Genomic DNA, 57671 nt, shown 5'->3' on the forward strand with positions numbered 1-57671 from the left:
ACCTAAAAAGTCCAGTTTGGTGTCTGTATAAGTGTATCCGCCTAAATGGTTTAAAGTGTAAGTTCTTATCGGTCTTGCCTTATCGTCATAAAAAGTGGCTATGGTTTCACCCAAAGTTTCATTGCCAGCGGTTAGAATTCTTGTCCATGATCCAGATATCAAACCTTTGACTTGAGAAGAAACATAGTCTCCTTCTACCGCAGATGGAACAGTTATAGTAGAAATTCCAGGGAAAGCATAATCGTCATAATAGTTTACAGCAAGCAGTTTAAAAGATGTAGGCGATACACTGTTGCTGTAATTGGCCGGAATTCCATCAAGGCTTCCGCCAGCTATCTTATTTTCGTTAATGGTTGCCGCACTGTTCTGAGCAGACTGTAGTGAAGCTCTTCCTTCAGAAGTGGCCGAAGCATGCTGTGCCCAGCCTGTATAGGCAGTACGTCCGAAGGCATCATATTTGGTTATAACCCATCCGATTGAACTTGAGTCCGAGAAAGGCGAATTGGCTGGTCCTGTGGCAACAGGCCTGTCAAGTTTATCATAGACAATAAACTCCCATTGCTTTCCAGGCAGTTTTTTCTCAACAAGCCTGTTTCTATTGTCATATTTATACTGATAGCACAAATCGTTTAAAATGGTCTGAGTGCCGTTATCTATTGATGCTGTAAAAGCGCTTCCTGTCTGCGCATGAAATCCTGGCAAGAGTCTGATCGAATTTGAAGCGGTCAGGGTCAGGTTCTGTCCAGAAGCTACGACTGCTGTCGAGGTGATGTCAGCCTGCAGGGCAGATGATCCGTCTATAATATCAGCTGCTTTTGGAGGAATCACATATGTTAGGTTTCCGTAAATGTCATAAACATAATAGGTGTCATGTTTCGCCTGAGCGTCGTAGGTTCTTTTTAAGACAATCTGCCCTTCCTTGTTTTTAAACTCAACGGTTGATCCATTTACTTCAAACGGAGCAGCAGCAGTGTTTTCATCATAGGTAATGGTTTTGTAAAGCTCATTGGCATTGTAGTAGCCACTGTTTATGAAAGTGATCTCATATAATCCAGATGCAGAATTCCAAATGGTGTTCGCGGAAAATAATTTTACTTCACCAGCGACATTGGCCTGATAGCCTGATTTTATCTCATGTCCAGATCCTGAATACCAGGCATTTCCAGGCGCTGCCTGTTTCAATACCCTGTTAAATGGAGAAGCCTCCATTTCTTTTCTGCTGAAAGGATATGAAGTGGCCTCGAGAGCCGGATTTCCGTTAAGTGTTGGATTAGGATTTGCATAATACGAAGACTGTTTTGTCTTTGCCGCGGGATCAAAAGCCATATCTGCGGTCTCGGTTTTGAAAGGTAGATATTCTTCAGCCTGCCTTCCAAAACCATCGTACTCAATATGGGTTATAATGTCTTTTCCTGAAGCAGACTGCTGTGAGGCATTCTGCTGCACTGGCCTTCCCAGACCGTCAAAATAGGTAACGTTCTGGGATGCCTGCAGGGCAGAAGGCGATAGTATGGCTTGTGTGCTCGGCACTTTGTATTTTACCGTTTTAACGTAGTTTTCGCTTTGCGTCTGGCCAATTGCCAATAAAGGAAATAAAACCAAAAGGAATTTTATTAGATTTTTCATGCTTCTTCTGGTTTAGTGTTTGTAATTGTACTGGTTTTCAGAAAGGATGAATCCTTTATTGTCTTTTACAGATTCAAGCCTTCCGAAACTGTCATAGGTGTAGGTCGTCGTGTATCCCTTTGGATCTGTAATGGTGCTCACGCCCACAAGCGGAATATAGGTATAAGTGGTAACCATTGCATTTGGCAGGTTTGTCCTAATTTTATTTAAAATCGTGACCATGGATGCCTGATCGTAAGTTCCATTTTTAATGTTACTTAGCTCTAATGGAGTAAATACTGCTTCAACAGCAGATAATGAGCTGTTTTTTACTTCTGCTACAGGATATTGTTCTTTATATCCCCAAAGATATACTGTTGTAATGCCATCGGCTTGTTTATATTCGGTAAGATTTCCGTATTTTCCATAACTGACAAAATCTATCTTTTTATCATAAATACCTGCAGATCCTCCTTTAATAGTTTTAAGATTTTTAGGAAGGTGCATATTTTTTGAAATATTATTTTCGTCTAAATAAGATTTAACATCAATATTGTTTATAGTTCCCTGTGTTAAACTTCCAGCGACAGTAGTTTCTGATTGTATTACAGTATTAAGTACATTTGCTGCTACCATGCTTGAAATGTTAGAGGCTGAAGTTTCATCAATACCATTTGGTAGATCTTGCGGGTATTTATTTTGAGAGATTACTGCCTGCCCCTTACTGTTTGTGGTAGTTGTTTTGGTTAAATTTTTGTGTAAATAATTCTCATAATCATAATTGATTATAGAAGTAACTGGATTTGCTCCATTTAAATCATATATCGTTTCAATACTATTTTTTTGATGTGACCATTCAGAATAAATTCTATAAAATCCAGTGTAAAATATACCTGGGTCGGGATCGTTATTGTAACTTTTTGGAATATTTCCTGTGAAGATACCTTTAGTCAAAATAGTGGATGGGTCTTCTTTTTTATACTCAATTTCCTTTCTTCTAATAAGAACCCCATTTTTATTGTAATCCTCTTCTGTTATTAAGTCACCATTACTATTGTTAGGCATTAAGGGAACCCCCTGAAACTTGATAATTCCTTTTTCATCTGGTCGATTAGTGTAATAGTAAACAGATCTTCCTAAAGAATTCCCTAATTTATCTACATCACTTACAGATACACTAGAATAGCCTACAAAGTTTCCTTGGGCTGAAGAGCTTAAAGGCACGCTTGTCCCTGATGAGCCTATAATAACCCGAGACATAGCTTCTTCGGTAAAAGGCCTAGCATAATTACCTATAACAGAGTAAATTGCCGTAGGGAAACTTCCAACATTGTATCGGTAGAAATGTTGCACTTCTCCCATAGCCATCCCCGAAGTCCAATCGTCTGTTCCTTGATGGTTATATTTATAGATTCTTTTTTTCAAAATCTCGCCAGAGGATTCAAACATTTCTTGTGACTTTACTCTTAATCCATCTCCTATTTTATTAAAAACAGGATATTGTTGTATAAATTCTACGCTCATATTTACCTCAACCATACTTGTAGATGCATTTGTTTTTGCATAAGCACGATAATTGCCCGGCGGCAGAACCAACTGAACATTTGCTCTAAAACCATTTCCTGGTACAGAAGTAGGACTAAACCTAATTACATCTGTACCAGAAGAGGTTTCTATCAAAAGGTCTATTTTTCTTACTTCGTTAGATGTCGAGTTATCACTAATATTACAAGCTATTTTTACAATTGAATGATAATTTAATGTAAAATCCTTAATATCCGCATCTCCAAATCCTTCATGATAGAGGTATAGTTTTTTAGCTTCACTTCTACGGAAATCCACATCAGTTGGGGGCTCATAACTATTTGGTTCATAATCAAATCGGACACCTCCACCAGTAGGATATTTCATTTCTGTTAACATTGAAGCTTTCATAAAATTAGCATCGGGCTCTCTGTAGGCACCATTTAGAAATGGAAACCAAGTATTTCTAGTCGATTTAGCGCATTCTATCTGTAATGGCCTAAAAAATTTAGATGTTGATATAGTTGTAGGAGTTTGAACAATGACAGGATTACTTGCAAAACTATATTCTCCATAATAATCAAACAACTGAGAACTTAAGTCTTTATAAATTAAAACATTATCATTATCAATACCATTGTAATATCCCCAATGATCTATTGATGGAGAAGTTTTGGCTGGTAATTTTGTACTATTGTAAGTAAAAGTATACGGAGGAAGTTTTGAATAGCTGTTTGATGCTGTATCATAAAAAAGTTCTTGAACATTGTCTAATTTTAAACGCCAATAATTTTCTTTGTTCGTTCCTGTTCTCTCTGCATTAAAATAAGAGTAATTAAATTCAACTTTCTTTATTGATTTGGAATTTAAATTAAATACTTCAAAAGATTGGATTTTTTGTGCTTTAGGATAATAAACAGTCTGATAATGCTGTCTTAAATCTTCACGATCACTTGTACTAAAGTTAATATAACCGCCATTAAAAAAGATTTTCTTAATATTAACATTTTCGGAAAACTGCATACTAGCACTTATATTACGTTTATTCTCAGTTAAATATCCGTGCCATAGATTACTATACATAGTTTCAGTAAAACCTAGTTCAGCGTAATTACTCTCTCTTTCGTAATAATTCATCTGGGTTATTGATCTATATCCAGACTCCTTATCATATTGAAAAATTATAGAATCTCCTTTTGGAGTTATAATCTTATTAATGTACCATGCAGACGTAAAACGATTAAAATTGGATAATCTATTTTGCGCTATATCCAGCCTATTCAGATTATACAAATAAACTCCATCCTGAGTATAACCAACTGATGCATAATCGCTAGAATCAAAATCACCTGAACTATAGTTTCGAGATATTTCTTCTACATTAAAAAAGTATTTCCATCCATTGCCATCAGTGACCTCCCATTCTTTTTTAACTATATCATAAACAAATTTCGAATTCGTCTGTTTAATTGGTATACATTCTATTCTATTGGATCCTGCTTGTTTTTTACCAAAAATCATCTTCCCTGATTCTCCTAAAAAATTGTAATACAATAAATCAGGCTGCCCATCTCTGACACCTCTAAAAGTATCTGCATAATTATGATGATCTCCAATTATATCGACAGGTAAATCTGCAGCTGTAGAAGACAAATCATTAATAAAAACATATCCATTAACAGGGGCTAGATCATCAACACCATTTACAGATCTAGTAATAACACCTCCTGTACTTAGTGACCAGCCGAGTCCAACAGAACTTGCTTCTTGGGAAACCTTTATTCCTGAGGAATGATAGCTTAATGTAATCGGCAATTCAATTTCACCTGATTTTATATTATACAAAGGAACAGATATGTTTGGAACACCAGTATAATGACTTACCGGAACATTACTATATTGCGCTAAAGCAGAAGCTGTTGGGGATGGAGGAACTACTTTTTGAAGATCTTGGGGGAAAACCATGCTAAAAAAAAGTAATGCCAGGATATTATATATTACCCGTATTTTCATAATTGTTATCTGTTTTTTTAATTTGTAATTAAATATTTTAAGTCAATATTAATAGATTATTTCTTATTTAATGTTGTGATTGTATTAAGTAATCGATATTTATAAAGTCATTAATACTTCATTATTACGTAAATGCCTTTCACAAATAATTGACTGGGTTAATCAAGAAATATCAGCTATGAACTCATAGAAGAACCAGTGTTTAATCAAGTAGTTATGATGCTGAAAAAGGAAATTTTAGAAAATATTCCAAGTGAAGAAGATGTTTTAAAGAATGGAATTAATTTAGGAGAAATGAATTCCAAGCTGCTTCAGAAAATCGAAGAATTGACTTTGTATGTTATTGATTTAAATAAAAAAGTAAATGATCTACAAATCAAAAACGATAAGCTTGAAAAACAGAATGGTGTTTTGTCTAAAGAGGTTTTGGATTTGAAGGGAAGATAAAATTATTATTACCTTCTGATATTATTTTAAAAGCTGGTTAAATTTATGTTTAACCAGCTTTTAAATTTATGAGCTCTCTTCGTTACTGATTACAGAACCGTTGTTTTCTTTATTTTGAAAGTTTAAACGAATATTGCCTAAATGATCTTATACTGGTAAATATAATTATAAATTGATGAACTGTTTGCGACATAGCCTTCAGTCTGAGCAAAGACTTTTTATTTTTAATTCAACTTTAAGACGGGTATTTATTTTCAAAAAAAAGCAAATCTATTAAATGCACAAAACCCCAACATTAGCGGGGGTTTTGACCAGTATTAATGTAATTTCTTTGCGTTCACGAGCAAGATGCTCGCGCCAGCTGGGGGGGGTGATTTGAAGGGAAGATAAAATAATTGTTTACACATAAAAAGCTGGTTAAATTTATGTTTAACCAGCTTCTTAAATTTATGAGCTCTTGATTTCAGATTTTGTTTTATTTTATGACTTAAATAAAAAAAAATCGAAAAACTTTTAGATATGACCTATTTTTTGAACGTAGTTTGGTGGCATTTGCAAAACTTTTAAAGTCCGAAACTCATTGTGGAACAATAAGAATTAGATATCCTATCAGGATTTTTCCAATTTTAGATATAATTCACATGTTGGCATTGTCCATAATTCGTGATTATCATTACAGATTTTTTCTTTCCACATATCAACGTCCTGCATTTTAAATATTCGTACCCATTTATTGGGCCTTTTTCTTTTTTCATCAAAATAGGGTAATACTGATTTTCCGCTCAAATAGTATAAAATTACATTTGCACCCCAGTCTGTTTTTTCATCCGTAAGTAAGGTCATCCATTGTTCACAAGTTAATCTATTCAATATATCAAGCTGTTTTTCAGATAAATCAATAATTATTTTTTTTCCAATAATGGTATGAGGCAGGCCATCATCTCCTTTACAACTAACGCGCTTAACAGAATAATCAATTTTATTGTTAATAAAATTTATATCATTTCTTGATGTTATGGATTTCTGAGAATACATAACATTTAAAGATAGAAAAATGTAACATATAAAAATTATATTATTGGACTTTTCCATATTTTTTCTCATAAGCTTTAAGATCTTCTCCATACTTTTTAAGTTTTTCTCCTTCTGATTTATACAATTTTAAATATTCTTTACTCGGTTTAACCTCCTTGTCTAAATTGGTATTCTTAGGATCAGCTTGGTACTTGTCAACTAAATTATCTATATTTTCTTCTCCATATTTATATCCTATATCTGAAGCTACTTTTATTTGATTTATTTGTCCTTCTTTTTCTATTTGTGCTTGACTTTCGGCATATGCTGTAGGTGTTATTTTTCCATCTTGAACTAAATTATCATTTTTTGATAATTTCTCATTATTTACTCTGTTTGATAATTCATGTGTCAAAAATATTAATCTCTCTTTAATATCAGAACTTTTTTCAAGGCTAATCTTTCTAGATTTTGTATCAGTACCAGAAATTCCATTAGTAGACTGTATTTCTCTGGCGTAATTATTAAGGTTTATACCACTTGCCTTTAGTAATTTAGAAAAATTAGGGCTATTTTTTAAGCCAAAACTTATTGTAGCTTTTATACTCACCGGAGGATCTGGCCACATTCCGTCAGGGTCAATAAAGGATATCGGATTATCCATTGCATAATTATAAGGCGACCATCTGCGACCTTTCTCTGCTAAAGGATCAATACTCATCCATCGGCCAATTGTCGGATCATAATTTCTTGCTCCATAGTCGTAAAAGTTAAGCCCTATCTCATCCTGCAGTTCCTTTCCGTTGTATTTATACTTTAAAGCATCATTTGTTGAAGCAATTCCTCCATTGTATCCCATATGCTTCATTCCGAAAGCATAATAATTATTTTCCTCTTGGATTACAAGGTTTTTGTCGTAGCTTATACGAATATTGCCCAAGTGGTCTTTATACTGGTAAATGTATTTAAATGAGCTTCCTTCAGGCTGCACATAACCTTCCGCTGTCGGGAAAAACTTTAATGAAGTTAAGCCGTTTTGGGTTGCATACTGATAGCCTTCTATGTAATCAGTACTCACAGCAGGTTTTCCTGTTTCGTTTACTATTTTTTGAACCTTTTGTCCCGCAGCATTGTAAATGTAAGCAATATTTCCTGCTGAAGCAAAGCTAGTCTTTACTGGCAGATTCAGATGGTTATAAATAATCGATGTAATATTTTTGTTGGCATCAGAGATCATGTTCCCGTTCAGATCATAGGTATAATCATCTCCTGCATTGGTTCCGTCAATAAAGCCCAAATCTTTGCGGCTGCTGTCGGAAACTTTAGCCAGACGATTGCTGTTAGTTGCATAGGTATAAACTAGGTTGTCAATAAGCTGGGCAGCTTCGCTGTTTCCATTACGCGTAAGGACCGTGATGTTTCCATTTTTGTCATACGATAAGGCTTCATTGTAAGCGTTGGTTACCGCATTTGTTTTTGTAGATATGCTTTCTTTAAGTCGGTTTAGGTTATCGTATTTATATCCGTATCCCCTCAAAATGCCATTGTCTGAATTGGTAGCCCACTGCGTTTCAGAGATGTTTCCATTATATACTGCTGCAGCGCCGCTTGCCGCTGTCGGACTATTATAATTAATCTTAAAAGCAAACAGATCTTTCGGGTCGTTTGGTTTTGCAAGTGAATTTACATCATTTATTCCAGTCAGCCATCCGCGGATGTTATAGGAATAGTTAACGTTCTGGACATTATTTCCAACCTGTTTAGAAATAAGCTGTCCGAGCTCATCATAGGTATTGCTGGCAATAACTTCAGGCGTTGCGCCATTTATCTGATGGGTCTGCACCAGCAGACGGTCTTGCGCTGAATAGGTGAAAGTGTCTCTGGTCATAAGTTCAGCATCAGATGCTGTTCTTTTATGTCTGGTAATGCTGTAAAGAGTTTTACCTAAAAAGTCCAGTTTGGTGTCTGTATAATTATATCCGCCTAAATGGTTTAAAGTGTAAGTTCTTATCGGTCTTGCCTTATCGTCATAGAAAGTGGCGATGGTCTCACCTAAAGTTTCATTGCTAGCGGTTAGAACTCTTGTCCATGATCCCGATGCCAACCCTTTGACTTGAGAAGAAACATGGTCTCCTTCTATGGTAGATGGAACAGTTATAGTAGAAATTCCAGGGAAAGCATAATCGTCATAATAGTTTACAGTAAGCAGTTTAAAAGATGTAGGCGATACACTGTTGCTGTAATTGGCCGGAATTCCGTCAAGGCTTCCGCTAGCTAACTTACTTTCGTTAATGGCTGTCGAATTGTTTTGCGCAGACTGTAATGAAGCTCTTCCTTCATAAGTGGCAGGAGCGTGCTGAGCCCAAGCCGTATAGACAACCCGTCCGAAGGCATCATATTTTGTTATAACCCATCCTATTGCGCTTGAGTCAGAGAAAGGAGAATTGGCTGGTCCTGTGGCAACTGGCCTGTCAAGTTTATCATAGACAATAAACTCCCATTGTTTTCCAGGTAGTTTTTTTTCTGCAAGCCTGTTTCGATGGTCATATTTATACTGATAGCACAAATCGTTTAAGATAGTTTGCGTTCCATTATCTATTGATGCTGTAAAAGCGCTTCCTGTCTGCGCATGAAATCCTGGCAAGAGTCTGATCGAATTTGAAGCGGTCAGGGTCAAGTTCTGTCCAGAAGCTACGACTGCTGTCGAGGTGATGTCAGCCTGCAAGGCAGATGATCCATCAATTAAATCAACCGCTTTTGGAGGGAGCACATAGGTGAGATTGCCATAAATGTCATAAACATAATAGGTGTCATGTTTCGCCTGAGCGTCGTAGGTTCTTTTTAAGACAATCTGCCCTTCCTTGTTTTTAAACTCAACGGTTGATCCATTTACTTCAAGCGGAGCAGCAGCGGTGTTTTCATCATAGGTAATGGTTTTGTAAAGCTCATTGGCATTGTAGTAGCCGCTGTTTCTAAAAGAGATCTCATATAGTCCAGATGCAGAATTCCATACAGTAACCACAGAAAATAATTTTACTTCACCAGCGACATTGGCTTGATAGCCTGTTTTAATTTCATGCCCAGATCCTGAATACCAGGCATTCCCAGGCGCTGCCTGTTTTAATACCCTGTTAAGAGGAGAAGCCTCCATTTCTTTTCTGCTGAAAGGATACGAGGTTGCCTCAAGAGAGGGATTTCCATTAATGGCTGGATTGGGATTTGCATAATAAGAGGACTGTTTGGCCTTTGCCGTAGGATCAAAAGCCATGTCTGCGGTCTCGGTTTTGAAAGGTAGATATTCTTCAGCCTGCCTTCCGAAGCCGTCATACTCAATATGGGTTATAATATCTTTTCCTGAAGCTGACTGCTGTGAAGCATTCTGCTGCACAGGCCTTCCCAGACCGTCAAAATAGGTAACGTTCTGTGATGCCTGCAGGGTAGAAGGTGATAGTATGGCTTGTGTGCTCGGCACCTTATATTTTACCGTTTTAACATAGTTTTCGCTCTGCGTCTGGCCAATTGCCAATAAAGGAAATAAAACCAAAAAGAATTTTATTAGATTTTTCATGATGCTTTTGGTTTAGTGTTTGTAATTGTACTGGTTTTCAGAAAGTATGAATCCTTTATTGTCCCTTACAGATTCAAGCCTTCCGAAACTGTCATAGGTATAGGTACTAGTGTATCCCTTTGGATCTGTAATGGTATTTATGCCAACTAAAGGGATATGCGTATAAGTTGAAATCATACAATTAACAAAAGCACTATTGTTTCGTAAAGCATTTATTGCTGGCAAGTTAGTTTCGTTCAAAGTATTTATATTTGAAACACCAAGAGCAGCAGCTATTTGAGCATTTGTTGCGTTTTCTACTTTGGCAATTGGGAGAGTTTGATTGTACCCCCAAATTATAGAAACGGGATTTCCATTTTCTATTGTATACTGAGTAAGATTACCTAAAGTATCATAGTTTTGATAAGTCACTTTCTTCTCTAATTGGTCAGGTACAACATTTCCTTTTTTAGTATAAATATATTGAGGCAGTATTATAGACTGATTAGCCCCTGAAGAAGAAAAACTGCCATATTGAGTCTTTTTTTCGGATAGTTTATTTGAATCTCTATAAGTTTCCTCTCTTAATGGTAATGCAACCATGTTTCTTGCAAGTAATTCATTTCGAAGTGGCTCGTTTGCCATTTCAGGATTTTGCGCATAGTAGTATTTAGTTTCTAATGTTTCGCCTTTAGAATTAACATTAACCTGCGATGACAGTTGTATACTAGTCGGGGTATAATTGTAAAAATAATTTTCCGTTTGTGACACACTATTATTTCCAAAATAATCTATAGTAGTTTTGCTTTTTAGTTTGTCAAAACCTGTGTAAATTTTAAAATAAGGTATTTTTAATCCGGTAGGCAAGAAATTTTCAATAGAGTATTTATTGACAGGATATTTATTCAATGAGCTAACGTAAACCTTAAGATCAAAAGGAAAAGTTACAGCATCAATTAAACTTAAAGATGGAAAAATATGTTTTGATATTCGCTGTTCAGAACCATTATTGCATAGTTCATTTTCATCTAATAATTCATAATTAATTTCGTCAACGTAACCTCTGTTTTTTTCTACTTCTTTCCCATAATAGTCATATAATTCCTCTCTTATTATGCTATTATCATTATAAGATAATTTACGTAATAATTTTCCTCTATGCCATTCCTGAGGTTCATCTTCTCTACGATCATCAAATATTGTTATTTCAGAAAATAAAGGCTCTTTAAAGCTGTAATAGTAATCTTCCTTACTTTCTTTTTTAGTTATATTATCATAATTTATTTGGCTAACTTTGGTATATCCAACATTTGAACCTGAAGTTTTGTATAAAGAAAGTGTAGAAGTCGAAGACATTCTAATTCCTAAATCTATTCGACTACCCAACGGACTATAAACCGAAATGTTCTCTATATAGGCAGGTACATTCATCATTTTTCCTGAAGTTATTTTGTTGTCATCTAGGTATTTAAAGTAAGTAGAATATTTTTTACTATTTAAGTTGCTATCTGTGTACGTTTGAATGTCTTTTATTCTTAATCCGCCAACATTTACATCGTCTTTAGACTTATCACGATAACTAATTGTAAAACTGCTATTGTGATAAAAATTGTACTCACTAGGATTTGATAGAAAATAGTTTTGGACTATTATAATTTTCATTCTATAAGTGCTTTTACCTCCAGTTTCAAAATATCCCTGAATGTTTCCACTTGTATATTGATCTTTAGAAATCGTGCCATAATATTTTATGTCTTTAAAAGTGCCATCACTTTGTTTTTGCTGGAGATAAAAAGAAACATTATTAAACTCAGCGTTTATATTTTTATAATTTGGAACCTGAAAAGGAAAATTTGAATTTATTTGTAAACTAACCTGATTCTGTTTTAGAGAAGTACTTTGTATAGTAGTTTCAAAAGGTTCGCTATAAAAAACTTTTTGAAATGAATTAGATTCAGATGCGTTAGGGTTAGGATAAAAAGTTTTTAAATCATATCCAGAAACACTAAATGAAGGAGATTTTATTGCATATCGTTCATCGGAGATAGCATCGTAATAAGTTCCCGTTGTCGCTCCCGTTAAACATTTATGATTTTCGTAATTATAATATTTAACCGCTCCTTCAGGAAATTTAATACTTTTTAAAGAAAAGGTTTTGGTGTAGAGAGTGTCCACATCTCTATTGAAACCATTATTGCTTGCAACATTATGGAAAGGCATTATATGTCTCGGAAAAAGAGAGAAATTGCTTTCTTTGCCATTAAAATACCCCCAATGATCCTGCGCTTTTGAAGATTTAGAAGGGATTTTGCCAAACGAATAATAATCAAAATTATAGTTTTCTACAACATTATTTTTTGTGTCATAAAATCTAATTGCATCAAGTTTAAGTCGCTTATCTACTGCGTCTGTAGAATATAGGTGAACATTAGCGTTAAAATAACTTTGTACTAGGTCAATTTTTTTTATTAAGTTACCTGTATTGTCATAAACTTTGATTTCCTCAAGTTTTTTAGAGCCAGTTAGCAAATCTATTCGATTGCCATAAGAGAAACTTATTTTCCCCTCTGGAAAAATAATTTCCGAAATTAACTTCTCTTTTGTAGCAGTTGTGTTCGATTCTGGAGAACCAACAACTACCTGCTCTTCTGTACCTATGTATCCAGTTGCTATTTTAGTAGTTGGACTAGATAAATTTGAAAACAAACTGTAGTCAGCAGAAATATAATTATAAATGACTTCTTTATTTTTTGAAGAAATGATCTTTTTTAATTGCCAAGATTGATCAAATGGAGTAAGTCCATACTGGCTTATTGATGATGTTCCGTCTTTACCTAAAATTAAGCTATAGCCATTAGGCAGTTGGACATTAAAATAATCAATAAAAATAGTCTGTGGAATAGATGATCGATTTCCTAATAGATAACTAATGTTAATATCATCTAGCGGAAAAGTTACGAACTTTTTTAATTCCTGACTAAACATAAATTTACCACTGTGTCCGAAAAAGCTATAATAGAATTCGTCTGGTCGAGAATCTTCTGTACCATATATACCTCTTTTGTCATTTCCTGCTAAAAATGCTTTTGCATAAAACTGCATTCTGCTCCCATATTCTCCTGAGCTGTTGCAGCCCCATTGAGTAGCCTGTTGAGGGTCTATAGACGTTTTTAATCTTCCAATTCCAAATGTATTGTTATAGTCCTGATTCATAAAATAACGTTCGTCTGCTGCTCCATGATTATTTCGAGTAATCTGACCTCCAATGTTAAGGCTCCATCCTAATCCTACAGATGTAGCGTCTTCTTCAACCTTAATTCCTCCTGTATTGTATGAAATGGAAATAGGTATTTCCATTCCATCGAGATTAATTGTGTAAATAGGAATATCAATTGAAGGCTGGCCTGTATATAATGAAACATTATTTAGCATCCGTTTTTTAAATTGGTAAGATTCTGGAGGTAGAGGAATGTTGTAATCGTATTCTGATGATTTTTGACTGTGCAAATTCAGATATAAGAACAAAAAGGCGAGTAAGAACTTGAATTTCATTTTTGATTATTGTTAAAAATTGTAAAGCTGTAGAATAATTTGTTATTAAATTTTGATTAGTATTTTTGTATTTTGTTGATTAGTAAGATCTTGTAATTGTTAAATTATATTTTATTTGTTCGGTAATTATAGTAAAATATTTCTTATGTTTTTATATGTTTATTAACAAATTATTTCCCATTATTCACCCCATTGTTTTCTCAATAAAAAAGATATATTTGTAAAAATTAATTTATATTTATTTTGAAGAAAAATCTACTGAAAAAACTGCCGTCATTCAATCTTCAGGAAATGTTGATTGTTTTAGCCATAATTGGAATTCTGCTTTTAATTGCTCTTCCAAACCTAATGCCTTTAATTACTAAAGCTAAAAGCGTCGAAGCCCAAGTTCAGCTTAAAGCAATATACAATGCTGAAAAACAGTACTACTTTATGTACTCCAAATACAGTCCTAATTTTACGGAGATCGATTTTGAAGCACCAAAAACTACTAAAGAAAATGGTAGCGCTAACTACGTTTACGAAATCGTGCAGTCTAGCAATAGCGAATTTAAAGTAAAAGCTACAGCAATTACAGACTTTAATGGAAATGGGGTTTTTAATGTTTGGGAAATTGACCAAAATGGAGTTCCGAAGCAAATCATAAATGATTAATGTGGTATTTGAAATTAATATTAATTATTCTATTTGCTCTTGTTTTGTATCAAGACTATAAAAGCAGGATGGTTTACTGGTTTTTATATCCAATAATTGGAATCTTTGCTTTTGCGATCCAAGTTAACGCTGTACCAGTATCAGTTGCTTTAGTGAATTTTGGTTTTAATTTATTATTTGTAGTATTTCTGCTGTCTGTAACAGCAATTTATATAAAGTTTAAAAAGTTAGATTTTAGAAATACAATCGGAATAGGAGATGTATTATTTTTTGTTTTTATAGCCGCTTCTTTTTCAATAGTTTCGTTTTGGGTCTTATTTGTTTTTGCACTTATTTTTTCTTTATTGTTGCATTTAATTCTTACTGCTAAAAAAGAACCTGCTACAGTGCCTCTTGCAGGATATATGTCTCTTTTTTTTGGTGTCGTTTATGCCGTTTCCTTTTGTTATAACGATACTTTTTTATTTGCGTACTAGATGGAGAGTTTTAATATTCCAATAGAATTTCAACAGCTTGTAAAATCAGAGCAAGCTTACTATTACAGAATTATTCCGATTGGGAAAAATCTGGAGAAGGTAGTATTAAAGACAGATGCTGCCGACATTGCAAGTCTTCAAAATGAATTGAGTATACTTCTAAGCTTTCAGGTTGAATTACAGTCTGATTCTTCTGAAAATATTAATCGATATTTAAGCACCAATTACAGAAAAACTTCAAATGATGTTTCTGAAATTCATTATACAACTGATTTTTTAGAAAAAATTGTTTTGAACGCAAAAGAAATTGGAAGCAGTGATATTCATTTTGAGCCTTATGAAAAAAACGCGAGAGTTCGTTTTCGTTTAGATGGTAAACTGAAAGAGCAATTTCATATCTCAGTAGAAGAATACCCGATTATTGTCAATAAAATTAAAATTCGTGCACAGTTAGATATATCCGAGAAAAGGCTTCCTCAAGACGGACGTATCACGATGGTTACCGATTTTCAGGATTTTGACGTCCGTGTTTCTGTTCTTCCAACTTTACATGGAGAGAAGGTAGTACTTCGTATTTTGAGTAAAGATACAAGCCATATTGATATTAATTCTCTTGGATTTACTGAAAGAGAATTGGCTGTTTATCGGGAGAACATAAAAAAACCAAATGGTATAGTACTTATATCAGGGCCAACAGGATCAGGAAAAACGACTACTTTATACGCCACATTAAAAAATCTAAATGTTCCAAATACTAATATTTTAACTGTTGAAGATCCTATTGAGTATACTCTTGAAGGAATTAATCAAGTACAGTTGAAAGAAAATATCGGGCTTGATTTTGCCGCAACCTTACGAACTTTTTTAAGACAAGATCCAGATATAATTATGGTTGGTGAAATTCGTGATGTTAATACAGCAAATATGGCAATTCGTGCCGCTTTGACTGGGCATTTAGTTTTATCTACAATCCATACCAATTCGGCTTGGGCAACTGTGTCACGATTAATAGACATGGGAGTTCCGGCTTTTTTAATTGCCAGCACATTAAATATGAGTGTTGCACAACGTCTGGTTCGTAAATTATGTAATTCGTGTAAAACAGAAGAAAAGATAAGCAGTGAGATTTTTCCAAGTGGATTTGAAATACCAAATGGTTTAACTTCTCATTTTACTGCAACTGGATGCGAAAACTGTTATCATACAGGGTATTCTGGAAGAAAGGCTATCTATGAAATTTTACCAATTGGGTCTGAATTATCTAATTTAATAAAGAATAATCAGCTGGATATCAATGATTATCTGGACGATAAAAATATTTTTACACTAAAACGTAACGCATTGTTATTAATTAAAGAGGGAATTACTTCTGTTGATGAAGTTTTTTCATTACTCTTGTAGAATTAAATATATAAAAATCTTACAACATACCATAATTTCATGAGAATAATAATTACGCTGTTTCTTATACTGATTTTTCAAATTTCATTTGCGCAGGAAAATCGTATTTTGCAGATTAAAAATAATATTGAATCAATTTCTGCTGATACGCCAGGATTGAATGAAAAAGTCAGTGTTAATATAAAAGAGGCTTCTTTATCCAGTTTTTTATTGGCAGTTTCTCAAATTCATAAACTTAATTTTAGTGTTGCTTCAAACTTGCAGCAAATTAATATTGTCAACAATTTTTCTGACGTAACAGTTGGGGATCTTCTTGTTTTTTTATGCAAAGAATACAATCTGACAATTGATTTTACAGGTAATATATTGGCAATTAAGTCTTATGAAAAACCAGTTGAAATTCAGAAAATAAAAACTATTGATGTTTCTTATGATTTAGCTAACAATTTACTTTCTCTGAATTTGAAGGATGACAAATTATATGATGTCTTTAAGAAGATCATGGATGAAAGCGGTAAAAATTTAGTTTTTGCTCCAGGTTTAGAAAATCAGTTGTTGACTGCTTACATTAAAAGTATGCCTTTTGATGCAGCATTAAATAAAATGGCATTTGCAAATAATTTAAGTGTCACAAAATCGAGAGATAATTTTTATGTATTTGATAAACTTGAAGGCAATTATGCTGTTGAAGGGAACTCAGATCCTAATAATGCAATTAGACAGAATAAACCTCAGCGTCCTAGAAAATCTAATTTTTTCTTTACAGTTGTCGATGCCGATAAAAAATTGTTGAATGTAGATTTTGAGAATACACCAATATCAAGCATTGTTTATGATATAGGACATGAACTTGATCTGGATATGTTTATATCTACTCCATTAGATAATGCAGGGAATGGAACTGTAAAAGCAAAGAACATTACTTTTGATGAACTTTTGGTTAAATTATTTGAAATAAAATCTGATGGTAGCTCATCTCAAAATAATAATCAGCAGTTTAATAGTAATGGCAATAATCCAGTGCCTGTACAAGGTTCTGGTGCTGCTTATACTTTTAAGAAAAGCGGTTCGGTTTATTATTTTGGAACCAAAGATCAATTAGTAGTCAGAAATATTAAGCTTGTGCCACTTATGCATCGTTCGATAGAGCTTTTAAGTGACCCGTCAAAAGAAGGTAGGAGTGCAGGGAGACTTAATAATACAAATAATTACACAAATTACAACTCTAATGGAGGCAGTAATAGTTTCAATTCTAATTCGAGCAATTTTTCAAATCAAAGCAGTAATTTTAATAACAGTAACAATAACAGTAATTATTCTTCTTCGTCTTCTACATCCAGCAGTACGCCATCAGAATCAATTTTAACAATTATTCCCGATGAGATAAAGCGAGATTTAGATATCAAAATTGATAAAGAATTAAATAGTTTTCTGGTAAACGGGCCAGCAGCCAATATCGAAAGATTTGAATCTTTTGTGAGCTATATTGATAAAGCTGTTCCAGTTATTCTAATTGAAGTTATGCTGTTAGAAGTTAACAGAAGTGCTACGGTTGAGACTGGAATAACAGCAGGAATTGGAGATAAACCTGTTACGACAAAAGGGACTGTTTTTCCAAATGCAGACATAAATTTAGGAGCGACAACAATTAATAAAATTATCGATGGTTTCAGCGGATTTGGCTCTTTGAATATAGGACAAGTTGTTCCAAACTTTTATTTGAGTTTAAAAGCCATGGAAACAAATGGTAATTTGAAAGTACGTTCATCTCCAAGATTATCTACTTTGAATGGTCATAAGGCCTATTTATCTATTGGAGAAACTACTTATTATGTTGTTACAAATCAAAATTATTACGGCTCTCAAATTCCGCAAGCTTCAGAAGTTAAAAACTATCAGCCAATAGATGCAGAATTGTCGGTAACTATTATGCCACTAGTTTCTGGAAATGGGCAGATTACAATGGATATCAAAGTAATTCAATCTAGTTTTAATGGGCAAAAAGTGGATAAAGATGCGCCTCCAGGAATAAATTCTAGAGAATTTACATCGATCATTAGAGTTAAAGATCAAGATTTGATTGTTTTAGGTGGATTGGAAGAATCTGTAAAAAATGATTCAGGAACTGGTGTGCCATTATTGTCAAGAATTCCAATTATTAAATGGTTATTCAGTTCTAGAAAACGTGAAGATTCTAAGAAAAAGCTGAGCGTATTAATTAAACCTACTGTAATTTACTAATGGCAAATTTTTCCTTAAATAATTTTTTACTTGGAAAGCAATATATTGCCGTTGAACACTTCACTTTAAATAGTGAAGATAAAGTTGCCTTGCTTTTAGTTGAAAATAAAAAGGAAGGATTGGTAATTAGTAAAAAAGATAGGGTTAGTTATAATGGTTCAATAGCTGATAAGTGGGATTCTAAGCTTCCTTTTTTCTTAATTATAAATACAAATCAGGTTATTCAAAAAGAGGTATCAGGAATAGATCCTTCAGATGAAAAATTATTGCATAAATCTTTTCCTAATACTAACTGGGATGAGTTTTATTATGAAATTTGGAGAGTAAAAACAAAATCGGTTATTGCAATTGCCAGAAAATCGTATATAGAGGATTTATTAGAAAACTACAAAACTCAGAAAATAGAAGTTGCAGGAATCAGTCTTGGAGCTTGTTCTATTGCAGATGTAATTGAATATTCTAATGAAAATGAATTTTTTACCAATAGTCAATTGGTGTCGAAGGAAGAAAATCCAATTATTTCTATAAATCCATTAGAGAATACGATTGCTTATACTATAAATGAGCTTCAAATTGAGAATAGACAGCTATTAGCCTTTTCAGGTATTTTGCGAATGCTCCTAAACAATACCGCAAATACGGGTTCTGTAGTGTCGTATAGTGAAGAACTTTATGATGATTTTAATCAAAAATCTTTTTTTAATAAAGGAATTAAGATTATGGTAGGAATTGTTCTGGGAATACTCGTGCTTAACTTTTTATTTTTTTCACACTATTATAAATTGGCACAAGAATCATCAGAGACTTTATTAGTAAATAAATCTTCAATAGAAGATGTCAGCAAAATAAAACAGAGAATTATAGTAAAAGAAGAAAAAGTTAAAGATATAGATGGAAGAATGACTTCTAGGAGTTCTTTGATGATAAATGAAATCGCTAGTAAAGTACCAAGTTCTATCTTGTTAACTGAATTAGCTTTTAATCCGTTAGAGAAAAAAGTGAAAGCTGAAGAACCAATACTTACCAAAGAAAAGTTAATGGTAATTTCAGGTTCTACAATTGCTAACCAAGATTTTACAAAATGGGTCGAAGAAATGGAAAAACTGAAATGGGTGGATAAAGTGCTTATCACTCATTTTGGTAAAAACGAAGAGAATGAAACCACCTTTTCTATAAACTTAACATTGAAGTAAAATGAAACTCAACAAAAGAAATAAACTTTTGGTTATTGGTTTTTGCATTGTGCTTTACATATGCTATTCGTTTGCAATTTCAAATACAATCCAATATTATCAAGAATATAAAAACAAACAAGAAGAGATAGTTGCAGATAGTGATATGCCAAAACTAGTAGCGCAATTAGTCCAAAAAGAAAAACAGCTGGATCAAATTCTTTCTAATTATGATATAAAAATATCAGATTCTTATCAAAATGATTTACTGAAACAATTAACTGCTTATAGTGATAATTATCATTTAAAAATTACTGACTTCAAAGAACCGCATATCAATTCACAAAAAGGCTTTACTACTACAAGTTATGCATTTTCTCTAGAAGGATCTTTTAATGGTTGTTTGGCATTACTAAACAAAGTAGAAAACAATCCTATGTTAGGAAACATTAAGCATTTAAACTTTATTAAAAAACGAAATTATAAAACCAATACAGATCAGCTGTTTGTAGAGGTTATAATGCAGAAGAATAAAGGAATCTAAAAAGATTAATTCACCACTACTTTGTCTTTTTAGAAATAATTTAATAATTGACGCAAAATGAGGAAAGCCGTAATGTTTTTACTCAAGCGATTTTTATATTAGCGCGTTTAGCCGAGTTACCAGATATTCCATAATGTTTTTATAATTATGGAAAAAATTTGTATGCTGTAAAATTGTGCTATTGAACAATTTAATTGGATGGCACCCGCCATTTGCTAATTTTTAAATTATGAAAAAAATCTTTCTACTATTTGTGGCATTTGCCGCACCAACAATTTATGCACAAAATAAAATTGAATCAACTGGGAATATTGGTATTGGTACAACCGCTCCTTTAAATGGTTTACAAGTTTTTAAACTTAATGATTTTGATGGAGGTTCGATAAGATTAGGTCATAGCGGATCAAGTGATGCCATTATTAGTTTTGGTTGGAACGCTAGAACTCTAAGTGATGCATTTAAAATTTCTTATAGTCCTCATAATTTGAATTCTAGTATTGTTGACTTATTGTCAATTGGAACCAATGGTAATGTTGGTATTGGTACTATTATACCAGATGCCAAGTTAGAAGTTCATAATGTTGCAAAAATGGGACATCTTATATTGTCAGCAAATGATAATCCTAATGCTGAAATGACTCGTATCGATATTGATTTTAATGTTGCTAATCAGCATCATACAGTAGGGAGAATTTCTTCTTACTATTTAAATTCTGCAGATGGCGGTTCTGGAGGATTGAGATTCCTTACTAGAGATAATGGTGTTCTAAATGAAAAAATGAGGATTAGGAATGATGGGAATATTGGAATTGGAGAGCCAAATCCAAGAAACAAACTAGATGTAAACGGTACAATCCATTCTAAAGAAGTAAAAGTAGACATGACAGGCTGGTCAGATTTTGTTTTCAAAAAAGAATACAATCTTCCGACTTTGGAAGAAGTTGAAAATCATATTGTAGAAAAAGGGCATCTAGAAAACATTCCAAACGAAGAAGAAGTTTTGAAAAATGGAATCAATTTAGGAGAGATGAATGCAAAGCTTTTGCAGAAAATTGAGGAATTGACTTTGTATATGATTGAAATGAAAAAAGAGAATATTGAGATGAAAAAGGAGAACGAAAAACAAAATGAAGAAATAAAAAAGTTGAAAAAATCAGCAATAACTCTATAAATATTAAAAAAAATGACTTTTAACAAACTAACAATTGTAACATTACTTTTTGCATCTATCTCCTATGCACAGCAGATAGGAGATGGATATGCCCCAGAAGCTATTGTTGATTTTTCATATCCTTTAAAATCGGGTGTTTATGAAGGGCATGCTCCTGAAACAGTCGGTTTAACTCCTGATAATGGTCATTCCTGGCAACACTTGTTTACGACAAGGCATTCTAATGCTTGGAACAACCATCAGCTTCAGATTGCGTCTTCGTTTGCTGTAAATGACCGATTATTTTTTAGAAAAATTGTTGCTGGATCTTTAGTTTCATCAAATTCTCCATGGCTTGAACTAGCCACTAGAGGGACAAATTCTTTTACTGGGGATCAGGTCGTGAATGGTGGTATATCGAGTTCTATTTCAAATAATACTGGCGGACATCTACAGTTAATGAATCCTTTGAAGACTGCAAACGGAATAGGCCAAAGATGGGCTATATATAATATGACTGGTGTTTACGGTAATGGTCTTCAGTTTTGGATTTATGATAATTTAGGCTGTAATGCAGGAGGTTTATGCGAAAATCGTTTTACCATTATGGATAATGGCAATGTTGGAATTGGTGTGATGCTTCCAAATAATAAGCTCGACGTAAACGGAACAATCCATTCTAAAGAAGTAAAAGTAGACATGACAGGCTGGTCAGATTTTGTTTTCAAAAAGGAATATAATCTGCCAACATTAGAAGAAGTTGAAAAACATATTGCAGAAAAAGGACATTTAGAAAATATTCCAAGCGAAGAAGAGGTTTTGAAAAACGGAATCAATTTAGGAGAAATGAATGCTAAGCTTTTGCAGAAAATAGAGGAATTGACTTTGTATATGATTGAGATGAAAAAGGAAAATATAGATATTAAGAAACAAAATGACATAACTAAAAATGAAAATGATTTGCTTCGAAGAAATCAAATTGAATTAGAAAAAAGAATAGAAAAAATAGAAAAAAAATAATGTTATGAAAAAGATTTGTCTGTTATCCCTAATATTTACTGTTCAGATTGGAATTGCTCAAAATAATCCATCTTATGTTGGGACATTACGAATTGCTAGTGATGGAGCTAATAATGCAACCTTTGATAGTAATGGAGTGTCAAGAATACATTTAGGATTTGATGGTGTAACTGGGTATGTGAAATTCGGGGCTCATACAGGATCAGGGCAAAGGGAAGATATACTTTATATGAGAGGAAGCGATGGCAGTGTAGGTATTGGAACAACTGCGCCCTCTGCTATATTAGATATTTATACCCCTGTACTTAGTCAAATTGCTTATGACACACAAAAATGGTCAACAGGAAATGATGATTATAATTTGAGATTACAAACTATTTGGAATGTTAACGGTATAAATCAGCGATTTGTTCAGCGTTTTAATAGTGTTGATTATAATTCTTTAGTCTTTTTCGCAGGTAACGTTGGAATTGGTAAGCTTAATCCGAGTAACAAGTTGGATGTCGACGGCACAATCCACTCCAAAGAAGTAAAAGTAGATATGGAAGGTTGGTCCGATTTTGTTTTCAAAAAGGATTATAATTTGCCAACATTGGAAGAAGTTGAAAAGCATATTACAGAAAAAGGCCATTTAGAAAACATTCCAAATGAAGAAGAAGTTTTAAAAAATGGAATTAATCTTGGAGAAATGAATGCTAAGCTTTTGCAAAAGATAGAAGAGCTTACTTTATATAATATACGGCAACAAAAACAGATAAATACTCTTAATGATAAGTTAGAAAAAATGGAAATTCTACTTAACGAAACCATAAGTTTAAAAAACAAATAATAATGAATAAGAAAATATTATTACTGGCATTTTTTTTTGTCTTACAAAGTGGTTTTTGCCAAACAGGAGGCAGACGTTTCTTTTCAAAATTTTTAAGTGTTAACGATGCTACTAGATTAGAGCTGAAAGATGAGCTAGATAATCGATTAAATGTTGAGAATATCTATAAAGTTCAGTTAGTAACCACAGGTACAGGCACAAAAACGGGTGCTGAGTATATTGTTTGGAATGATGTAATAACTACAGGACAGTGGCAAATTAGGGCAGTAAGTTTATCTGGTAATTCTTCAAATCATCCTCTGTTGATAGTAGAGTCTAATATTGTTAAGGTCTATACTAAGCATACTGCTAAATACGGTGTTCGCATATTTGTTGAAGAGATAATTGCGACAGAAAGTGATGTCATACCATCGATCTTTGGTGGTGCATTTCATTGGCAAAGAGATGGTGAATTTTTATATTATAATGGAAATGTTGGAATAGGAACAGCCAGTTCAAATAATAAGTTAGACGTAAATGGTACTATACACTCAAAAGAAGTAAAAGTTGATATGTCAGATTGGTCAGATTTTGTTTTCAAAAAAGAATACAATTTGCCAACATTGGAAGAAGTTGAAAAACACATTACAGAAAAAGGATATTTAGAAAACATTCCAAATGAAGAAGAAGTTTTAAAAAATGGAATTAATCTTGGAGAAATGAATGCTAAGCTTTTGCAGAAAATAGAGGAATTGACTCTATACATTATCGAGATGAAAAAAGAAATTGAATTGTTGAAAAGGGATAGAGATTAATAATTTTCTTATAATAGAACTAAAATAATTAAGTGTTTAATAAAATTTTTTGCATTGAAAATCATGAAACTAAAAACTATATACATTTGGACTGCTCTAGCTTTTTTTCAAATTTTAGCTTCACAAACATACGAACTAAATAACTCTATAAATTTTGAAAATGTTAATGATGGTAGAGATGTTCCAGATGGAATTACATGGTATAAACCCGAACCACTAGGTTATGGTATTTACCGAACTGGCGGATCTTGGTCTTCTCCTTATTTTCAACAGCTTAAAATTGCTTTTGAAACAGGTATTATTATTGACGGCGGTTTTAGATATGGTAGAAGTGGCATGTTTTTACAACCCAATGGAGGGAATGTTGGTATTGGAACATTAAATCCATCTCAAAAATTGGATGTAAACGGTAATGGAATGTTTCAAGGAGCAATTATTAGTTCTGCTTTAGCTGATACTGGCGGAAATATACAGTTGGTAAATCCTTCTAAAAACGGGAATGGAGTTGCAAGTACTTGGACAATTTACAATATGACTGGAGTGTATGGAAATAGTCTTCAATTTTGGGCATATGATAATTTAAGCTGTGCAGGAGGATTATGCAATAATCGTTTTACAATTATGGACAATGGAAACGTTGGTATTGGATCATCAAACCCTTCAAATAAGTTGGATGTAAACGGTACCATCCATTCAAAAGAAGTAAAGGTAGATATGACGGGATGGTCCGATTTTGTATTTAAAAAAGAATACAATCTTCCGACACTTAAAGAAGTTGAAAAGCATATTACAGAAAATGGACATTTGGAAAATATTCCGAGTGAGAAAGAAGTCCTTAAAAATGGAATCAATTTAGGAGAAATGAATGCTAAGCTTTTGCAGAAAATTGAGGAAATGACATTGTACATTATTGAACAAAACAAAACAAATAACAAACAGCTTGACCAGATAAATAATCTTAAAGATGAAGTCGATTCTCTAAAAAAGCAAAATGAGACTTTGGATTTGATTTTAGAAAGACTATCTCAATTGGAACAAAGATTAAATTAATTTGAAATGAAAAAAAAAATATTTCTAATAGCATCTATTGCATTTCAGTCCTTTATTTATAGCCAGACATTTGATGGGAACCTAGGTTCAAATAGTCTGAAATGGTCTACAGAGCAAAAAGATTTTAATAGCACTCCTAGATCTAATATTACGCCAATGTCTTTAAAACTTTGGGACAATTATGGGGGACTAAATGCTCCATCTGACTATGGTTCTGTACTAGAGATCTACGGAAAATATGCACATCTTGTTTCTCAGCTTTATTTTAACAATAACTGGCAAGGTGGACAAATTATGTACAGGAGCGCATTTTACAATGAAAACACATGGGGAGAATGGAGAACATTGCTAGATTCGAAAAGTGACGTAGAATCTTCTGGAAACTTAAAAATAAATGGAGCCAGCAATAACTACATTTTAAAGAGTAATTTAAGTATAGGAACAGCTAATCCTTCTAATGTTCAAGGTTGGGAAAGAATTTTAGATGTTTACGGTTTAGATAACTCAAAAATTATAGCAACTTCTTCTAATTCTTCTAATCGAGTAGGCATTTTTTCTCATACTACTTGGAATGGAGGAGGTGGTTTCGTTGGTACAGAAACAAATCATTCTCTTCATTTCATCACTAATTATATTCCGAGAATGACTGTTTCAAATACTGGAAATGTTGGCATCGACATTATTAATCCTAAAAATAAATTAGACGTAAATGGCACAATTCATTCCAAAGAAGTAAAAGTAGACATGACGGGATGGTCTGATTTTGTATTTAAAAAAGAATACAATCTTCCAACACTTAAAGAAGTTGAAAAGCATATTACAGAAAATGGACATTTGGAAAATATTCCAAGTGAGAAAGAAGTCTTGAAAAATGGAATCAATCTTGGCGAAATGAATGCTAAGCTTTTGCAGAAAATTGAAGAACTGACTTTATATGTGATAGAGCAGAATAAATCAATTGAAAATTTAAAACAAGAAATTAAAAACATCAAATCAAAAGATCATTAAGTTATTATGAATAAATTTTACATTGTAGGTTTTTTATTAATCACAGTTAGTGCCGTTTCTCAAATTAATTCTCCTAATGGGAATAATGTTTTTACCTATAATGGCGCAGCCGATGTGATTTTTAAATATCCAGAAAGAGGTTCTGGAGGAAGAGCATTTGTTCATGCTCCAAATAATATTTTAGCATTAAACTATGCCGAAGATTTTAACGGTGGTACTTTAATTGGCAATAATGTATATTTTAAAGATAATGGAAATTCGTTTATATACTCAGGAAATTTTGGTATTGGAACCTCTGCTCCAGCTGGTACATTGGATCTGAAAAAAGCTAATTCGAATTTGGTTTTTGATTTAGATGCTAATAATTTCTGTAAAATAATTAGTAAAGGATGGAATGTTAATATTGATATGCATACATTTCAAATTAATGGCACGGAAAATTTAAATCAACTTCATTTAAATACCAATGGTAATGTTGGTATCGGGACGCTCAGCCCAAACTCAAAATTGGATGTTTTAGGTCAAGTTACTAGTTATAATACCGCTTTTGGTCAATTAGATAAAGAAACAAGTACTAAAAATTATGCAAATTTTAGCACTAACAATCATGGAAGTGTTCTAATATCATCTAATCTTTATTTTTCAAATAACGATAATTTTAGAATAGCGAACACGCATCCTAGTATGTCAGGAGGGGCAATATTGCTTCCAGGTAACTCCCAGCCAAATCAGGGAAAAATATTGTTCTACACTAATAATCCCTCTTCGGTTGTAGAAGATCAATTATTCTCCGGATCTATTGCAATGGAAATTACTGGAAATGGAAACGTTGGTATCGGACAAATAAATCCAAATAACAAATTAGATGTAAATGGCACGATCCACTCCAAAGAGGTAAAAGTCGATATGTCGGGCTGGTCAGATTTTGTATTTAAAAAAGAATACAACCTTCCAACGCTTGAAGAAGTTGAGAAACATATTGTAGAAAAAGGACATCTGGAAAATATTCCAAATGAGGAAGAAGTGCTAAAAAACGGAATCAATTTAGGAGAAATGAATGCTAAACTTTTGCAGAAGATTGAAGAGATGACGCTTTATATGATCGAGCAAAATAAACGAATGAACAAATTAGAGAAAGAAAATCAGGATTTGAAGAATAAAGTAGAATCAATTGTAAACGATTAATATAAAAATATGAAACGAATAATTTTATCATTTTGTTTATTTATTTCACAATTTAATTTTGCTCAAAATAAAATTGAATCAACGGGTAATGTCGGAATTGGAACAACAAATCCAACAAGTAGTTTGACAATTACAAGTAGCCCGAGCCAATATTTTTCTCATATTTATTTTGGCGAGCCAACTGCAACATCTGGACAGGCATCTGCAACACTTTGTTTTGGAGGGTCTGGAATACAACATGCAGGTTTTTCGTGGGTTCCCAGTACTACAATTCAAGGAAAATTATTTTTGTCATTTGGAGGCTATGATAATGGAATGTATAATCCAATAAAAATGACTTTTCAAGCCGATGGAAATATTGGTATTGGAACAACCGCACCAAAACAAAAGCTAACAATTGTTGGAGATCAAACAGTAATAGACCAAGGAGGTCCTACAAATGGACAAAATTCAACAGCTCTTTTAAGACTTCAATCTTCGCCGAATGGAGCTGGAGAAGTTTTAGATTTTGGAATGAATATTAAAAGTTACGGATGGATACAGCCACAAGATTTTAATGATCCTAATGCTTTTTATAATTTAATTCTAAATGCTAAAGGAGGGAATGTTGGTATTGGAATAATAAATCCAAAAAATAAATTAGACGTAAACGGCACAATCCATTCCAAAGAAGTGAAAGGCGATATGTCAGGCTGGTCAGATTTTGTTTTCAAAAAAGAATACAATCTACCGACTCTTGAACAAGTAGAAAAGCACATTACAGAAAAAGGCCATTTAGAAAACATTCCAAATGAAGAAGAAGTTTTAAAAAACGGAATCAATCTTGGAGAAATGAATGCTAAACTTTTACAGAAGATTGAAGAACTGACGCTGTATATGATTGAAATGAAGAAGGAGAATGAAAGCATAAGGAAAGAAAATTCGATAATAAAGAAAGATTTAAATGAACTTAAAAAACAAAGAAAATGAAAATATTAAAACTGATAATTTTAGTAATTATTACTAATCATGCATTTTCACAAAATACAGTGCCGACTTCAGGCGCAGTAAATTTCGATACTAGCTTAAAAATTGGTAATCAAGTTTCTACCTCAACAGACGGGCAAATCAATCGCTTATCGCTTCAACCTTATCGACATACGGGCGGACCATGGATTTTTAAATCTCGTGACAATGGTTCTGTGGCTTTTTTAGATATTGATTATGGAATATCAAGTATAATGTCTTTAAACAGTGATAAAAATGTAGGTATTGGAGTTGTTAATCCTGTTAGCAAATTGTCTATAGACGGTTCAATAACTTTAAATAGTGGGCTAACTAATGTTATGGCTAGACCAGCATTATCTTCAGGAAATTTAGCTAAAAGCGAAATTAGAGGATACAGTGGTGCAGGAAATGCTTATGATGATGGTTTTTTGAGATTGTCTGCAGGTGGAGGAACAAACCTTTCAGTTAAAACGTTTATCGATTTGTCTGGTTACTCAACAGTTCCTGATATGAATAATAATATCGTTTTTGGAACAGCTGGTGCTGAAAAAATGAGAATTGACAAGTCGGGTAATCTTGGTATTGGTACAAAAAATCCAGCGAACAAACTAGACGTCAACGGTACAATCCATTCCAAAGAAGTAAAAGTAGATATGACAGGCTGGTCCGATTTTGTTTTTAAAAAAGAATACAATCTACCGACTCTTAAACAAGTAGAAAAACACATTACAGAAAAAGGCCATTTAGAAAACATTCCGAATGAAGAAGAAGTTTTAAAAAACGGAATCAATCTTGGAGAAATGGATTCTAAGCTTCTGCAAAAAATTGAAGAACTAACTTTATACGTAATTGAGCAGAATAAGCGTCTTGACAAAGTTGAAAAAGAAAATGCTGAATTAAAAAATGAAATAAAAACGTCAAAAAAACGATAAAAATGAAACTTAAAATTTTACTCTTATTCTTAACTTTTCAAATCAGTTTTTCTCAAAATACATTCCCATATCCAGAAAGCGGTAATATTGGAATTGGTACGAATACTCCACAAGCAAAATTGCATGTTAATAACGGGGATAATTCTTACGGAACCATTTTAGCAAACAATAGTGAGGTCGGTTTTTCATTATACGCAAAATCATTATTTACACAGCCTGCTTATGCAGAGTCATTTAGACTCGGTTTGAAATATTATAATGTTGAGGACAATGGTTTTATATCGTTTTATAGAGGTTCATCTTCAAATGGAGGATTTTTAGGATTTTCAACAAATGGGATAGAAAGAGTAAGTATTGCGAATAGTGGAAATGTTGGTATTGGAACAAAATCACCTGTTAGCAAATTATCAGTAGAAGGTTCTTTAACCGTTAACGGAGGGTTAAGCAATATTTTACCAAGACCATCAATTTCTGCAGGAACTTTAGAAAATGGAGAAATTAGAGGTTATAGTAGTGCAGGGAATAATTATGATGATGGTTTTTTAAGATTGTCTGCTGGAGCTGGAACATCATCTACTGTTAAATCATTTATCGACTTATCAGGTTACTCTACTGTGCCAGATATGAATGGAAACATTGTTTTTGGTACATATGGTTCTGAAAGAATGCGTATTGATGCAAATGGCAATATTGGTATGGGTGTAAAATCACCAGATGCAAAACTGGCAGTGAAGGGAACAATCCATTCAAGTGAAGTAAAAGTAGATTTAAATTTTCCTGCACCAGATTATGTCTTTGCAAATGATTACAAATTGAGAAGCCTGTCAGAAGTAGAAAATTATATAAAAGAAAACAGTCATTTACCAGAAATGCCTTCTGCAAAAGAGTTTGAGAAGAATGGAATAAATGTTTCTGAAATGAATATGGCGTTGCTTAAAAAAATAGAGGAATTGACTCTTTATTTGATTGAAATGAAGAAAGAAAATGAGGAAATAAAGATGGAAAATAAAGAAATGAAAAGTAGAATAGAAAAAATAGAAAAAAAATAATGTGATGAAAAAAATTACTCTATTGTTTATTGTATTTGTTTCACAAATAAATTTCGCCCAAAATTGGCTTAAACCAGATGGGAATGTCGGGATTGGGACGCTTGATCCTCAAGTGAAATTGGATGTTTTCGGACAAGGACGTTTTAAAGTTCCAGATGATCAATCAGGTATAGGAGGACTTACTATTGAAACAGATAATGGGACGAATTTACGTTTGGGAGGTAATTCATCATATAGTTGGATTCAGTCTCACATGTCACTCCCTTTATATATTAATGAACTCGGAAACAATACAATATTTAATATAGCAGGAGGTCTTGTTGGTATAGGCACAATTTCTCCTGCAGCTAGATTGGATGTAAAATCGTGGGATGTTGCTGCATTTTTTAGATCCACCGCGAATTCAGTTCCAGTAAGTATTATTAATACAGGATCATCAGTTTCCTCAATTGGATTTAAAGGTTCTACTTCCTTAAACGAATTTAACGTTAGACTTGGTGCAGATGGAAATGATCTGGTTTCTTATACCAATAATGTTGAAAGAACAAGAATTGCTGCTAGCGGAAACTTTGGCGTTGGCACCAATAATCCCTTAGCAAAACTAGAAGTTTATAATGGAAATATTTTGGTAAGAAATTCATCCAATATAGACAATGAGTCTAGTATTATAATTGCGCATTCAATTAACCATTTAGCTTACGATACTTTTGGTGTCTCTTTGAGAACAATAACAGAAAGTGCTGGATATAATACATACGGAATGCAGTTTTTTACACAAGATTCTTTTTTAACTGGCCAAACAGAAAAACTTAGAATCCAAGGAAATGGAAATGTAGGTATTGGAATAACAAATCCACAGAATAAATTAGATGTCAACGGCACCATTCATTCCAAAGAAGTAAAAGTAGATATGCTTGGCTGGTCTGACTTTGTATTTAAAAAGGAATACAATCTGCCGACACTTGAAGAGGTAGAAAAACATATTGTAGAAAAAGGACATTTAGAAAATATTCCAAGCGAGGAAGAAGTCTTGAGAAATGGAATTAAATTGGGAGAAATGAATTCTAAGCTTTTGCAGAAAATTGAAGAATTGACTTTATACACAATTGAATTAAAAAAAGAAAATAACATTCAATCCAGAAAAATAGAGGAATTAGAAAAAGAAAATTCTTCTTTCAAATTACTTTCCGATAGAATTTCCATACTTGAAAATCAACAGAAAAAATAATTATGAAATTTAAAATTCTTTTAGTAATAGTATCTTTTTGTACCATTTACGCTTCAACTGCTCAGCAAATTGACGATGGACGAGCCATCGGAATTACAGATTTTTCAGTACCATTAAAATCTGGGGTCTACCAAGGTGAAACGGCGTCAGGAATGAATCCTGATCCCTCATTCGGATGGCAGCATTTATTTGTTATGAGACACTCGAATGATATCAACAATCATCAATTACAATTGTCTTCATCATATTCGGTTAATGACAGGTTATTTTTTAGAAAAATAGCTTCAGGAAGTCTTGGAGCTACAAATACAGACTGGATTGAGCTAGCAACAAGAGGCACTAATACTTTTACTGGAAATCAGGCCGTTTTTGGAGTTTTACAGCTATGGGACAAAAATGAAAGCCGACCGAATGGACAAAATGTAGAAAGCAAGCCAGTTTTAAAGCTTTCACGATTCGGAAGCGATGGCTACAGCTGGCACGAACAAGCAGAATTTAGAATTGGTCATGGTGGGTCGGGAACTACAGGAAGTAAGCTTGAACTATATGTCAATGGTGACGGAAATACAACTGAAAAACCTAATCAACAAGTAATGACATGGAATTATAATGGAAATGTAGGTATAGGTACAATAAACCCAAATAGCAAACTAGATGTAAACGGTACCATTCATTCTAAAGAAGTAAAAGTAGATTTAAATTTTCCAGCGCCAGATTATGTCTTTGACAATGATTATAAATTAAGAAGTCTTCCGGAAGTAGAAAATTATATAAAAGAAAATAGCCATCTACCTGAAATTCCATCTGCAAAGGAGTTTGAGAAAAACGGTATAAATGTTTCTGAAATGAATATGGCTTTGCTTAAAAAAATAGAGGAATTGACTCTTTATATGATCGAAATGAAGAAAGAAAATGAAGCTGTAAAAAAAGAGAATGTTTTGATGAAAGATCACCAAATAGAATTGGAAAAGAGAATAGCTAAAGTTGAAAATAAATAAATATCAAAATTTAATTTTTATGAGAAACTACTATTTGATAATTGCATTGCTGATTGTAATCGTTGGTAATGCTCAGAATTATAATAATATAGTGAATTATTCCCTTAATGATACTCCTACTTATGGAGTTAAAATAAAAACCAATTTACCGTTTGTTGCAGGCTCTCAAATGCCAACAATAAATATTAACGGTTATAGTTTTGCGGGTCAAGAGCCTATCAATTTGACCATTGTTTACTATATATATTTTACAGGCAATAATATAGAAGACCCAGCAAGTTATTATTTCTATGGTCCTAAAATGTCTTCTGCTGGTAGTTATGTTCCACAAGTTTTTTTATCAAATGAGAATGGAAAAGTTGTAATCTTTATAAACGATAAAATTTATCATCAAAGGTTTACAGTTAGTGCGTATGCACAAGGAATGGCAGAAACAAGCAGCTGGTTTCAAGGCTGGACTGCTGTTGATGAGCCAATGACTGGTAATAGAACAGTTGAAATTCCATATCAAAATAGATTTAAAGGAAACGTTTATTTATCTGGAGGAAGTATTTGGAACGCTAATGGAAATGTTGGAATAGGCACAGAAAATCCAGATGCTAAATTGGCCGTAAACGGGAACATTCATTCTAAGGAAGTAAAAGTAGATCTTACTGTTCTTGCACCTGATTATGTTTTCGAAAATGACTATCAGCTTAAAACTTTAGGCGAAGTTGAAAGTTACATTAGTGAGAATAAACATTTACCCGAAATACCTTCTGCAAAAGAGTTTGAAAAGAACGGAATTAATGTTTCTGAAATGAATATGGCACTACTTAAGAAAATTGAGGAATTGACTCTTTATATGATTGAAATGAAGAAAGAAAATACCGAGATGAAAAACAGAATCGAAAAAATAGAAAAAAAATAATATCATGAAAAAGATAAGTCTATTATTCATTGTATTTGTTGTACATGTAAATTTCGCTCAAAACAGACTTGAATCGAGTGGAAATGTAGGAATAGGAACAAATGATCCATCGGTTCCTTTAGATGTTATTGGCACCGTTAAAATACAGTCATCAAATTCAAATTATAATGAAAACTTAAGGTTATTGCCTTCTTTAGCAGGTGATTATTCGAGTATAGCGTTAGGGGCAGTTGGAGGTAATTTTGGAACTGGAATTGGACAATGGACTTTGGTAAGATATCCTGCATCAGAAAATTATAAGTTTAGTTTAAGATATAACACTACAGATTTTTTTAATATAACAACCAATGGCAATGTTGGTATTGGAGAGATAAACCCTGAAGCTAAGCTTACTTTGAAAGATCGTAATCAAGTATTAAGTTTTTTAACAAATCAAAAGTTAGAAGGAATTTGGCCTCCTGTAGAAGAACTGAATACCATGACAATACAATCTTCAGGATTTTCTCCTGGGAATATTGCATTTGCAACTGGTAATACAGAAGTTATGAGAATAAACAGTAGAGGAAATGTTGGAATAGGTATAATAAATCCACAAAATAAGCTAGACGTAAACGGTACAATCCATTCCAAAGAAGTAAAAGTCGATATGGCTGGTTGGGATTGGCCAGATTTTGTATTTAAAAAAGAATACAATCTGCCAACACTGGAGCAGGTTGAAAAGCATATTACAGAAAAAGGACATTTAGAAAATATTCCAAGCGAGAAGGAAGTTTTAAAAAGCGGAATTAATTTAGGAGAAATGGATGCTAAGCTTCTCCAGAAAATAGAAGAATTAACTCTTTATATGATTGAAATGAAGAAAGAAAATAATGAGATGAAAAAAGATATTTCTGCTCTAAAGCAAGAAAATAAAATGTTGAAATCTAAAAAGAAATAAATCAAAATAAATATGAGAAAATATTACCTTATTTCATTATTGCTGTTTGTTACAGTAGGTTTTGCCCAAAATTACAATAACATAGTTAATTATGCTTTTAACGGAACTCCAATAAATGGAGTTAAAATCAAAACTAATTTGCCTTTTCAGGTAGCATCCCAAATGCCTACAATAACAATAACAGGATATAATTATGGAAGTCAAGAGCCTATAAGTTTAAATCTTGTCTATTATATCTGGTATACTGGCTCCAATATGGAGGATAGTTCTACTTACTATTTTCACGAGCCTAAAATGTCTTCTTCAGGGAGTTATACTCCACAAGTATTCTTATCTAATGAAAATGGTAAAGTGGTAATTTTTATAAATGATAAATCGTATTATCAGAGATTTACGGTTAGCGCATTTGCACAAGGTATGTATGAGACAAGTAGCTGGTTTCAAGGCTGGACTGCTGTTGATGAACCAATGACGGGGACAAAAACAGTAGAAATTCCATATCAGAATAGATTTAAGGGAAATATATTTTTATCTGGAGGCAGTATTTGGAATGCCAGCGGAAATGTTGGAATAGGAACAGAAAATCCAGATGCTAAATTAGCGGTAAACGGCAACATTCATTCTAAGGAAGTAAAAGTAGATTTAACTGTTCCTGCACCCGATTATGTTTTTAAAGATGATTACAAACTTAAAACTTTAGATGAGGTTGAAAGTTATATTAAAGAAAACAGTCACTTACCCGAAATTCCTTCAGCAGATGAATTTGAAAAGAATGGAATAAACGTTTCTGAAATGAATATGGCTTTACTAAAGAAAGTAGAAGAGTTGACTTTGTATGTAATTGAGCAGAATAAAAAAATATCTGAATTACAGCAAGAAAATAAAAAGCTTACAGATTTAGAAATAAGATTTCAGGAACTTGAAAAAACAATTAAAAAATGAGAACACAAATAGCATTCTTTATTCTAATAGGATCATCTTTTTTATCTACAAAAGCACAAAGTTTAAATCCATTCTCTCATATTTCAGCAGCAGGCTCTGCAGATTCTTTTAATGCGGGCTATACTTTTGCATATGCAACATCTGGTACCCCATGGAATGGATCATTAATTAGTTATGGCGGATTCCCTATAAATAATTATGACACACAAATTAGTTCTGATTATGGACCAGGAGGAGGAAAACATATAAGTTTTAGGACTAAGAATGGAGATATAAATGCTTGGAATCCTTGGATTGAATTGGCTACTAAAGGAGAAAACGATTTTGCAGGAAAACAAAGTATTTCAGGCAATTTAGGACTTGGACTAAGTGAGCCTTTGAATAAATTACATGTGCATGGAACTCATACTGATTCAAGAATTTTATTGCATTCTGCTGGTGCAGATGACCAAGCAAGAGAAGCGGATTTAATGCTTTGGGCAAGCGAGCCGGGACTAACTTATACAGGAGTCGGAATTGGCAATAATATTCACAACTACAATAATCCAAACGGCGGTTTGAAATTGCTTAACACTGCTAGAGGAGGTTCTTATATTAGATTACTAGATTGTGCTATGCAGTTTAATGTTGTCAATTCTGGAGGAGTAGATATGCAAGCAATTGCTGTAAACACATCTGGCAATGTTGGAATTGGAAATTCCAGTCCAATACATAAATTAGATGTAAACGGTACAGTTCATTCCAGAGAAGTAAAAGTAGATCTAAACTTCCCAGCTCCCGATTATGTTTTTAAAGATGATTACAATTTAAGATCGCTTCAAGAAGTTGAAAACTTCATTAAAGAAAACAGTCACTTACCTGAAATTCCTTCTGCAAAAGAGTTTGAAAACAACGGAATTAATGTTTCTGAAATGAATATGGCTCTTTTAAAGAAAATTGAAGAGATGACACTTTATATGATAGAGATGAAAAAGGATATTTCTGCACTGCAGCAGGAAAACAAACTTTTAAATACAAAACTAGCTAAGAGTAATAAATAGGTAGAGTATGTCTTGATTATTAAAATTTTAATTCAATTCTTTAGCCAAAAAATAAGAAAAATGCATTATTAAATATCATTATAAACCAAATACATTAACTATCAAATTATTAAATTATGACCAAATTTTTACTATTCTTTATCGGATTGTTATCTATCGAAGGCTTTTCACAGTCATCAATCCCAAACCCTCAAAATATGGTGGAGGAAAAAATAAAGTCACCTCAAGTACATCTCTTAAAACAATTTGCTGATTATCCAGTTGATTTGTCAAGAGGACTAGTTGATATTACCATTCCTATTTACGATATTCCTTTTGCAGACAAAAACTTACCATTAAAACTAATGTTTCATGCTTCAGGTTTGAGAGCTGATATTTCAGAAAATGGAATGTTAGGTTTAAAATGGGCATTAAATGCAAGTGGCTTCATAAGTCGTGAAGTTCGAGGTTATCCTGATGAAAGAAGGCCTCATAAACAGGGTATTGATCAATTTTTTTCACCTGATTGGATGACTCTTTATGGTGGTGGCGCTGATAAAGGTTATTTTAATAATAATCCGATTTTTCAAAACAATGACTTATACCATATTGGAATGCCTGGAATTCGTGGAAAATATGAAGATACCGAATATGATATTTTTACTTTTTCCTTACCAAATGGAGAAAGCGGAAAATTCATTTTAAAAGATATTAATGGAGTTAAGACGGCATCTTTCATGCCTTATAAACCTTACAAAGTAAATAATATCACTATTGAAGGTGGATTTAACAATTTGCTAACTTTTACCAAGTTTGAAATAATTGACGATCAAGGTTATACTTATACTTTTGGTACTAATGATATAGGTAAGAAGTTTTACGAATATACCCCTGGTTACGAACATGTTAATTCTTGGCATTTAACTTCTATAATTTCACCAAATAAAAAAGACATCATAAAATTTGATTATAGATATACTAGTGTATATACAAAAAGCCCTCTTATTCCAGTTACAATAAACGACTATTTAGATGATTATGTAAATTATCATAATAGAGCAAGTTGCCCTGGTGCTTTTCGTGATTCTCCTCTCTTTACCGCTACAAAAATGGCTCTTTTTGAAGATTATTTTGTACGAAATTACAATGAACCCGCTTTCCCTAATGCTGAGAGTTATTATATTACTACAATTACCTACAATGATATGACTGTTGATTTTTCTTATAAAAAAAACACAGGTGATGTTAATGAATTAATATTAAATAAAATTGCAGTTCTGAAAGCTGATAAAACAATTCGACAAGCTGAGTTTGATGTAAAATTACTGGCTGGAGCAAGTTATTTGAATTCAATCAAAATTAAAGGCAGTGGTGAAGAAACAGTAGAGAAATACGACTTTAATTATTATTCTTTAGAAAAATTCCCTGGAGTAGATAAATTATGTAATAGCGCGGATTATTGGGGGTTTTATAACTCACAAGTTGAAAATGTAATCTTAAAAGATAAAGCCAGTATCTATTGGCGTTACCCGATTTGTTTAGGTGGATTGCAAACAGTATATGAAAAAGAAATTGGAAGTGGGAATGATAGATATAGTAACGAAGATGATATGAAAATTGGGATGATTCAGTCCATTAAATATCCTAGCGGAGGGACTACTTTTTTTGACTATGAAAGTAATAAATACCAAGATTTTTATGGAGTTAAAAAATGTGGAGGTTTAAGAATTAAAACCATAGTTGATAAAGATAAAAATGGCATTGAGCTGAAAAAAAGACAGTTTACCTACGGGCAAAATGAGAATGGCATTGGCGTAGTTCCTACTTATCTTCAACCAGACCCTTATGTGAAAAATTATTTTGAAGAAAGTGCAACGATGTACTACATTAGAGATACGGACATATATTGGGATGGAGAGACAGGAACGCCATTTTTTCCTCTAGATCAAGGAGAAGGATATTATAGGACTCGATATATAACTGGTTTTTTCCCAAGCTCTTTTTATACCTTTTTAAACAATCTTGTAAACTATGACATGGTGACAGAATACATAGGAGAAAGTAATAATAATAAAGGTAAAATTGAAAATTTTTACTCTCATAACACTCCTGTACGTTATGACTATGATATGGATCCTCGTTACTTAAGATATCAGAAATATAAGCCTATTATTGATCCTTCTAATTTTTGGTATGGCAATTATCTTTCAAAAAAAATTGAATACAGAAATGACAATACTTCCTATTTTAAGGTTAAACAAACAGATTATACATATGATTATACAATCGTAGATGAAATTTATGATCTTTCTATATATAAGTATAAAACTTTTATCTCATATGATGTCAGAACGGGAGAACAATCTGGTGAAACAGCAATTGAAGAATTAAATAGATTTAAAGAAAATCCTGGGTCATTTTTTGGACATAAACTTCAAAAATATACTATCGGTGCTGAATATTTATCTTCTATTAAAGAGGAATTATTTTTTGATGACGGTACAAGCATTGTTCAGACTACCAATAATGAGTATGATACAAATAAACCATCATTTATTAAACAATCTTCATTTTTGAATTCTAAAGGAGAAAAACGTGTACAAAAATTTTTATATCCTTTTAATATTAATACAGGAATTTACAGCCAGATGGTAAATGCAAATGTTCTGTCACCTTTAATTGAAAAAACAACTTTAAAAAATGATAAAATAATTACCAGTACTGTGCTTACCTATAAAAAGATTGATGAAAATTTTGTTCTTGATCAAAGTTATATAACTGAATTAAGTACACCAATTGCTACATCACTGTTTTCAGTTTTCAATGGGGTAACTAAAGATTCGCATTATGGTTCAAATCCTGAAATTACTTATGATTTTTATGACGACAAAGGAAATCCGACACAAGTAACCCCAAGAGGAAAAGCATCTGTATGCTATATCTGGGGATATGATAAAAAATATCCTATTGCCACAATTGAAAATGCAACTTTACAAAGTGGCCAGACAAACAGTATATCTCCTGCCCAACAAATCCTTATAAATAATGCTGTTGCGGCAACGTTTGGAGAAACCAATGCAGCAACAGAAGCTAATCTTGTGGACAAACTAAAACTTTTAAGAGCCGGTTTTCCAGATGCTATGGTAACAACCTATACGTATGATCCTTTTGTTGGAGTTACGAGTATGACTGACTCCAAAGAATTTACAACTTATTATGAATATGATAGCTATGGGCGTTTGAAGCAGGTTAAGAATAATGATAAAAAAATTCTGTCTGCTACTAAATACCACTTCACTAACTAAAATTATCGCACAAATTCAATATTGCACTGTTGACACATTCTGTCTTCAATTGCATGTTATTGTAAAATTTAAACTTTTAATATGATGCATAATAAAATAAAAAATACGTTTATTTTTATAGTTTTGGTGATGATAATTTTACTTAACTCATCAAAGATTCAGGCACAAAGTACTGGCCAATTGTATTTAGAGGGTCCGACTACGGTTCATTATGGTGACGTAGTATCTTATTTTCTTAAAGATGCTATGGACAACAATACTCCTTCTACTTATCTATACAATAACTTCAACTGGATAATTATTAATAATGGAACAGTGCTAACTTATATAAATGAAAATTATCAACCAGATGCAGAAGTATATTGGGACGGTACTCCAAGTCAAGAAAAGGTATATGTTTCATATCAGAGACAAGGAGAGCCATACTATGCAGAATTAAATGTTACCGTTCTTCCAACGCCTTCAACACCAGATGCTCCAACAGTATTAAGTTCTGGCTGTAATCAGGTCGTTTTGCAAAGAAATGATCCTCCAGGGAATATCCGAACAGGAGGACAGGATATTACATGGTATTGGCAAACGAGTCCAACAGGAACCAGTACAGCAAATTCTTCTTCGACCATAACGGTGACATCGGGTACAGAATATTATTTAAGAGCCAGACGTTATAATGGATATTGGAGTGATGAATCAAGTAGTGTTTCCTATTTTATTGGTGTACCCGCTCCAGTGATACAAATGGTTACACAACCAACTGTAACAACACCAACGGGAAGCGTAACTTTAATAGGGCTTCCAGAATCGGGAACCTGGATAATTAATCCTGGAAATATTTCTGGAACAGGGGAAACAACAACTGTAAGTGGATTAAATCCATCTACTACTTATAATTTTACCGTTACAAATTCTTCCGGATGCACTTCAAATGCATCTGCTAACGTAATCATCAATGCACAATCCTCAACCCTAGATGCTCCAGTCCTATCTGATATTATACATCCAGATTGTAATAATAGTAAGGGACAATTCACGATAACCAACTATAATTCTTCTTATACTTATATCGTAACACCATCAACGGATGTAAGCATATTGGGTTCAAAAGTCTTAGCACCACAAGGTAACTATACCATAAAGGTGATATCTGAATCTAACATTTCATCTCCTTTAACTAATTTCAGTATTAATGCACAGCCCATTACACCTATTGCACCAATTGTAGGCACTATAACGCATCCCACTTTAAGCACGCCAACAGGAAGTGTTATATTGATGGGGTTACCAAATTTCTGGACTATCAACCCTGGAAATATTAGTAGCTCTGGATCAACTGCAACGATTACAGGCCTAAAAGCAGGAATTGTCCATAATTTTACTGTGACCAATTCATTGGGTTGTACTTCTAACGCTTCAGAAGATATCGTAATAAACTTGCAACCATTTGATTGCAATGGTATTAGTAGTGAAGAAACGTATGTTCATACTATTACTCCTTTAATAGAAAGCACAGATGCTGAGGTGTTGACTAACGATAATAAGCTAGAATCTATAACGTATTATGATGGAATAGGAAGGCCTAAACAAAAAGTAGATATACGCAGTGGAGGTACAAATAATGTTGACCTTATCACACATATAGATTATGATGATTATGGAAGACAAGACAAGGAATATCTTCCTTATACAGATGGAAATAGCTGTGGTGCCTTTAGAACAGCTGATACAGATTTAGCAACAAAAACGTATTATGCGAATCATTTTCCAGGAGATATCAATCCGACAGCTTCCAACCCTTATTCTCAAAAGGATTTAGAAGCGTCACCGCTTAATCGTGTTCTAAAACAGGCAGCACCTGGTAAAGATTGGATGTTAGGTCAAGGGCACGAGATTAAGATGGATTATAAAACGAATGCGTTAGGAGAAGTACAGCTTTTTACAGTAGATTTTGTTCTTGATAATAATACTTATGTGCCAACACTAAGAAATTCTGGATTTTATGCACAAACCATGCTATATAAAAACATAGTTTTTGATGAAAATTCTTCGGCTAATCCTGTTGCAAATTCTACAGAACTAGAAGGCTCTACAATAGAATTTAAGAATAAAGAAGGCCAGATTGTTTTAAAAAGAACTTATGGGGCTGTTGGAGATGGAAACACAAATGAAAGACATGATACATATTATGTGTTTGATGATTTTGGAAATCTAAGTTTTGTAATTCCTCCCAAAGCAGTTGATTTTTTTAAAAGTGATAATATCGATGCTAATTTGGAATCATCTGTGGTTTTGGAAGCGAATAGTCCGCAGTTAAATTTGAAAGCGTCTAATTCTATTACATTAAAAGAAGGATTTCACGCTAAAGCAGGGAGTATTTTTTCTGCAGTTATAGACAATGGCAATCAAAGCGTTTTAGATAATTTATGTTATCAATATCGATATGACCAAAGAAACAGATTGGTTGAAAAAAAATTGCCTGGAAAAGATTGGGAGTATATCATCTATAACAAAAAAGACAAACCAATTTTGACGCAGGATGCTAATTTAAGAACTCAAAATAAATGGTTATTTACTAAGTATGATATTTTTGACAGAGTTGTATATACAGGTGAATACAAAAGTACAGTAAAAACTACTCGTGCTTTAATGCAAGGTTTCGCAGATGAAAACAACGTTCTTTTTGAACAAAAACAAACTGCTAATAGCATAAATGGGACTACTCTTTATTATAGTAATAATGCTTTTCCTAATGTTAATGATACTAGTATAAATTTATTTACCATAAATTATTTTGATAGTTACAATTTTGACGCTATCCCTGTGAATGTTTCTTCTTTAGGAGCTATTACGGATGTAAAAGGACTGCCCACAGGGTCTAAAACTCGGATTTTAAATACGAATAACTGGATTACAAACTGGAATTATTACAATAACAAAAGTTTGCTTTTCTACAGTTACAGTAAAAACGATTACCTAAATACAACAGCAATTGTACAAAGTGAATTTGATTTTCCAGGTAAGGTTAAACAGACGACCTCAACACATACTAGAAATAGTGTAACAACAATTATTGTAGATAAATTTGAATACGATCACGCTGGCAGACTGACAAAGCAAACCCAGTCTATAAACGGAGCAGCTGATCCAGAGGTTATTGTTGCTAATACGTATGATGAATTAGGACAGTTAGTAATTAAAGGTATTGGAAACAAGGCTTCTCAAAATCGATTACAAACTGTAGATTATAAATATAATATCAGAGGCTGGCTTAAAAATATTAATGATATCAATGCTATCGGAAATGATTTGTTTGCCTTTCAGATTAATTATAATGATATTGCAGATACCAATAAAAAACTATTTAATGGAAACATAAGCCAAACTTTATGGAAAACGGCAAATAGTGATTCTAGCCTGAAAAACTATACCTATGCTTACGATAAGCTGAACAGACTGAAAAATGCGGATGATAATCTCAATAAATTTAATGAAAGTCTTACTTATGACATGAATGGTAATATCTTGAAACTAAAAAGAAATGGAGAATTGGTTGATGGCGTTCCCGATATTAATATTCCATCACATTTTGGTCTAATGGATGACCTTACATATATTTACGACAATGGCAATAAACTCCAAATTGTATCTGATTTAGCAAATAAGAATCACGGATTTAAAGATGATTTTACAGGCAATGGCGATGACATAACTGAAGATTATACTTATGATGCCAATGGTAATATGAAAACAGATAGTAATAAAGGAATCACTGTTGTAAGTTATAATCATTTGAATCTGCCTGACGAAGTAACTATTCAGGGACAAACTATCAAATACTATTATGATGCTACGGGGATAAAACAAAAAAAAGTTGCAAATAACACCATAACCGATTATTCAGGCAACTTTATTTACGAAAACAACCAAATGCAATTTTTTGTACAGCCAGAAGGATATGTATCTAATAATTCAGGAATTTTTGATTATGTTTACCAATACAAGGACCATGTAGGCAACGTTCGTTTAAGTTATGATAAAAATCTGATTATCCAGGAAGAAAACAATTATTATCCATTTGGTTTAAAGCATAAAGGATATAATGCCGTAACTAATACTACTGAAGGAAATAGAGTTGCACAAAAGTATAAGTATAATGATAAAGAGCTCCAAGACGAGCTTGGGTTTAACATGTATGACTATGGAGCTAGAAATTATGACCCTGCACTTGGCCGATGGATAAATATAGATCCACTTACTGAAATATCAAGACGATTTTCTCCTTATGTTTATGCTAATGATAACCCTATATATTTTATTGATCCTGATGGAATGGCAGTAGAAGAATTTGAAGGCGGTACCACCTACACAGGAGCTGATGCCCAAGAAGCATTTAATAACTTACAGATTCAATACGGAAGTTCAAAAAGTAAATTAACAGGAAGTTCTAATTTATTAATCTTTACCATGGATAAGTCTCATGGTATTAATAAGAAGGTTATGAATGAAATTAGCGGAAATTATGATTGGATAGCAGTAAATAATCCGGAAGAAGCGGAAGCTCAATTAAAAAAAGAATATGGAGACAAAATGGGATTTATTAAAAATTTAGTATGGAGATCGCATGGAACAATTGGAGGAGCATATCTTGATAATAATACTGATGTTTTACCAATGGCTGACCCTAGTACAAATGAATCATTATCCTACATTAGAGGATTATTAACAAATGATGCTAATGTTGTTTTTACAGCATGTACATTAATTGGAGATTCAATGCAGCCGAAAAGAGAAATGTATGGCTATGGCAGGAATGCTTTAAATAATTTTTCGGCTTTCTTTGTTGCTGGATCTGAAAGAAGCTTATTTTTAAATTATACTGTCTCAACAGCAGTATCCCATCAAGCGTCAAGATTTATTTTTGATAAAGGATTACATCAAGAAAATAGAGTTGGTTTTTTATGGATAACACAAAATAGTATAAAGAATTATTTTTATAATGTCCAAATTAACAGTTCAGGAGGAATTGGTGTGCAACCATTGAGGTCAACTTGGCAATTTGGTTCAAATAAAAGTATATTTAATAGATTTTAATAATTGAAATATGAATAAAGTGGTATTTTTATGTTTACTAATTTTTGTAAACTGTAATTCTCAGAATAAAAAACATTGTATTGACAAAAAGATTAAAGTTGAATATTTATCGGATATCGATAAACTAATAAAAAGCAAATATATTTGTGATTATTCATTTAATACTTTTGGAAAAGATCGATTAGATAAATGTAAAGTTTTGTTTTCAGATGAAAACTATAAGGTTATATATGATCAACGTAAAACAAGAATACTGATAGATAAAAAATTAAATTTGAAATTTGCTATTGTTAGTATTTCTCCAGATTTTAAGGTTATTGAGTCGGTACCAAATTCTTTATATGTATTAGATAACAAATTAATGCCAATATATTCAATAACAAAGTTTGGAAAAGATAAATTTCATACCTACAGATATAAATATGATAGAGGAAATTTATTTATAGAAATAGCAACCGATAATGAAAGTAAAAATATTAATGTAGATAAGCTAACATATAAAGAATTAACATCATTAGTATCAAAAATGAAAACTAAATTTACTTACAAAATAAATAAAGGTGATTTTGATGAATATTTTTATGATGTTCCTTTGTGGACAGAAGGTTACAAATAGATAAAGTTACAATCGCTACCTTAAGAGTTTAGCAAAAAAACTTCGTAAATGTTTCTTAGAGTACATCCAAAAGTGTAGACGAATTTATAATTAAATTTAACAATAATGAGCTCGATATTGTATCGGGCTCATTCCTTTTAGATTAAGTTTTATTCTATTGTTATTAGAGCAATTTATATTCTATTATTTCCCCCGCTCTGCGAAGTAGTCAACTAAAATCTGCGCAACTGTCTCTGACTTTTGCGCATTTTTTTGCTTCATAGAATATCGAAGTTAGTAAAACAATAGATTCTCAAAATAGCGCCATTACAACAATAATTGAGACAACGATAAGTTCATTATGTTCAGCATTACTTTTATAGCCAAAAATAAGGCAACCCCCATTGTAAAATCTAATTCTAGTTTTTTTTGTCCGTAACATTACAAAATAGAATATTCTCTTCCAAAAAACACACTAATTCCACCACTTTCTCCATGTTGCAAACTCCCCAAATAGGTTGCACATTATAATATGCAACCTATTATCAAGGCATTAGCTTGCTATTTATGTTTAATTTTAAAATCCGATTGTTAAACATAAATGCAATTCAAGAATGAGAATAAGATTACGTATTTTTCTGCTGCTTCAATTTCTTTTTACTTTCTGCGTAAGAGGCCAGGAAAAAGTATCTCTGGAATATTGTTTTGCTACTGCTAAAGAAAATAATATTACGCTAAAGCAAGCCCAATCAGGATTAAAAACGGTTCAGTATAATCTACAGGCAGAAAAGAACAGTTATTTTCCAAAAGTAGATCTTCTTTCAAGTTACACCTATTTAAGCAGTCCTTTAACCATTAATCTGCAAACTGTTAAAGACGGAATTGTAGAAGGCTCATCTAAGCAGAGTGTCAATACCGCAAATCAGATTTTTAATGAAATAACGGGAAACAATTTGTCACAAGCCGCTCAGGATCGCATTTATAATACCTCTAAAACTATAATTGGCGGAATTTACCCCGATTACAATCCTGCGTTAAGCGAACAGTCTTATTTTTTGGCTGGTATAGGTGTGCGACAGCCTCTTTATTTAGGAAATAAATTAAATTCATCGATTAATGTAGCAAAATCTGTCGTCAAATCTGCTGAATTTAATGTAGATCTTGTGGGTAAAGAAATTGACTTTTTAATTACGCTTCAGTATGTCAGGATTTTATATCTGAATTCTTTAATGAATAAACAGCGAACCATTGTTGAAGCTTTAAATAAAAATAAAAACTACGCAGAAGAATCTGTTAAGAATGAAATCTTGCCTCCGTATCAAAAAAACTGGACCAACGTAGTTTTGATTCAGGCTGAAAGTCAATTTAATACCATTTCAAACGAAAAGCAAAATGCTCAAATTGAATTAAATAAACTAATCGGAATTGATTTGGATTCGAATCTGATTATTTCAGATACGCTAAAATACAATGCCGTTAATCTGAATGAACCTATAAAAGATTTTTGGCTTTCAAATCCGACCTATCAAGTGGCCAATAGCAAAATAGAATTTGCAGAAGCGACTGAAAAAATCAGTAAATCATTGTTTCTGCCCAATCTATTTGCAGTAGGAAATTTTAATCTCTACCAAAAAGATCTGCCCGTAACAATTCCGAATTGGTTTGTCGCACTAGAATTACAGTGGACTTTATTCAATGCGCAGACAGGCAAACGTGTACAGGCGAGCAAACAATTAATTGAAGAAGCCAGATTAGGAGAAGAAAATGCAAGTCAGCTGCTTAAGATGCAATCTAAGGTAGCAAAGAATAAATTGGACTCCTTTGAAAAAGATGTTATGGCATTAGATGCGGCAAGAAAGGAAGCCTTTACAACCACGAAACTAATTACACAAAGAATGATGAATCAGCTCTCATCACCAAAAGATGTCAACGACGCTTTACTGATTGAATCTGAAATAGATAAAGGCTATTATACAGCTGTTTTAGGCTATTATATAGCACTTGCAGAGTATTTTAACAGTATTGGAGAACCAACAAAAATCACTCAATTTATTCAATAGATGAAAGATATATTTAAAAATTATTGGGCTTTGCTGATTCCTATATTGGTTTTAGTTGTAGCGTTATTCTTTTTTTTGAAGAACGGTGACGATTCTGATGATAATTTTATCGGAATGGTTGATGCTTCAAGTGTTGATGTCGCGGCTGAATTTCCCGGAAGATTAGATTCTTTATTAGTAAAACAAGGAGATACGGTAAAAGCAGGGCAATTAGTAGCAATACTTCGTTCTAACGAAATTAATGCAATCAAAGCACAGGCTTTATCGGCTATAGACGCAGCAAAAGGACAACAGGAATTATTGACGAGAGGTGCTAGACCAGAATTAATCGAAGCCACTTCAAAACTCTATCAGATTAGCGAAGAACAATATAAATTATTCAGCACGACTTATGATCGTATGGAGCGTTTGTACAATGCAGATGTAATTTCGGGGCAGGAAAAAGATGTTTTCTATTTTAAATTTCAAGCCGCCAAAAAAGAAATGGAAACGGCAAAGTTAAATCTTAAAATGTTAAAAGACGGAGCGCGCCCAGAAATGATTAAAACCGCAGATGCAATTGTAAAACAAGCCGAACAAGCGTATGAACTTACTAAGGCTTTAGGAGATAACACCAAAGTCTATGCGCCTGCAACAGGCGTTATTTCAAGTTTAGTTACGCATCAGGGAGAAATTGTTTCCATCGGTTATCCGATGATGACAATTGAGAAAAGAAACTCAACCATCATAAAATTCAATATTCGCCAAGACAAAGCCAATTTACTTCAAGTAGGAAGTAAAGCATCAGTTAAAGTTCCTGGTTGTACTCCTGAGACTTTTCCTGTTGAGGTGAGTGCAATTGCGCCATCATTAGAATTTGCCAATTGGGTTCCATCCAAAGATAAAGGAGAATTTGAACTTCGAACTTTTACTATCGAATTAAAACCTCAAAACTTATCACAAATTAAAGGATTGCGGTCTGGAATGACTGCCTCATTAATTCTACCAAAATGAGTACCATCGGAAACATAATCATACGCGAATGGAAACGCATTCTGAGTCTCAAAGTTTTTTACTTGGTGATGCTTGTTATTCCTGTGATTCTGTTTTCTTTTTATGCGCTTATTTATCAAAAACATGATGCTAAACACTTAGCATTTGCCGTTTGGGATGAAGATCAAAGCACGGTTAGCCGTCAGCTTACTTTTCTATTAAGCCAACAAGAAGCTTTACAAATTACCCGCAGAGCTTTTAGCGAAGAAGAAGTTAAAAAACTGATTCAGCAAGGCAAGATTTTGGGAGCAATTCATTTTCCAAAAGATCTGGAGAAAAATATTTATAAAAGGCATCCAAGCAATGTAACGCTTTATACCAATGCAGGATCGCTTGTTCCTGCAAAATTGGTGTACAAAGCAGTTGCTCAGGTAATTATTACCGGAAGCACAGGAATCATTTTGCAAAAGCTCGAAAAAACGGGAATGAAAGCAGATCGCGCAATGGCAATTGCAAATCCTATAAATCTGAATACGTATCAGCTTTATAATCCAACTTATAATTATCAGGAATATCTCGTTCCAGGCTTAATAACCGTCGGAATGCAGATGATTTTGATTATCAGCTGTATGCTGGCTTTAAATTATGAATGGGTAACCGGAACTATGGATGAATTTTACGAATGTGCCAATGGTTCTGTAATCAACGCAATTGTAGGGAAAACTTTTGCCCATCTTGCGGTAAGTTGGATCAATTTTGCTTTGATTGCTTTTATCGTTTTTCCTTTTTTTGATATTGGAGTTGGTGCGGCAACAGGCAAATTTTTTGTCATTTATACTTTATTGTCTTTGGCTTGCATCGGAATAGGAATGTTTATTTCGGCATTATTTAAAGATGTCATGCTTTCGGGCGATGTGGCTTTGTTTTATACTTCTCCGGCCTTTGTTTTTAGCGGCTTTACATTTCCGCGCTGGGCTATGCCGTGGTACGATCAGTATTATGCGCTTATTATGCCTTATACTGCATTTCTCGATGGATTTTTTAAAGTTTATTATATGAATCTGCCGATGCATTATGCTTTGGGGGATCTTAAGAAATTGGGATTGTTCTGTTTGGTCATGTTTCCAACAGCTATTTTATTATTTCAACGTCAATTTAATTTAATCAGAGATGAAAGAAAAATCACAACAGTCGCTGATTAAACTCTTTTTAAGAGAAGCCAGATTGATCGCTAAGGATCATAGTGTACTGCTCACAGTGCTTATTGCGCCTTTGTTATACGCTTTTTTCTATGGAAGCATTTATATCAATAAAGAAGAATTTGAAGTCAAACTTGCCGTTGTCGACGATGATCAATCGCAGTTATCGCGTTTGCTTCAGCAAAATATTGACAATTCACCGATAGTCGACTTAATTCATTTTTCGAATTTGAAAGAAGCTCAAGAAGCAATGTACCGCGGAAACTGCCAAGGGTATTTTTATATTCCTGAAGGCATAGAAAAAAACTTGCTTAGTTTAAAACAAAGTAATGTGGTTTTGGCGGTAAACGCAGCACGTTTTTTACCTTCAAGCGATTTGCTTATGAGTGTACAGCAAATTTGTCTGACCATTGGCGCAGGAGTACGACTGCAATATTTTCAAAAAAGCGAAGGCATGAGCACAGCAGCTTCTATGGATAATGTTATGCCAGTCAATTTAGATTATCGACCGTTATTTAATGAGCGATCGAGTTATGGCGCTTTTTTATTACCGGGACTTTTGGCTTTGATTTTACAGCAAACTTTACTTATTGGTTTATCTGAAAGTGTGGCGGGAGAACGACAGCATTCTCGCTTAAAGGATTGGCTGAGCGCCGGAGTTTCGAACGGAATCTGGGGCAAAGGATTATTCTATCTGCTTCTTTTTTCTTCCTACGGATTTTTCTTTTTGAACGTCAATTACAAATTACTAAATCTGCCCATGCGCGGAAATGGTTTTGAATTGGGCATTTTGCTGTTATTATTCATTATCACTTTAATTCCGATGGCGCAGTTTATCGGTTCCTTTTTCAAATCCCAGCTCATTTGCCTGCAGGTTATGGCATTTTCGACTTATCCCATTTTTCTAATTACAGGTTACAGCTGGCCGTTTGAATCCTTGCCAGTTGTATTGCAATGGCTCTCCAATCTTTTACCTACTACACCATTTATTGCCATGTACACCGGAATAGTTCAATCGGGTGCAAGTTTGCGCGATACCCCATCGACGTTACTGCATTTGATGCTTCTGCTGGTATTTTACAGCACCGTTTGTTACCTCAGATTATTGTATTTATCAACGACTGATTTTAGGCGTAAAAAGCGCTTCTCTTTTTTGTAATGTTTTTTAGTGAATTAACCCTATATAAATAAATTGCTATGGATTGGATTGTAAGTACACTTAAAGAATACCCGGAATTAGCTGTTTTCCTCACTTTATCTCTCGGATATTTTATTGGAAAATTTAAAATTGGAAGTTTCTCTTTAGGAACTGTAACAAGTGTTTTGCTTGTAGGGGTCTTGGTCGGACAGCTGGATATTGTAATTTCTCCAAATGTCAAGTCTGTTTTTTTTCTAATGTTTTTATTTGCTGTAGGTTACAGTGTTGGACCCCAGTTTTTTGGCGGACTTAAAAAAGACGGATTACCGCAAATGTTATACGCCGCAATTGTCTGTGTCTTTTGTCTGGTCTGTCCCTATCTTATTGGTATACTAATGGGCTATGATGTGGGATTGACGGCGGGTATGTTGGCAGGATCACAAACCATTTCAGCCGTAATTGGTGTCGCCTCAGATACCATTAATCAGTTGGGTATTCCCGCAGAGCAAAAGACCGATTTAATTAATAAAATTCCAGTAGCGTATGCCGTTACCTACATTTTTGGAACAGCAGGATCAGCATGGATATTAGCTTCAATTGGGCCAAAATTACTGGGAGGAAATCTTGTCGAAAAAGCCAAAGAACTCGAAATTCAACTTGGAGGAGATTCCATTGGTGACGATCCCGGAATCGCGTCGGCTTATGATCGTGTGATTTACAATGCGTATCAAATTTCTGCAGCATCAGAAGGTTGCAATAAAACAGTTGCTGAGATCGAAGCAAAGTTGGAAAGCAAAGGAAGACATTTATTTATTCAGCGAATTCGTAAAGGCAAAGAAATCATGGACGTTACAAAAGATACGATTGTAGAAGAAAATGATGTTATCGCGCTAGGAGGCAGAAGAGAGTTTATGATGAATTATGTCGCCGTAAACGAAAAAGAGGTATTTGACGTAGAACTTTTGAATTTCCCTGTCGAAATTTTAAGTGTTTTGATTGTAAAAAAAGAAGTGCTGAATAAAACCATAGCAGAACTGAGAAACAACAAATCTTCGCATGGTGTCATAATCAGATCTTTAAAACGTGCCGGAATTGATATGCCCATTTTGCCTAATACGGTTTTGCAAAAAGGAGATATGATTGAACTTGTTGGCACTAAAAAAGATGTAGATCAGGCTGCAGTCCATATCGGTTATCCAGACAGACCAACGAATACTACAGATATGGCTTTTGTAGGTTTGGGAATTGTTTTAGGAGGTTTGGTAGGAGCACTTACTTTACGAGTTGGCGGGGTTCCGCTTAGTTTGAGTACGAGTGGTGGCGCCTTGATTTCAGGACTTGTTTTTGGTTGGCTTAGAGGTCAGCATCCTACTTTTGGCCGAATTCCGGAACCTGCTTTATGGGTGATGAATAATGTCGGACTAAATATATTTATTGCTGTTGTTGGAATCACAGCGGGACCAAGTTTCTTGGTAGGTTTTCACGAAGCAGGTTGGGGACTTTTTATCGCGGGTGCGGCTGCAACAGCAATTCCGTTGATTCTGGCGCTGTTGCTGGGAAGATACGTCTTTAAATTTCATCCTATAATTACTTTAGGATGCGCTGCTGGAGCGCGAACGACTACTGCGGCTTTAGGCGCTTTGCAGGATGCTGTGCAAAGCAAAACTCCTGCGCTTGGATATACGGTGACCTACGCAGTTGGTAATACACTGCTGATTATCTGGGGAGTTGTGATTATTCTTATTATGAGTTAATGTGCTTGTTTTTATAAATCTAAAAAATTTTTATTATGGCTATTGATATTTCCAAAATTAAAACATCGCGTGAAGTCGAAAAAACACTTCAGACGCTAAGCCCTTTTGAAATTAAAAATGAACTAATTCGTCTGGCAAACGAAAGCGCTTTGAAATCTACAGCTATTACGCTAAATGCAGGAAGAGGAAATCCGAACTGGATTGCGACCGTTCCGCGTGAAGCTTATTTTTTGTTTGGACAATTTGCATTAGACGAATGTAAAAATGTCTTTGAAGAACAAGGAATTATGGCTGGAATTGTACAAGACAAAACTGGCGTTTCCAAACGTTTTGAAGAATTTTTGAGTAAAAACAAAAACACTCCAGGAGCATCACTTTTAGAGAAAACCTATCGTTACGGAGTAGAAAAACATGATTTTGATGCCGATGCTTGGATTCGCGAATGGATTGAAGCTATAATTGGGTTCAATTATCCAGTTCCAGATCGTATGCTGAGTCACATGGAAATTGTTGTACACGATTATATCACTCAGGAAATGTGTGGTTTAGGAAATGATAAAGGAAAGTTTGATCTTTTTGCAGTTGAAGGAGGAACGGCCGCCATGTGTTATATTTTCGATTCTTTTATGCAGAATCATCTAACCGAGCGCGGAGATAAAATTGCACTATTGACACCAACCTTTACACCTTATATCGAAATTCCAGAATTGGATCGCTATAGTTTTGAAGTGGTTCATGTACAGGCAAGCGGAGAAGGAGAAAATGGATTTCATACTTGGCAATATCCGAATTCAGAATTAGATAAATTAAAAGATCCGTCTGTGAAAGTTGCTTTTGTAGTAAATCCGAGCAATCCGCCTTCTTCGGCAATGAGTACAGAGACATTAAATTACATTGCAGATATTGTTAAAAATCACAATCCTGAACTCATGGTCATTACAGATGATGTTTACGGAACGTTTATCAACAACTTCAGATCGTTGATGGCTATTATTCCTTATAACACGGTTACGGTCTATTCTTTCTCCAAATATTTTGGCTGTACAGGATGGCGATTAGGAATTATAGCGATTCATGAGGATAATATTTTCGATAAAAAAATTGCGAATTTAAGCGATGCTCACAAAAAAGAACTGCATCATCGTTATTCTTCTTTAACGCTGGAACCAGAGAAAATAAAATTCATCGACAGACTCGTTGCAGATAGCCGTCAAGTAGCTTTAAATCATACCGCTGGACTTTCATTGCCACAGCAATTTCAAATGATGCTTTTTTCTGCTTATTGCATTTTAGATACTCAGGATGTTTACAAAACATTGACGCAAACTATTATCAAAAAACGTTTAAATCTGCTTTGGGAAGGAATGGAAGTTCCAATTCTAGAAGATCCAATGCGTGCAGGATATTATTCTGAAATTGATATTATGGTCGCCGCTAAACATTTTTACGGTGATGGTTTTGCAAACTGGCTTGTGACCAATTTTGAACCAGTTGATGTTTTATTCCGCTTAGCAGAAAAAACAGCCATTGTACTTTTAAACGGAGGCGGTTTTGCCGGACCAGAATGGAGTATAAGAGTTTCGCTTGCCAATCTTCCAACAGAAAGTTATTTAATTCTTGGTAAAAACATCCGTAAAATTTTAATGGAATATGTAACCAGCTGGGAAAATTCAACCAAAAAATAAATTATAAATCAAATCTTTTAAATCATGAAAACACTATTAGCTTTAGTCTTATCGATTTTTTTAAGTTTCAGTATTCAAGCGCAAAAATTACCCCGAATTAAAGTGCTGGCAACTGGTGGAACAATTGCAGGAAAAGGAGCTTCGGCAGACCGTTCTGCTTATAAAGCAGGAGAATTGCCTATAAAAGATTTAATTTCTGCTGTTCCGGGAATTGAAAAAATTGCAGACATAACAGGAGAACAGATTGCCAACGTTGGTAGTCAAGATATGAGCGTTGATATCTGGATCAAATTGAATAAAAGAATTAACGAAATTTATAAAAATAACGAAGCCGACGGTATTGTAATTACGCACGGTACAGATACGCAGGAAGAAACGGCTTATTTTCTGTCGTTAACCGTTCGTTATGACAAACCTGTGGTGATTACAGGATCAATGCGTCCAGCGACAGCAATCAGTGCCGATGGTCCTAAAAATTTATTTGATGCGGTGACTTTGGCAGCTTCAAAACAGGCAGCAAACAGTGGAGTATTATTGGTGTTTAATGAATACATTTTATCTGGAAGAGATGCCGTAAAAACAAGCACTACACACTTAAACGCTTTTAATGCGCCAAATAGCGGTCCGATAGGGCAGGTTTACGACGGAAAAGTAGTTATGTATCAAAAAGAGCTTAGAAAAAGCAATAAAAATACGCCTTTTGATATTACAGGATTAACCAAATTGCCAGATGTTGCTGTAGTAGAATTATTTGCAGATGCGCCTGCAACGGCTATCAATGCGTACGTTGCTTCTGGTGTAAAAGGCATTGTAACAGGCGGTTTAGGAAACGGAAATCTAAACAAAGTAAATTCAGATGCCGCAGCTGCTGCAGTTAAAAAAGGCATTGTCGTAGCCCGAGCATCCAGAGTGCCAACAGGAAGAGTAACACTTTTAGACGAAACCGACGATGCAAAATTAGGAACCATAGTAGCCGATGATTTAATTCCGCAAAAAGCGAGAATTTTATTGATGTTAGGGTTAACCCAAACCAGTGATAGCAAAAAACTTCAGGAGTATTTTTTCGAGTATTAATAATTTAAACAGGGAAGTATTTTATAGTGCTTCCCTGTTCAAAACCTAAAAATATGCGTAAACTATTTTTAATACTAGTAGGATTAATAGCTGTCAATATTTATGCGCAGCAGGATAAACAGGCAGACACCATAATTAATCATCAGGTACCTTTGATAAAGGCCAATAAAGCCGATTTGTTAAACAATGTTGATGTCATTTTTAATACGCAGCTTGGTATGAACAATTATTTCGCTGATGGAAAATATACAGGAAGCAGGTTCGAAATCAATCAGTTTAGATTAGAAATAAAAGGAAAGGTCTATAAGGATAAAGTGTTTTTTAGATTTAGAGATCGATATACCAAAAATACCGAAGTGCAGTCGGTAGACAATATGTCAAGTTCGACAGATTTGGCTTTTATTGGTTATACGATATCCAAGAAAACAAGTATTGCGGTCGGAAAAATGACTGCCAATTGGGGAGGTTACGAATTTGATATGAACCCGATCGATATTTACCAATACAATGATATCGTCGACAATTCAGATAACTTCTTAACGGGGGTGCAATTCAATTGGATTCCGTCCAAAAATCATTCATTTTCAGCTCAGGTATTAAACTCCAGAACTCAAACTTTTTCAGAGATTTATCAGGATGTGCCCGATATTACAGAAGCAAAATTTCCAGCAGCCTATATCGGAAACTGGAACGGAAGTTTTCTAGACGGAAAATTCAAAACGATCTACAGTTTCAGTATTTTTCAGGAGGCCGAAAAACACGGCAAACCGGTAAATATGTATTATACCGCACTTGGAAATCAATTTAGAACTAAAAAATGGCTGTTTCAATACGATTTTAAATGGAGTAGTGAAGATTTGGACAGAACGGGAGTGGTGAGTACGATTATTCCAGATAACATCTTAGATCATGCTGCAGAAAATACCAATTATGTTGAACATTGGCTAAGAGCAGTATATTCGCTTAACGAACAATGGAAACTTTCAGCAATCGGAATGGTCAGTACAGCATATTGGAAGGATGTTCCTTCAGATTTGGCAACTTCTACACGTATGAGAACCGCATGGGGAGTTATTCCAACAGTCGAATTTTATCCCATTAAAAACTTTAATTTAAAATTCTATGCGACTTATGTCGGAAGATTTTATGAGTATAGCGACTATTCGAAAATGTATTTAGGACAAGTCAATAATAATACAGGCAGATTAATGATTGGAGTTATTTCTCCATTGTTGGTATTGTAAGTTTTGTAATTAAGGGTGTTCAGGAAAGTATTTTAAGATTCGATTTATTTCAATTGAAGGAGCTTTTGCAGGTTAAATTTAAGTAATTTTAACGGATAATTATGACTTGTAAATTGTCTGTAAAATGAAGAACGAAAAAACGAAGTCCCCTTCAGCAAATAAAAAATCTAGTTCTAATAACTCATCACAGATTGCTGTCGAGCATGAAAGTGTTGTTTTATTAGATTTAGGGAAAGATATTACTAAAGTCAGGGAAAAGAAAGATCTGATTTTGCTTTTTTCTAAAAGGTTAAAAGGGCTTTTTTATTTTACACATACAACCATTACACTTATAGATCATAAAGATAAAACGTATGCTGGATTTTTACTGGATCGCGATGCAGATGCGATATTAGACAAAGAATCATACGCGAAGCTTCAAAAAACACATTTTACACTCAACGAACCTTTTATTAAATCGGTTCTCGCTGCCGATGAACCGATTTCTTTTATAGTAGAAGAAGTTAAAGATAAACCCCAAAGTCCTCGTTTTTTGCAGGTAAATTACGATGGAGGTGTGAGAGAAACTTTAATGACGACATTGTGGAATGAAGACCAGCCTTTGGGATTTGTTCACCTTTATACCGATAAGCCTGGCAGTTTTACTCCAGAATTTCGGAATATAATAAAAGGAATTGCACCTCAGCTTTCTATTGCTGTTTCTAATATTATTAAAAATGAAGAACTGCAGAAAAAAGAGCAGGAAAAATCATTTCTGCTAGATTTTAGCAATGATATTTCAGAAGTAAGAACCAAACAAGATTTAGCAGTTGCGGTTCGTACAGCCTTAAAACAAATAAATCCGCTTCAGGGGTATGTCATACGCAAACTGAATGAAGACGGCAATTCGCTCAGCACTTATATTTATGATGAAAGCCTAACCATAGATGATAATCCAATTTTGCAGGAATTATTAGCATCCAAATTTCCTGTAAACGACGGTTTGCAAAATCGGGTTTTAGATAGTTATATTCCTTTGCTTTTTAATGTAGATATTGAAATTGACAGAGGAATTGATGCACCTTATCTTTTGTTCTGGAAAAATTTGGGATTTCAAAGAATGGTCGGCATTGCTCTTCGAAATGGCGAAATCGTATTGGGAATGTTATGGCTGGCAATTGAAGAAATTAACATCTCACTGCTTCAGGGAATCTGTTTTCAAATTTCTACCGCAATGTCAAATATTATTGCCAATGAATTATTAGAAAGCAAAAACAACGAACAGGCAGTGCTTTTGCATTTTAGTAATGAAATTGCGGGAGTGCGCACCAAAGAAGACTTAGAAAACGC

The 57671-nt window shown here is 33.6% G+C and carries 41 protein-coding genes (2 of these 41 running past the window's edge); 35 read left to right on the forward strand and 6 right to left on the reverse strand.

Annotated features, from left to right (window positions below; all coding sequences use genetic code 11):
* Together ACWA1F_RS13210 and ACWA1F_RS13215 are read right to left on the reverse strand one after the other, a co-directional pair.
* Positions 1 to 1626, reverse strand: the start of a protein-coding gene (locus tag ACWA1F_RS13210) for a DUF6443 domain-containing protein (RefSeq protein ID WP_456894246.1). 1995 nt of this gene lie to the left of the window's left edge; 1626 of the gene's 3621 nt are visible here — the first part of the coding sequence; its start codon is at positions 1624 to 1626; the stop codon falls past the left edge of the window.
* 12 nt (positions 1627 to 1638) lie between these two features.
* On the reverse strand, positions 1639 to 5142 hold the full coding sequence (locus ACWA1F_RS13215; RefSeq protein ID WP_456894248.1) for an RHS repeat domain-containing protein: 3504 nt from the start codon (positions 5140 to 5142) through the stop codon (positions 1639 to 1641).
* Positions 5143 to 5358: 216 nt separating this feature from the next.
* Here ACWA1F_RS13215 and ACWA1F_RS13220 point away from each other — a divergent pair, with 216 nt between their 5' ends.
* A complete protein-coding gene (locus tag ACWA1F_RS13220; protein WP_456894250.1) occupies positions 5359 to 5589 on the forward strand; it encodes a hypothetical protein in 231 nt (76 codons plus the stop codon).
* A gap of 609 nt (positions 5590 to 6198) precedes the next feature.
* Here ACWA1F_RS13220 and ACWA1F_RS13225 read toward each other — a convergent pair.
* From ACWA1F_RS13225 to ACWA1F_RS13235, 3 genes are read right to left on the reverse strand one after another with little or no spacing between them, the layout of a single operon-like run.
* Positions 6199 to 6714 (reverse strand): hypothetical protein, encoded by a 516-nt coding sequence (locus tag ACWA1F_RS13225; protein WP_456894251.1) that lies wholly within the window; start codon positions 6712 to 6714, stop codon positions 6199 to 6201.
* Positions 6665 to 10171 (reverse strand): DUF6443 domain-containing protein, encoded by a 3507-nt coding sequence (locus ACWA1F_RS13230; RefSeq protein ID WP_456894253.1) that lies wholly within the window; start codon positions 10169 to 10171, stop codon positions 6665 to 6667. The genes ACWA1F_RS13225 and ACWA1F_RS13230 overlap by 50 nt, the downstream gene beginning before the upstream one ends.
* 12 nt (positions 10172 to 10183) lie before the next feature.
* Positions 10184 to 13702 carry an RHS repeat domain-containing protein gene (locus ACWA1F_RS13235; protein ID WP_456894255.1) on the reverse strand — a complete coding sequence of 1173 codons (3519 nt, stop codon included), beginning with the start codon at positions 13700 to 13702 and terminating at the stop codon, positions 10184 to 10186.
* A 234-nt stretch (positions 13703 to 13936) separates the two neighbouring features.
* Between ACWA1F_RS13235 and ACWA1F_RS13240 the strand changes: the two genes are divergently transcribed.
* From ACWA1F_RS13240 to ACWA1F_RS13360, 25 genes are all read left to right on the forward strand, one after another.
* Entirely contained in the window at positions 13937 to 14356 is a 420-nt protein-coding gene (locus tag ACWA1F_RS13240) for a type IV pilin protein (RefSeq protein WP_456894457.1), read from the forward strand.
* The gene (locus tag ACWA1F_RS13245; protein ID WP_456894257.1) at positions 14356 to 14832 is read left to right on the forward strand and encodes a hypothetical protein; all 477 of its coding nucleotides are present in this window, start codon (positions 14356 to 14358) and stop codon (positions 14830 to 14832) included. The genes ACWA1F_RS13240 and ACWA1F_RS13245 overlap by 1 nt, the downstream gene beginning before the upstream one ends.
* Positions 14833 to 16233, forward strand: a complete 1401-nt coding sequence (locus tag ACWA1F_RS13250; protein ID WP_456894259.1) for a GspE/PulE family protein — start codon at positions 14833 to 14835, stop codon at positions 16231 to 16233. It begins immediately after the preceding gene.
* Between the two features lie 39 nt (positions 16234 to 16272).
* Positions 16273 to 18474, forward strand: a complete 2202-nt coding sequence (locus ACWA1F_RS13255) for a type II secretion system protein GspD (protein WP_456894261.1) — start codon at positions 16273 to 16275, stop codon at positions 18472 to 18474.
* Positions 18474 to 19667, forward strand: a complete 1194-nt coding sequence (locus tag ACWA1F_RS13260) for a hypothetical protein (RefSeq protein ID WP_456894263.1) — start codon at positions 18474 to 18476, stop codon at positions 19665 to 19667. The genes ACWA1F_RS13255 and ACWA1F_RS13260 overlap by 1 nt, the downstream gene beginning before the upstream one ends.
* Before the next feature lies 1 nt (position 19668).
* A complete protein-coding gene (locus ACWA1F_RS13265) occupies positions 19669 to 20190 on the forward strand; it encodes a hypothetical protein (protein ID WP_456894265.1) in 522 nt (173 codons plus the stop codon).
* Between the two features lie 229 nt (positions 20191 to 20419).
* Positions 20420 to 21361 carry a hypothetical protein gene (locus ACWA1F_RS13270; RefSeq protein WP_456894267.1) on the forward strand — a complete coding sequence of 314 codons (942 nt, stop codon included), beginning with the start codon at positions 20420 to 20422 and terminating at the stop codon, positions 21359 to 21361.
* 12 nt (positions 21362 to 21373) lie between these two features.
* Entirely contained in the window at positions 21374 to 22360 is a 987-nt protein-coding gene (locus ACWA1F_RS13275; protein WP_456894269.1) for a hypothetical protein, read from the forward strand.
* A gap of 4 nt (positions 22361 to 22364) precedes the next feature.
* The gene (locus ACWA1F_RS13280; protein WP_456894271.1) at positions 22365 to 23189 is read left to right on the forward strand and encodes a hypothetical protein; all 825 of its coding nucleotides are present in this window, start codon (positions 22365 to 22367) and stop codon (positions 23187 to 23189) included.
* A gap of 2 nt (positions 23190 to 23191) precedes the next feature.
* Positions 23192 to 23983: a hypothetical protein gene (locus tag ACWA1F_RS13285; RefSeq protein WP_456894273.1), complete on the forward strand. Its 792-nt coding sequence runs from the start codon at positions 23192 to 23194 to the stop codon at positions 23981 to 23983.
* Between the two features lie 63 nt (positions 23984 to 24046).
* Positions 24047 to 25033, forward strand: coding sequence for a hypothetical protein (locus ACWA1F_RS13290; RefSeq protein ID WP_456894275.1), 987 nt, complete (start codon positions 24047 to 24049; stop codon positions 25031 to 25033).
* Positions 25034 to 25039: 6 nt separating this feature from the next.
* Positions 25040 to 26041 (forward strand): hypothetical protein, encoded by a 1002-nt coding sequence (locus ACWA1F_RS13295; RefSeq protein WP_456894277.1) that lies wholly within the window; start codon positions 25040 to 25042, stop codon positions 26039 to 26041.
* Between the two features lie 6 nt (positions 26042 to 26047).
* A complete protein-coding gene (locus ACWA1F_RS13300; RefSeq protein WP_456894278.1) occupies positions 26048 to 27226 on the forward strand; it encodes a hypothetical protein in 1179 nt (392 codons plus the stop codon).
* Positions 27227 to 27235: 9 nt separating this feature from the next.
* Positions 27236 to 28195, forward strand: a complete 960-nt coding sequence (locus tag ACWA1F_RS13305) for a hypothetical protein (RefSeq protein ID WP_456894280.1) — start codon at positions 27236 to 27238, stop codon at positions 28193 to 28195.
* The gene (locus ACWA1F_RS13310) at positions 28192 to 29145 is read left to right on the forward strand and encodes a hypothetical protein (protein WP_456894281.1); all 954 of its coding nucleotides are present in this window, start codon (positions 28192 to 28194) and stop codon (positions 29143 to 29145) included. The genes ACWA1F_RS13305 and ACWA1F_RS13310 overlap by 4 nt, the downstream gene beginning before the upstream one ends.
* 2 nt (positions 29146 to 29147) lie before the next feature.
* On the forward strand, positions 29148 to 30194 hold the full coding sequence (locus ACWA1F_RS13315; RefSeq protein ID WP_456894283.1) for a hypothetical protein: 1047 nt from the start codon (positions 29148 to 29150) through the stop codon (positions 30192 to 30194).
* Between the two features lie 4 nt (positions 30195 to 30198).
* Positions 30199 to 31422, forward strand: coding sequence for a hypothetical protein (locus ACWA1F_RS13320; protein ID WP_456894285.1), 1224 nt, complete (start codon positions 30199 to 30201; stop codon positions 31420 to 31422).
* A gap of 2 nt (positions 31423 to 31424) precedes the next feature.
* Positions 31425 to 32420: a hypothetical protein gene (locus ACWA1F_RS13325; RefSeq protein WP_456894286.1), complete on the forward strand. Its 996-nt coding sequence runs from the start codon at positions 31425 to 31427 to the stop codon at positions 32418 to 32420.
* A gap of 19 nt (positions 32421 to 32439) precedes the next feature.
* A complete protein-coding gene (locus tag ACWA1F_RS13330; protein WP_456894288.1) occupies positions 32440 to 33330 on the forward strand; it encodes a hypothetical protein in 891 nt (296 codons plus the stop codon).
* A gap of 4 nt (positions 33331 to 33334) precedes the next feature.
* Positions 33335 to 34267 (forward strand): coiled-coil domain-containing protein, encoded by a 933-nt coding sequence (locus ACWA1F_RS13335; RefSeq protein WP_456894290.1) that lies wholly within the window; start codon positions 33335 to 33337, stop codon positions 34265 to 34267.
* A 12-nt stretch (positions 34268 to 34279) separates the two neighbouring features.
* Complete coding sequence (locus tag ACWA1F_RS13340) at positions 34280 to 35209, forward strand: hypothetical protein (RefSeq protein ID WP_456894292.1); 930 nt, start codon at positions 34280 to 34282, stop codon at positions 35207 to 35209.
* Positions 35206 to 36249 (forward strand): hypothetical protein, encoded by a 1044-nt coding sequence (locus ACWA1F_RS13345; RefSeq protein WP_456894294.1) that lies wholly within the window; start codon positions 35206 to 35208, stop codon positions 36247 to 36249. Before ACWA1F_RS13340 ends, ACWA1F_RS13345 begins: the two co-directional genes overlap by 4 nt.
* Positions 36250 to 36365: 116 nt before the next feature.
* Positions 36366 to 39533 carry a hypothetical protein gene (locus tag ACWA1F_RS13350; protein ID WP_456894296.1) on the forward strand — a complete coding sequence of 1056 codons (3168 nt, stop codon included), beginning with the start codon at positions 36366 to 36368 and terminating at the stop codon, positions 39531 to 39533.
* Between the two features lie 129 nt (positions 39534 to 39662).
* Entirely contained in the window at positions 39663 to 44621 is a 4959-nt protein-coding gene (locus ACWA1F_RS13355) for a DUF6443 domain-containing protein (RefSeq protein ID WP_456894298.1), read from the forward strand.
* Between the two features lie 10 nt (positions 44622 to 44631).
* On the forward strand, positions 44632 to 45237 hold the full coding sequence (locus tag ACWA1F_RS13360) for a hypothetical protein (RefSeq protein WP_456894300.1): 606 nt from the start codon (positions 44632 to 44634) through the stop codon (positions 45235 to 45237).
* 96 nt (positions 45238 to 45333) lie between these two features.
* On the opposite strand, the gene ACWA1F_RS13365 is transcribed toward ACWA1F_RS13360, so the two are convergent.
* The gene (locus ACWA1F_RS13365) at positions 45334 to 45414 is read right to left on the reverse strand and encodes an IS3 family transposase (RefSeq protein ID WP_456894459.1); all 81 of its coding nucleotides are present in this window, start codon (positions 45412 to 45414) and stop codon (positions 45334 to 45336) included.
* A 416-nt stretch (positions 45415 to 45830) separates the two neighbouring features.
* Between ACWA1F_RS13365 and ACWA1F_RS13370 the strand changes: the two genes are divergently transcribed.
* The 9 genes from ACWA1F_RS13370 to ACWA1F_RS13410 all read left to right on the forward strand — a co-directional run.
* A complete protein-coding gene (locus tag ACWA1F_RS13370) occupies positions 45831 to 47276 on the forward strand; it encodes a TolC family protein (protein WP_456894302.1) in 1446 nt (481 codons plus the stop codon).
* Positions 47277 to 48269, forward strand: coding sequence for an HlyD family secretion protein (locus tag ACWA1F_RS13375; protein ID WP_456894303.1), 993 nt, complete (start codon positions 47277 to 47279; stop codon positions 48267 to 48269).
* A complete protein-coding gene (locus ACWA1F_RS13380; protein WP_456894305.1) occupies positions 48266 to 49450 on the forward strand; it encodes an ABC transporter permease in 1185 nt (394 codons plus the stop codon). The genes ACWA1F_RS13375 and ACWA1F_RS13380 overlap by 4 nt, the downstream gene beginning before the upstream one ends.
* Positions 49419 to 50606: an ABC transporter permease gene (locus ACWA1F_RS13385; protein WP_456894307.1), complete on the forward strand. Its 1188-nt coding sequence runs from the start codon at positions 49419 to 49421 to the stop codon at positions 50604 to 50606. The genes ACWA1F_RS13380 and ACWA1F_RS13385 overlap by 32 nt, the downstream gene beginning before the upstream one ends.
* 38 nt (positions 50607 to 50644) lie before the next feature.
* Positions 50645 to 52339, forward strand: coding sequence for an aspartate-alanine antiporter (gene aspT, locus ACWA1F_RS13390; protein WP_456894309.1), 1695 nt, complete (start codon positions 50645 to 50647; stop codon positions 52337 to 52339).
* Positions 52340 to 52374: 35 nt separating this feature from the next.
* Complete coding sequence (locus tag ACWA1F_RS13395) at positions 52375 to 54024, forward strand: bifunctional aspartate transaminase/aspartate 4-decarboxylase (RefSeq protein WP_456894311.1); 1650 nt, start codon at positions 52375 to 52377, stop codon at positions 54022 to 54024.
* 24 nt (positions 54025 to 54048) lie between these two features.
* Complete coding sequence (locus tag ACWA1F_RS13400; RefSeq protein ID WP_456894312.1) at positions 54049 to 55098, forward strand: type II asparaginase; 1050 nt, start codon at positions 54049 to 54051, stop codon at positions 55096 to 55098.
* Between the two features lie 53 nt (positions 55099 to 55151).
* A complete protein-coding gene (locus ACWA1F_RS13405) occupies positions 55152 to 56342 on the forward strand; it encodes a porin (protein ID WP_456894314.1) in 1191 nt (396 codons plus the stop codon).
* A gap of 124 nt (positions 56343 to 56466) precedes the next feature.
* On the forward strand, positions 56467 to 57671 hold the 5' end (the start) of the coding sequence (locus ACWA1F_RS13410; protein WP_456894316.1) for a sigma-54-dependent Fis family transcriptional regulator. The gene runs 1444 nt beyond the window's last position; the window shows 1205 of its 2649 coding nt (coding positions 1–1205); the start codon lies at positions 56467 to 56469; the stop codon falls past the right edge of the window.

Source organism: Flavobacterium erigeronis, from assembly GCF_054075165.1.

Coding starts and splice junctions, on each gene's coding strand:
- ACWA1F_RS13215 (WP_456894248.1), bottom strand. CDS start 5,142: ATGAAAATACGGGTAATATATAATATCCTGGCATTACTTTTTTTTAGC.
- ACWA1F_RS13220 (WP_456894250.1), top strand. CDS start 5,359: ATGATGCTGAAAAAGGAAATTTTAGAAAATATTCCAAGTGAAGAAGAT.
- ACWA1F_RS13225 (WP_456894251.1), bottom strand. CDS start 6,714: ATGGAGAAGATCTTAAAGCTTATGAGAAAAAATATGGAAAAGTCCAAT.
- ACWA1F_RS13230 (WP_456894253.1), bottom strand. CDS start 10,171: ATGAAAAATCTAATAAAATTCTTTTTGGTTTTATTTCCTTTATTGGCA.
- ACWA1F_RS13235 (WP_456894255.1), bottom strand. CDS start 13,702: ATGAAATTCAAGTTCTTACTCGCCTTTTTGTTCTTATATCTGAATTTG.
- ACWA1F_RS13245 (WP_456894257.1), top strand. CDS start 14,356: ATGTGGTATTTGAAATTAATATTAATTATTCTATTTGCTCTTGTTTTG.
- ACWA1F_RS13250 (WP_456894259.1), top strand. CDS start 14,833: ATGGAGAGTTTTAATATTCCAATAGAATTTCAACAGCTTGTAAAATCA.
- ACWA1F_RS13255 (WP_456894261.1), top strand. CDS start 16,273: ATGAGAATAATAATTACGCTGTTTCTTATACTGATTTTTCAAATTTCA.
- ACWA1F_RS13260 (WP_456894263.1), top strand. CDS start 18,474: ATGGCAAATTTTTCCTTAAATAATTTTTTACTTGGAAAGCAATATATT.
- ACWA1F_RS13265 (WP_456894265.1), top strand. CDS start 19,669: ATGAAACTCAACAAAAGAAATAAACTTTTGGTTATTGGTTTTTGCATT.
- ACWA1F_RS13270 (WP_456894267.1), top strand. CDS start 20,420: ATGAAAAAAATCTTTCTACTATTTGTGGCATTTGCCGCACCAACAATT.
- ACWA1F_RS13275 (WP_456894269.1), top strand. CDS start 21,374: ATGACTTTTAACAAACTAACAATTGTAACATTACTTTTTGCATCTATC.
- ACWA1F_RS13280 (WP_456894271.1), top strand. CDS start 22,365: ATGAAAAAGATTTGTCTGTTATCCCTAATATTTACTGTTCAGATTGGA.
- ACWA1F_RS13285 (WP_456894273.1), top strand. CDS start 23,192: ATGAATAAGAAAATATTATTACTGGCATTTTTTTTTGTCTTACAAAGT.
- ACWA1F_RS13290 (WP_456894275.1), top strand. CDS start 24,047: ATGAAACTAAAAACTATATACATTTGGACTGCTCTAGCTTTTTTTCAA.
- ACWA1F_RS13295 (WP_456894277.1), top strand. CDS start 25,040: ATGAAAAAAAAAATATTTCTAATAGCATCTATTGCATTTCAGTCCTTT.
- ACWA1F_RS13300 (WP_456894278.1), top strand. CDS start 26,048: ATGAATAAATTTTACATTGTAGGTTTTTTATTAATCACAGTTAGTGCC.
- ACWA1F_RS13305 (WP_456894280.1), top strand. CDS start 27,236: ATGAAACGAATAATTTTATCATTTTGTTTATTTATTTCACAATTTAAT.
- ACWA1F_RS13310 (WP_456894281.1), top strand. CDS start 28,192: ATGAAAATATTAAAACTGATAATTTTAGTAATTATTACTAATCATGCA.
- ACWA1F_RS13315 (WP_456894283.1), top strand. CDS start 29,148: ATGAAACTTAAAATTTTACTCTTATTCTTAACTTTTCAAATCAGTTTT.
- ACWA1F_RS13320 (WP_456894285.1), top strand. CDS start 30,199: ATGAAAAAAATTACTCTATTGTTTATTGTATTTGTTTCACAAATAAAT.
- ACWA1F_RS13325 (WP_456894286.1), top strand. CDS start 31,425: ATGAAATTTAAAATTCTTTTAGTAATAGTATCTTTTTGTACCATTTAC.
- ACWA1F_RS13330 (WP_456894288.1), top strand. CDS start 32,440: ATGAGAAACTACTATTTGATAATTGCATTGCTGATTGTAATCGTTGGT.
- ACWA1F_RS13335 (WP_456894290.1), top strand. CDS start 33,335: ATGAAAAAGATAAGTCTATTATTCATTGTATTTGTTGTACATGTAAAT.
- ACWA1F_RS13340 (WP_456894292.1), top strand. CDS start 34,280: ATGAGAAAATATTACCTTATTTCATTATTGCTGTTTGTTACAGTAGGT.
- ACWA1F_RS13345 (WP_456894294.1), top strand. CDS start 35,206: ATGAGAACACAAATAGCATTCTTTATTCTAATAGGATCATCTTTTTTA.
- ACWA1F_RS13350 (WP_456894296.1), top strand. CDS start 36,366: ATGACCAAATTTTTACTATTCTTTATCGGATTGTTATCTATCGAAGGC.
- ACWA1F_RS13355 (WP_456894298.1), top strand. CDS start 39,663: ATGATAATTTTACTTAACTCATCAAAGATTCAGGCACAAAGTACTGGC.
- ACWA1F_RS13360 (WP_456894300.1), top strand. CDS start 44,632: ATGAATAAAGTGGTATTTTTATGTTTACTAATTTTTGTAAACTGTAAT.
- ACWA1F_RS13370 (WP_456894302.1), top strand. CDS start 45,831: ATGAGAATAAGATTACGTATTTTTCTGCTGCTTCAATTTCTTTTTACT.
- ACWA1F_RS13375 (WP_456894303.1), top strand. CDS start 47,277: ATGAAAGATATATTTAAAAATTATTGGGCTTTGCTGATTCCTATATTG.
- ACWA1F_RS13380 (WP_456894305.1), top strand. CDS start 48,266: ATGAGTACCATCGGAAACATAATCATACGCGAATGGAAACGCATTCTG.
- ACWA1F_RS13385 (WP_456894307.1), top strand. CDS start 49,419: ATGAAAGAAAAATCACAACAGTCGCTGATTAAACTCTTTTTAAGAGAA.
- aspT (WP_456894309.1), top strand. CDS start 50,645: ATGGATTGGATTGTAAGTACACTTAAAGAATACCCGGAATTAGCTGTT.
- ACWA1F_RS13395 (WP_456894311.1), top strand. CDS start 52,375: ATGGCTATTGATATTTCCAAAATTAAAACATCGCGTGAAGTCGAAAAA.
- ACWA1F_RS13400 (WP_456894312.1), top strand. CDS start 54,049: ATGAAAACACTATTAGCTTTAGTCTTATCGATTTTTTTAAGTTTCAGT.
- ACWA1F_RS13405 (WP_456894314.1), top strand. CDS start 55,152: ATGCGTAAACTATTTTTAATACTAGTAGGATTAATAGCTGTCAATATT.